The 56,269-nt window shown below is 66.3% G+C and carries 51 protein-coding genes; 24 read left to right on the top strand and 27 right to left on the bottom strand.

What is annotated here, in order from left to right; genetic code table 11:
* Positions 1 to 58: 58 nt before the first annotated feature.
* The 8 genes from M3149_RS18180 to M3149_RS18145 form a co-directional block, all read right to left on the bottom strand.
* A complete protein-coding gene (locus tag M3149_RS18180) occupies positions 59 to 1,555 on the bottom strand; it encodes an aldehyde dehydrogenase (RefSeq protein WP_251710903.1) in 1,497 nt (498 codons plus the stop codon).
* A 104-nt stretch (positions 1,556 to 1,659) separates the two neighbouring features.
* Positions 1,660 to 2,496: an ABC transporter permease gene (locus M3149_RS18175; protein WP_251710902.1), complete on the bottom strand. Its 837-nt coding sequence runs from the start codon at positions 2,494 to 2,496 to the stop codon at positions 1,660 to 1,662.
* A gap of 13 nt (positions 2,497 to 2,509) precedes the next feature.
* Positions 2,510 to 3,418, bottom strand: coding sequence for an ABC transporter permease (locus tag M3149_RS18170; protein WP_251710901.1), 909 nt, complete (start codon positions 3,416 to 3,418; stop codon positions 2,510 to 2,512).
* A 123-nt stretch (positions 3,419 to 3,541) separates the two neighbouring features.
* Complete coding sequence (locus M3149_RS18165) at positions 3,542 to 4,639, bottom strand: ABC transporter ATP-binding protein (RefSeq protein WP_251710900.1); 1,098 nt, start codon at positions 4,637 to 4,639, stop codon at positions 3,542 to 3,544.
* Positions 4,640 to 4,717: 78 nt separating this feature from the next.
* Positions 4,718 to 5,893, bottom strand: a complete 1,176-nt coding sequence (locus M3149_RS18160) for an extracellular solute-binding protein (protein ID WP_251710899.1) — start codon at positions 5,891 to 5,893, stop codon at positions 4,718 to 4,720.
* Positions 5,894 to 6,043: 150 nt separating this feature from the next.
* Positions 6,044 to 7,483, bottom strand: coding sequence for an aspartate aminotransferase family protein (locus M3149_RS18155; RefSeq protein WP_251710898.1), 1,440 nt, complete (start codon positions 7,481 to 7,483; stop codon positions 6,044 to 6,046).
* A 14-nt stretch (positions 7,484 to 7,497) separates the two neighbouring features.
* Positions 7,498 to 8,859, bottom strand: a complete 1,362-nt coding sequence (locus M3149_RS18150; protein ID WP_251710897.1) for a glutamine synthetase family protein — start codon at positions 8,857 to 8,859, stop codon at positions 7,498 to 7,500.
* A 56-nt stretch (positions 8,860 to 8,915) separates the two neighbouring features.
* Positions 8,916 to 9,716, bottom strand: a complete 801-nt coding sequence (locus tag M3149_RS18145) for a gamma-glutamyl-gamma-aminobutyrate hydrolase family protein (RefSeq protein WP_251710896.1) — start codon at positions 9,714 to 9,716, stop codon at positions 8,916 to 8,918.
* Between the two features lie 109 nt (positions 9,717 to 9,825).
* Here M3149_RS18145 and M3149_RS18140 point away from each other — a divergent pair, with 109 nt between their 5' ends.
* On the top strand, positions 9,826 to 11,313 hold the full coding sequence (locus M3149_RS18140) for a PLP-dependent aminotransferase family protein (protein WP_251710895.1): 1,488 nt from the start codon (positions 9,826 to 9,828) through the stop codon (positions 11,311 to 11,313).
* On the opposite strand, the gene M3149_RS18135 is transcribed toward M3149_RS18140, so the two are convergent.
* The 3 genes from M3149_RS18135 to speB are packed head-to-tail and all read right to left on the bottom strand — an operon-like array spanning position 11,314 to position 14,757.
* The gene (locus M3149_RS18135; RefSeq protein ID WP_251710894.1) at positions 11,314 to 12,483 is read right to left on the bottom strand and encodes an ATP-binding protein; all 1,170 of its coding nucleotides are present in this window, start codon (positions 12,481 to 12,483) and stop codon (positions 11,314 to 11,316) included.
* A gap of 43 nt (positions 12,484 to 12,526) precedes the next feature.
* Entirely contained in the window at positions 12,527 to 13,843 is a 1,317-nt protein-coding gene (locus M3149_RS18130; RefSeq protein WP_251710893.1) for an NAD(P)/FAD-dependent oxidoreductase, read from the bottom strand.
* The gene (gene speB, locus M3149_RS18125) at positions 13,840 to 14,757 is read right to left on the bottom strand and encodes an agmatinase (RefSeq protein ID WP_251710892.1); all 918 of its coding nucleotides are present in this window, start codon (positions 14,755 to 14,757) and stop codon (positions 13,840 to 13,842) included. Before speB ends, M3149_RS18130 begins: the two co-directional genes overlap by 4 nt.
* A gap of 175 nt (positions 14,758 to 14,932) precedes the next feature.
* Here speB and M3149_RS18120 point away from each other — a divergent pair, with 175 nt between their 5' ends.
* The 3 genes from M3149_RS18120 (at position 14,933) to M3149_RS18110 (ending at position 19,257) form a co-directional block, all read left to right on the top strand.
* A complete protein-coding gene (locus M3149_RS18120; RefSeq protein ID WP_251710891.1) occupies positions 14,933 to 15,613 on the top strand; it encodes a response regulator transcription factor in 681 nt (226 codons plus the stop codon).
* A complete protein-coding gene (locus M3149_RS18115; protein WP_251710890.1) occupies positions 15,610 to 17,355 on the top strand; it encodes an ATP-binding response regulator in 1,746 nt (581 codons plus the stop codon). Before M3149_RS18120 ends, M3149_RS18115 begins: the two co-directional genes overlap by 4 nt.
* Before the next feature lie 138 nt (positions 17,356 to 17,493).
* On the top strand, positions 17,494 to 19,257 hold the full coding sequence (locus M3149_RS18110; RefSeq protein WP_251710889.1) for a hypothetical protein: 1,764 nt from the start codon (positions 17,494 to 17,496) through the stop codon (positions 19,255 to 19,257).
* 7 nt (positions 19,258 to 19,264) lie between these two features.
* Here the strand turns inward: M3149_RS18110 and M3149_RS18105 are convergent, their stop codons facing one another.
* The 3 genes from M3149_RS18105 to M3149_RS18095 all read right to left on the bottom strand — a co-directional run bounded on the left by M3149_RS18105 (position 19,265) and on the right by M3149_RS18095 (position 22,922).
* The gene (locus M3149_RS18105) at positions 19,265 to 20,593 is read right to left on the bottom strand and encodes an AsmA family protein (protein WP_251710888.1); all 1,329 of its coding nucleotides are present in this window, start codon (positions 20,591 to 20,593) and stop codon (positions 19,265 to 19,267) included.
* A 70-nt stretch (positions 20,594 to 20,663) separates the two neighbouring features.
* Complete coding sequence (locus M3149_RS18100; protein ID WP_251710887.1) at positions 20,664 to 21,890, bottom strand: YbfB/YjiJ family MFS transporter; 1,227 nt, start codon at positions 21,888 to 21,890, stop codon at positions 20,664 to 20,666.
* A gap of 93 nt (positions 21,891 to 21,983) precedes the next feature.
* Positions 21,984 to 22,922 carry an IS481 family transposase gene (locus tag M3149_RS18095; RefSeq protein WP_251710886.1) on the bottom strand — a complete coding sequence of 313 codons (939 nt, stop codon included), beginning with the start codon at positions 22,920 to 22,922 and terminating at the stop codon, positions 21,984 to 21,986.
* Positions 22,923 to 23,022: 100 nt separating this feature from the next.
* On the opposite strand from M3149_RS18095, the gene M3149_RS18090 reads away from it, so the two are divergent.
* Positions 23,023 to 24,384 carry an aspartate aminotransferase family protein gene (locus tag M3149_RS18090; RefSeq protein ID WP_251710885.1) on the top strand — a complete coding sequence of 454 codons (1,362 nt, stop codon included), beginning with the start codon at positions 23,023 to 23,025 and terminating at the stop codon, positions 24,382 to 24,384.
* Positions 24,385 to 24,387: 3 nt separating this feature from the next.
* Here the strand turns inward: M3149_RS18090 and M3149_RS18085 are convergent, their stop codons facing one another.
* Complete coding sequence (locus M3149_RS18085) at positions 24,388 to 24,969, bottom strand: hemerythrin domain-containing protein (protein ID WP_251710884.1); 582 nt, start codon at positions 24,967 to 24,969, stop codon at positions 24,388 to 24,390.
* A 66-nt stretch (positions 24,970 to 25,035) separates the two neighbouring features.
* Complete coding sequence (locus M3149_RS18080; protein ID WP_251710883.1) at positions 25,036 to 27,300, bottom strand: heavy metal translocating P-type ATPase; 2,265 nt, start codon at positions 27,298 to 27,300, stop codon at positions 25,036 to 25,038.
* Positions 27,301 to 27,421: 121 nt separating this feature from the next.
* Here M3149_RS18080 and M3149_RS18075 point away from each other — a divergent pair, with 121 nt between their 5' ends.
* The 11 genes from M3149_RS18075 to M3149_RS23325 all read left to right on the top strand — a co-directional run bounded on the left by M3149_RS18075 (position 27,422) and on the right by M3149_RS23325 (position 34,261).
* Positions 27,422 to 27,619 (top strand): heavy-metal-associated domain-containing protein, encoded by a 198-nt coding sequence (locus M3149_RS18075; protein ID WP_251710882.1) that lies wholly within the window; start codon positions 27,422 to 27,424, stop codon positions 27,617 to 27,619.
* The gene (gene cueR / locus M3149_RS18070) at positions 27,619 to 28,110 is read left to right on the top strand and encodes a Cu(I)-responsive transcriptional regulator (protein WP_251710881.1); all 492 of its coding nucleotides are present in this window, start codon (positions 27,619 to 27,621) and stop codon (positions 28,108 to 28,110) included. The genes M3149_RS18075 and cueR overlap by 1 nt, the downstream gene beginning before the upstream one ends.
* 199 nt (positions 28,111 to 28,309) lie before the next feature.
* Positions 28,310 to 28,690 (top strand): Spy/CpxP family protein refolding chaperone, encoded by a 381-nt coding sequence (locus tag M3149_RS18065; protein WP_251710880.1) that lies wholly within the window; start codon positions 28,310 to 28,312, stop codon positions 28,688 to 28,690.
* A 338-nt stretch (positions 28,691 to 29,028) separates the two neighbouring features.
* The gene (gene minC, locus M3149_RS18060; RefSeq protein ID WP_251710879.1) at positions 29,029 to 29,775 is read left to right on the top strand and encodes a septum site-determining protein MinC; all 747 of its coding nucleotides are present in this window, start codon (positions 29,029 to 29,031) and stop codon (positions 29,773 to 29,775) included.
* 34 nt (positions 29,776 to 29,809) lie between these two features.
* Positions 29,810 to 30,625 (top strand): septum site-determining protein MinD, encoded by an 816-nt coding sequence (gene minD, locus M3149_RS18055; protein ID WP_251710878.1) that lies wholly within the window; start codon positions 29,810 to 29,812, stop codon positions 30,623 to 30,625.
* 2 nt (positions 30,626 to 30,627) lie between these two features.
* Complete coding sequence (minE, locus tag M3149_RS18050; RefSeq protein WP_251710877.1) at positions 30,628 to 30,888, top strand: cell division topological specificity factor MinE; 261 nt, start codon at positions 30,628 to 30,630, stop codon at positions 30,886 to 30,888.
* A gap of 177 nt (positions 30,889 to 31,065) precedes the next feature.
* Complete coding sequence (infA, locus tag M3149_RS18045) at positions 31,066 to 31,320, top strand: translation initiation factor IF-1 (RefSeq protein ID WP_251710876.1); 255 nt, start codon at positions 31,066 to 31,068, stop codon at positions 31,318 to 31,320.
* A 123-nt stretch (positions 31,321 to 31,443) separates the two neighbouring features.
* Positions 31,444 to 31,962: a hypothetical protein gene (locus tag M3149_RS18040; RefSeq protein WP_251710875.1), complete on the top strand. Its 519-nt coding sequence runs from the start codon at positions 31,444 to 31,446 to the stop codon at positions 31,960 to 31,962.
* Between the two features lie 4 nt (positions 31,963 to 31,966).
* On the top strand, positions 31,967 to 32,596 hold the full coding sequence (locus tag M3149_RS18035; RefSeq protein WP_251710874.1) for a LysE family transporter: 630 nt from the start codon (positions 31,967 to 31,969) through the stop codon (positions 32,594 to 32,596).
* 12 nt (positions 32,597 to 32,608) lie between these two features.
* Entirely contained in the window at positions 32,609 to 33,421 is an 813-nt protein-coding gene (locus M3149_RS23330; RefSeq protein ID WP_435370761.1) for an acyl-CoA dehydrogenase family protein, read from the top strand.
* Between the two features lie 21 nt (positions 33,422 to 33,442).
* Positions 33,443 to 34,261 (top strand): acyl-CoA dehydrogenase family protein, encoded by an 819-nt coding sequence (locus tag M3149_RS23325; RefSeq protein ID WP_435370760.1) that lies wholly within the window; start codon positions 33,443 to 33,445, stop codon positions 34,259 to 34,261.
* Between the two features lie 13 nt (positions 34,262 to 34,274).
* On the opposite strand, the gene M3149_RS18025 is transcribed toward M3149_RS23325, so the two are convergent.
* Positions 34,275 to 35,594: an NAD(P)/FAD-dependent oxidoreductase gene (locus M3149_RS18025; RefSeq protein WP_435370759.1), complete on the bottom strand. Its 1,320-nt coding sequence runs from the start codon at positions 35,592 to 35,594 to the stop codon at positions 34,275 to 34,277.
* A gap of 43 nt (positions 35,595 to 35,637) precedes the next feature.
* Between M3149_RS18025 and M3149_RS18020 the strand changes: the two genes are divergently transcribed.
* Positions 35,638 to 36,117: an AAC(3)-I family aminoglycoside N-acetyltransferase gene (locus tag M3149_RS18020; protein ID WP_251710872.1), complete on the top strand. Its 480-nt coding sequence runs from the start codon at positions 35,638 to 35,640 to the stop codon at positions 36,115 to 36,117.
* 7 nt (positions 36,118 to 36,124) lie between these two features.
* On the opposite strand, the gene M3149_RS18015 is transcribed toward M3149_RS18020, so the two are convergent.
* Positions 36,125 to 36,685: a hypothetical protein gene (locus tag M3149_RS18015; protein ID WP_251710871.1), complete on the bottom strand. Its 561-nt coding sequence runs from the start codon at positions 36,683 to 36,685 to the stop codon at positions 36,125 to 36,127.
* A 90-nt stretch (positions 36,686 to 36,775) separates the two neighbouring features.
* The gene (locus M3149_RS18010) at positions 36,776 to 39,475 is read right to left on the bottom strand and encodes a cation-transporting P-type ATPase (RefSeq protein ID WP_251710870.1); all 2,700 of its coding nucleotides are present in this window, start codon (positions 39,473 to 39,475) and stop codon (positions 36,776 to 36,778) included.
* Positions 39,476 to 39,701: 226 nt separating this feature from the next.
* Between M3149_RS18010 and M3149_RS18005 the strand changes: the two genes are divergently transcribed.
* The gene (locus M3149_RS18005) at positions 39,702 to 40,145 is read left to right on the top strand and encodes a VOC family protein (RefSeq protein WP_251710910.1); all 444 of its coding nucleotides are present in this window, start codon (positions 39,702 to 39,704) and stop codon (positions 40,143 to 40,145) included.
* Positions 40,142 to 40,717, top strand: coding sequence for a flavin reductase family protein (locus M3149_RS18000; protein ID WP_251710869.1), 576 nt, complete (start codon positions 40,142 to 40,144; stop codon positions 40,715 to 40,717). Before M3149_RS18005 ends, M3149_RS18000 begins: the two co-directional genes overlap by 4 nt.
* 15 nt (positions 40,718 to 40,732) lie before the next feature.
* Here the strand turns inward: M3149_RS18000 and M3149_RS17995 are convergent, their stop codons facing one another.
* Positions 40,733 to 41,080: an ATPase with chaperone activity gene (locus M3149_RS17995; protein ID WP_251710868.1), complete on the bottom strand. Its 348-nt coding sequence runs from the start codon at positions 41,078 to 41,080 to the stop codon at positions 40,733 to 40,735.
* Positions 41,081 to 41,201: 121 nt separating this feature from the next.
* On the opposite strand from M3149_RS17995, the gene M3149_RS17990 reads away from it, so the two are divergent.
* From M3149_RS17990 to M3149_RS17970, 5 genes are all read left to right on the top strand, one after another.
* The gene (locus tag M3149_RS17990) at positions 41,202 to 41,594 is read left to right on the top strand and encodes a DoxX family protein (protein WP_251710867.1); all 393 of its coding nucleotides are present in this window, start codon (positions 41,202 to 41,204) and stop codon (positions 41,592 to 41,594) included.
* Between the two features lie 73 nt (positions 41,595 to 41,667).
* Positions 41,668 to 42,144 carry a helix-turn-helix domain-containing protein gene (locus tag M3149_RS17985; protein WP_251710866.1) on the top strand — a complete coding sequence of 159 codons (477 nt, stop codon included), beginning with the start codon at positions 41,668 to 41,670 and terminating at the stop codon, positions 42,142 to 42,144.
* A 111-nt stretch (positions 42,145 to 42,255) separates the two neighbouring features.
* A complete protein-coding gene (locus M3149_RS17980) occupies positions 42,256 to 42,555 on the top strand; it encodes a flagellar basal body protein (RefSeq protein WP_251710865.1) in 300 nt (99 codons plus the stop codon).
* A gap of 217 nt (positions 42,556 to 42,772) precedes the next feature.
* Entirely contained in the window at positions 42,773 to 44,017 is a 1,245-nt protein-coding gene (locus tag M3149_RS17975) for a HipA domain-containing protein (protein WP_251710864.1), read from the top strand.
* A 491-nt stretch (positions 44,018 to 44,508) separates the two neighbouring features.
* Positions 44,509 to 46,908 (top strand): hypothetical protein, encoded by a 2,400-nt coding sequence (locus M3149_RS17970; RefSeq protein WP_251710863.1) that lies wholly within the window; start codon positions 44,509 to 44,511, stop codon positions 46,906 to 46,908.
* Positions 46,909 to 47,115: 207 nt separating this feature from the next.
* Here the strand turns inward: M3149_RS17970 and M3149_RS17965 are convergent, their stop codons facing one another.
* The 7 genes from M3149_RS17965 to M3149_RS17935 form a co-directional block, all read right to left on the bottom strand.
* Positions 47,116 to 47,928 carry a hypothetical protein gene (locus M3149_RS17965; RefSeq protein WP_251710862.1) on the bottom strand — a complete coding sequence of 271 codons (813 nt, stop codon included), beginning with the start codon at positions 47,926 to 47,928 and terminating at the stop codon, positions 47,116 to 47,118.
* A gap of 274 nt (positions 47,929 to 48,202) precedes the next feature.
* Complete coding sequence (locus M3149_RS17960; RefSeq protein ID WP_251710861.1) at positions 48,203 to 48,925, bottom strand: hypothetical protein; 723 nt, start codon at positions 48,923 to 48,925, stop codon at positions 48,203 to 48,205.
* 338 nt (positions 48,926 to 49,263) lie between these two features.
* Positions 49,264 to 50,382, bottom strand: a complete 1,119-nt coding sequence (locus M3149_RS17955) for a hypothetical protein (RefSeq protein WP_251710860.1) — start codon at positions 50,380 to 50,382, stop codon at positions 49,264 to 49,266.
* 604 nt (positions 50,383 to 50,986) lie between these two features.
* Positions 50,987 to 52,120, bottom strand: a complete 1,134-nt coding sequence (locus M3149_RS17950; RefSeq protein WP_251710859.1) for a hypothetical protein — start codon at positions 52,118 to 52,120, stop codon at positions 50,987 to 50,989.
* A gap of 446 nt (positions 52,121 to 52,566) precedes the next feature.
* Positions 52,567 to 53,511, bottom strand: a complete 945-nt coding sequence (locus tag M3149_RS17945; protein ID WP_251710858.1) for a TniB family NTP-binding protein — start codon at positions 53,509 to 53,511, stop codon at positions 52,567 to 52,569.
* Positions 53,501 to 55,495 carry a Mu transposase C-terminal domain-containing protein gene (locus M3149_RS17940; protein ID WP_251710857.1) on the bottom strand — a complete coding sequence of 665 codons (1,995 nt, stop codon included), beginning with the start codon at positions 55,493 to 55,495 and terminating at the stop codon, positions 53,501 to 53,503. The genes M3149_RS17945 and M3149_RS17940 overlap by 11 nt, the downstream gene beginning before the upstream one ends.
* A 7-nt stretch (positions 55,496 to 55,502) precedes the next feature.
* Positions 55,503 to 56,213, bottom strand: a complete 711-nt coding sequence (locus M3149_RS17935) for a hypothetical protein (protein ID WP_251710856.1) — start codon at positions 56,211 to 56,213, stop codon at positions 55,503 to 55,505.
* Between the last annotated feature and the right edge of the window lie 56 nt (positions 56,214 to 56,269).

Raw genomic sequence — 56,269 nt, 5'->3', positions numbered from 1 at the left:
CGCCACGGAACCGGCTTGGCCGGGCCGTTGGCGTCGTCCCCCTCAGGGGGAAACCGCGTCAGCGGTGCAGGGGCGAGTCAATCCTTATCCAGGTGGTTTTGACCTCGGTGTACTTGTCGAAGGCGTGCAGCGACTTGTCGCGCCCCACGCCGCTCTGCTTGAAGCCTCCGAAAGGCACGGTGATGTCGTCCTCGTCGTACTGGTTCACGTGCACGGTGCCGGCGCGCAGCGCACGCGCCACGCCGTGCGCCTTGTTGATGTCGCGCGTCCACACCGCGGCCTGCAGCCCATAGATGTTGCTGTTGGCCTGCTTCACCACGTCGGCGGCATCGGTGAACGAGAGCACCGAGAGCACCGGGCCGAAGATTTCCTCGCGCGCGATGGTCATGTCGTTCTTCACGCCATCGAAGATCGTGGGCAGCACGTAGCAACCGCCTTTCACCGGCTCGGCCGCCTCGCCGCCCGCGAGCAGCTTCGCGCCTTCCTTCTTGCCACTGTCGATGTAGCGCAGCACGGTGTCCATCTGCACCTTGTCGACGATCGCGCCCATCACGGTCTTCTTGTCGAGCGGGTTGCCCGGCTGGTACTGCGGCACCAGCTTCAAGGCCTTCTCCAGGAAGGCGTCCTTGATCGACGCCTCGACGAACAGGCGCGAGGGCGCGTTGCAGCTCTCGCCCTGATTGAAGAAGATGCTGCCGACCGCGGCCTCCACCGCCTTGTCGAGGTTGGGGCAATCGGCGAACACGATGTTGGGCGACTTGCCGCCGAGTTCCGTCCAGGCGCGCTTGAGGTTGCTCTGCCCGGCCATCACGTGGATCTGCTTGCCCACGCGCGTGCTGCCGGTGAAAGCGATGCAGTCCACGTCCATGTGCAACGCCAACGGGCTGCCGGCCTCGGCGCCGAAACCCGGCACCACGTTGAACACACCGGGCGGAATGCCCGCAGCCAGCGCCAGCTCGGCCAGGCGCAGCGCGGTCAGCGGGCTCTTTTCACTGGGTTTCAGGACCACCGAATTGCCCGCCGCCAGGGCCGGCGCGATCTTCCAGGCCGCCATGATCATCGGGTAGTTCCAGGGCACGATCACCCCCACCACACCCACCGGCTCGCGCGTGATCAGCGCCAGCGCCGTGTCCGCTGTGGGCGCGATCTCGTCATACACCTTGTCCACCGCCTCGCCGTACCAGCGGATGCAGTTGGCTGCGCTGTTGACGTCCACCGCACGCGCGTACTTCACGGGCTTGCCCATGTCCAGCGTCTCGGTCAGCGCCAGCTCGTCGGCATGCTGCAGCAACTGGTCCGCGAACGCCATCATCACGCGCTTGCGCCGCGCCGGCGGCAGGCCGGCCCAGCGGCGGTCCTCGAAGGCCGCGCGCGCCGCAGTCACGGCGGCGTCGATGTCGGCCGCCTGACCGCGCGCCACGGTGGTCAGCAGGCGGCCGTCCACCGGCGAGAAGCAGTCGAAGGTCTGGCCGTCGCGCGCTGCGACGCGCTCCCCGTTGATGAAGGCGCGGCCGTCGAGGGAAAGATCGGGGGCTGGAAGGGTGGTGGTGGTCATGGCAGAGGGGCCATTGGGGCCAGGAAAATTGGCCCCATGCTACGCCCCTTGCATGGTGCCGGGAACAGCCACTTTCCCGGGTGCGCGAGCGTCCACTCGCCCCTTCACCCCCGGATCGCCGCCGCCATCTCCCGCTCACGCCGGCGCGTTGCCCGTGCCACCCACACCGCGTAGCTGATCACCACGATGGTCACCGTCACGATCAGGATCGTGGCCGCGGCATAGATCGTCGGGTTGATGCCGCGGCGCGCGTAGCCGAAGATCACCTGCGGCAGCGTGCTCACACCCGGGCCGCTCAGGAATTCGGTGATCACGACGTCGTCGAACGACAGCGTGAACGCCAGCAGGAAGGCCGCCAGGATGGCCTGGAAGATGTTGGGCAGCGTGACCAGGAAGAACACCTGGTGCGGCCGCGCGCCCAGGTCCATCGCAGCCTGCTCGATCGAGCGGTCCATCTCCAGCAGGCGGCTCTGGATCACGACCATGCCGTAGGCCATGCCGAGCAGCGTGTGGCCCAGGATGATGGTGAGCATGCCGCGCTGCGGCCAGCCGAACAGGTTCTGCGAGCCCACGAACAGCAGCAGCAGCGACAGGCCGATGATCACCTCGGGCATGACCAGCGGCGCGTTGACCATGCCGCTGAACACGGTGCGGCCCAGGAAGCGGCGGTAGCGCACCAGCACGAAGGCCGCAAACGTGGCCAGCACCGCCGACAGCACGCCGGTGATGGCCGCGATCTTCAGGGACAGGAAGAAGCCGTCGACGATCTTGCTGTCGTTGAGAAGCGCCTCGTACCAGCGCAGCGAGAAGCCGGTGAAGCGCGCGTCCTGGCGGGTGCTGTTGAACGAGAACAGCACCATGAAGGCCAGCGGCAGGTAGAGGAAACCGAACACCACCAGCAGCCAGAACTTGCCGAAGTGCTTTTCGAGGAAGGGTTTCATGGTCGTCCTCTCTTCAGCGCTGCTCGGATTGCTCAGCCGCGTACTTGTAATAGAAGGCCAGCGGCACCACGATGATCGCGATCATCACCACCGCCAGCGCAGTGGCCTTGGGCCAGTCGTTGGCGGTGAACATCTCGTCCCACACCACGCGCCCGATCATGTAGTTCTCGGGCCCGCCCAGCAGCGAGGGAATCACGAACTCGCCGACGCAGGGAATGAACACCAGCATGAAGCCCGCGATGATGCCGGCCTTGGACAGCGGCACCGTCACCAGCCAGAACGCCTTGAACGGCGTGGTGCCGAGGTCGTACGCGGCCTCCAGCAGGCGAAAGTCCATCTTCACCAGGTTCGCGTACAGCGGCAGGATCATGAAGGGCAGGTAGACGTAGGTCATGCCCACCAGCATCGACACGTTGGTGTAGAGCATCGGGATGGGCTCGCTCGTGATGCCCAGGAACATCATGAAGCGGTTGATCACCCCCTGGTCGGCCAGCAGGCCCTTCCAAGCATAGACGCGCAGCAGGAACGAGGTCCAGAACGGCAACATCACCAACAGCAGCAAGGCCGGGCGCACGCTGGCCGGGGAGCGCGCGATGAAGTAAGCGAACGGGTAGCCGATCACCAGGCAGAAGATCGCCGTGAGCAGCGCGTACCAGATAGAGCGGAAGTAGGCATCGACGTAGAGCGTCTTGAACAGCGGCGCACCTTCCTCGACACGGAAGATGTCGAGGTAGTTCTCGTACTTCAGGCGCAGCACGCCCGTTTCCGGGTCCCACAACGGCTTGAACGGGCTGATGTCCGCGCCCATGTCCACGAAGCTGATGTAGAGCAGGATCAGGAACGGCAGGAAGAAGAACAGCAGCAGCCAGCCATAGGGCACGCCGATGACGAAACGCTTGCCTGGAAAAGGAACAGAAGCCATTTGAGTTCCTCGAGAAAATGTTTGCCTGTCAACACCCGAACCCAGGGCTGCGGAGGAACCGGCTTCGCCGGGCCTCTCGCAGCGTCCCCCTTCCAGGGGGAAGCCGCGAAGCGGCGCAGGGGGTCAATCCCTTAACACGACGCCGGCGGTGTCACTCCACCAGAAATGGACCTCGTCCTCCCAGGTGATGTCGGAGAGGTCATGACGCGAGGTGTTGGCCTCGGTGATCTTCACGCGCTGACCGTTGCTGGCCACCACGATGAAGGTGTTGTGCGCGCCGAAATAGGCAATCTCCTTGACCTTGCCCTTGAACACGTTGGGCCCGGCGTCGGCCGGCGGTGGCGCCTTGCTGATCTCGATCTTCTCGGGCCGCACGGCCAGCGCCACCGGCATGCCCAGCGTGCCCGGCATGCCATGGCCGACGTGGATGCGGCCGATGGCGCTGTCCACCGCGCAGCGGTCGGGCTCATCGACACTGAGCTTGCCCTCGAAGAGGTTCACGTTGCCGATGAAATCGGCCACGAAGCGGTTCACCGGGTGCTCGTAGATCTCGGCCGGCGTGCCCACCTGCAGCACGCGGCCCTTGCTCATGATGGCGATGCGGTTGGCCATGGTCATGGCCTCTTCCTGGTCGTGCGTCACCATGACGCAGGTCACGCCCACTTTCTCGATGATGTTGACCAGTTCGAACTGGGTCTGCTCGCGCAGCTTCTTGTCCAGTGCACCCAGGGGTTCGTCGAGCAGCAGCAGCTTGGGCCGCTTGGCCAGGCTGCGCGCCAGCGCCACACGCTGTTGCTGCCCGCCGGAAAGTTGGTGCGGCTTGCGCTTGGCGAAAGGCGTGAGCTGCACCAGCGCCAGCATCTCGTCGGTGCGCTGCTGGATCTCGGCCTTGGGCAGACCTTCGCGATTCAAGCCGAAGGCCACGTTCTCCCACACCGTGAGGTGCGGGAACAGCGCGTAGCTCTGGAACATCATGTTCACCGGCCGCTCATAGGGCGGCACCGCGGCCACGTCCTGGCCACCGAGCAGGATGCGCCCGGACGTCGGCGTCTCGAAACCCGCCAGCATGCGCAGCAGCGTGGATTTGCCGCAGCCCGAGCTGCCGAGCAGGGCAAAGATCTCGCCCTTGCGGATGGACAACGAGACCTCGTCGACGGCCACGGCCTCGTCGAAGCGCTTGACCAGCTTTTCGGTCACCAGGAAGCCGGTGGTGTCGGTCATGAAGGAGCTCCAGATGGAAAAAGGGCTGTTCGTCCTGGTGGATGAACAGCCCCTGCAGGCGCCTGAAAGGCGTGATGCTTACTTGCCGCGCTTGAACGCGTTGTAGGTGTCGTTGAGGACGCCGGAGATCTCGTTGGAGAAACCACCCGTGGCGATCAGGCGCGCGGTGTCCTCGGGGCCCAGGAAGATGGTCTTGTTGTTCTTGACCTCATCCTTGATGTCGGCCAGCGCGGCCTTGTTGCCCGTGGGGTAGTTCATCTCGTTGGCCATGGCCGCGCCGTTGGCCGCGCGCAGGTAGAAGTCGATGAAGACGTGCGCGTTGTTCACGTGCTTGGCGTCCTTGGGGATTGCCATGGTGTCGATGAACACCAGGCCGCCACCGGTGGGCAGCAGGGGCACGATCTCGTCCTTGCCGCCGGTTTCCTTCACGCGGTCGGCGGCGATGTTGATGTCACCCGACCAGCCGATGAAGGCGCAGGCCTTGCCACTGGCGATGTCGTCGATCATGGTGCTGGAGAACAGGCGCACGTCGCGGCGGACCTTCATCAGCATGTCCAGCGCGGCCTTGAAGTCCTCGGGGTTCTCGCTGTAGGCCGGCTTGCCGACGTAGTGCAGCGCCACCGGCAGGATCTCGCTCGGCGAATCCAGGTAGGCGATGCCGCACGAGCGCAGCTTGCTCGAGTACTCGGGCTTGAACACCAGGTCCCAGGCGTTCTCGGGCATGGCCATGCCGCCCAGCGCCTTCTCGACCTTTTGCTTGTTGATGCCCACGGTGGTGAAGCCCCAGGCCCAGGGCACCAGGTGCTTGTTCTCCGGGTCGACGCCGGCGATCTTGCTCATGAAGTCCGGGTCGAGGTTGCCGTAGTTCGTGAGCTTGCTCTTGTCGATCGGCTGGTACAGGCCACCGTCGATCTGCTTCTTGGCGAAGCCGGCGGTGGGGATCACGATGTCGTAGCCCGAGTTGCCGGCCACCAGCTTGGCGTGCAGCGCTTCGTTGTTCTCGAAGGTGTCGTAGTTGACCTTGATGCCGTACTCCTTCTCGAAGTCCGCGATCATGGTCTCGGTGATGTAGTCGGGCCAGTTGTAGATGTTGAGGACCTTCTCGTCATCCAGCACCGGGCCGGCCGGCGCGGGGGCGGGTGCCGGGGCGGTGGCCACCGGGGCGGGCGCGGGGGCAGGAGCGGGCTCCTCCTTCTTGCCGCAGGCGGCGACCAGGACGGCCGCCATCGCGAGAACCAGAACGTGCTTCTTCATGGTGATGCTCACTCCAAAGGAGGGTTAGGACCAAAAAAACGGCTCAACCGTGGCGGCTGAAGACCCGCCCGGGGCATGCAAGTTCCAGACCCGCGACACGCGTTCCCGGCACCGGCGATGCCCCAATTCGGGGATCGCCGGTCATTCTAGTCAAGCGTGGAGGCCTTTCTGGCGCAATTCCGCCAATGTGGCGTCCAGGCACTTCAGGATCAGCGCCACCATCTCGTCGATCTGCGCCCGCGTCATCACCAGCGGCGGCGCGATGATCATGCGGTCCCCCACCGCGCGCATGATCAGCCCGTTCTTGAAGCAGTGGGCGCGGCACATCATGCCCACGCCCAGGTCCGGGTCGTACATGGCCCGGCTGGCCTTGTCCTTCACCAGCACCAGCCCGCCCACGAAGCCGCAGGTCTCGGCCACTCCCACCAGCGGATGCTGGCCGACCTCGGCGAAACGCTCGGCCAGGTAAGGGCCGATGTCCTCACGCACCTTGCGCGGCAGGTCCTCGCGCTCCATCAGCTCCAGGTTGGCCAGCGCCACCGCGCAGGCCACCGGGTGGCCGCTGTAGGTGTAGCCGTGGTTGAACTCACCACCCTGCTCGATCAGCACCTTGGCCACGCGGTCGCCCACCATCACGCCGCCCAGCGGCACGTAGCCGCTGGTCACGCCCTTGGCGAAGGTCACCAGGTCGGGTCGGTAGCCGAACTTCTCGTACGCGAACCAGTGGCCCAGGCGGCCGAAGGCGCAGATCACCTCGTCGCTGATGAGCAGGATGCCGTACTGGTCGACGATGCGCTGGATCTCGGGCCAGTAGGTGGCCGGGGGAATGATCACGCCACCCGCGCCCTGCACCGGCTCGGCAATGAAGGCGGCCACCTTGTCGGGGCCGATCTCGAGGATCTTCTCCTCCAGCCAGCGCGCCGCGCGCACGCCGAACGCGGCTTCGCTCTCGCCCGGCTTTGCGTTCTCCAGGTAGTACGGCTGCTCGATGTGCACGATGCCGGGGATCGGCAAGTCACCCTGCGCGTGCATGCCGCTCATGCCGCCGAGCGAGGCGCCCGCCATGGTGGAGCCGTGGTAGGCGTTGTGGCGGCTGATGATGGTCTTGCGCTGCGGCTGACCCAGCAGGTCCCAGTAGCGGCGCACCAGGCGCACGTTGGTGTCGTTGCTCTCCGAACCGCTGCTGGAGAAGAACACGTGATCGAAGTGGCGCCCGCCCACCTCGGGCGCCAGATCAGCCAGCTTGGCCGCCAGCTGCGCCGCCGGCACGTTGGTGGTCTGGAAGAAGCTGTTGTAGTACGGCAGCGTCATGAGCTGCTGGTAGGCCGCGTCGGCCAGTTCCTTGCGCCCGTAGCCCGCGTTCACACACCACAGACCGCTCATGGCGTCGAGGATCCTGTTGCCCTCGCTGTCCCAGATGTAGATGCCCTCTCCCCGCGTGATCACGCGCGCGCCACGCCCGGCCAGCTGGCCGTGGTCGGTGAAGGGGTGGATGTAGTGCGCGCTGTCCAGCGCCTGGATGGCCTTGGTGTCCTGCTGTTCGGCACGGCGCACCAGGGCGGGGGGGGCGATCAGGGTCGAGGTGTTCATCGGCGGCTTTCAGGTCAGACGTGAAGCAGGAGGTGTTCCCGCTCCCAGGGCGAGATCACCTTCATGAACTCGTCGAACTCGAGCTCCTTGATCTCGGTGTAGATGGTCACGAACTCCTTGCCCAGCACGTCGTGCAGGTCGGGCTCGCGGCGCAGCCAGTCCAGCGCCTCACCCAGGCTGCGCGGCAGCGCGTAGGGCGAGAGGTAGGCGTCGCCCTTCATCTCGGGCTTGGGCTTGATCTTGTTCTTCATGCCCAGGTAGCCGCAGGCCAGCGTCATGGCCATCGCCACATAGGGGTTGGCGTCGGCCCCGATCACGCGGTTCTCGATGCGGCGCGCCTCGGGCGAGGCGATCGGCGAGCGGATGCCCACGGTGCGGTTGTCGTGGCCCCACTCGATGTTGATCGGCGCGGCCGTGTGGCGGGAGAGGCGCCGGTAGCTGTTCACGTAGGGCGCCACCAGCGCCATCGCGGCCGGGATGTAGCGCTGCAGACCGCCGATGTAGTGGAAGAAGGCCTCCGACGCGGTGCCGTCCTCATTGCTGAAGATGTTCTGGCCGGTCTGCTTGCTCAGCACGCTCTGGTGCATGTGCATGGCGCTGCCCGGCTCGCCCGCGATCGGCTTGGCCATGAAGGTGGCGTACATGTCGTGGCGCAGCGCGCACTCGCGCACCGTGCGCTTGAAGAAGAACACCTCGTCGGCCAGGCCCAGCGGGTGGTCGTGGAAGAAGTTGATCTCCATCTGCCCGGCACCGATCTCGTGGATCAGCGTGTCCACGTTCAGACCCATGACGTTGCAGTATTCGTAGATCTCCTCGAACAGCGGGTCGAACTCGTTCACCGCGTCGATGGAGTACGCCTGGCGCGAGGTCTCGGCGCGCCCGCTGCGGCCGATCGGCGGGCGCAGCAGGGTGTTCGGGTCGGTGTTGCGCGCGGTCAGGTAGAACTCGAGCTCGGGCGCGATCACCGGGTCCCAACCTTCGGCGGCGTACAGGTCGCAGATGCGCCGCAGCACGCTGCGCGGCGCGTAGGGCACCATCTTGCCGGTGTGGTCGAAGCAGTCGTGGATCACCTGCGCCGTCGGATCGGTGGCCCAGGGCACGATGCGCACCGTCGTCGGGTCCGGGCGCAGCTGCATGTCGCGGTCGGTCGGTTCGACCACGTCGTAGTACGGGCCGCTGGCCGGCTGTTCGCCGGTCACGCTCATCGCCACGATGGCGTGCGGCAGCCGCATGCCGCGGTCTTCGGTGAACTTCTCGCGCGGCAGGATCTTGCCGCGCGCCACGCCGGTGAGGTCGGGCACCAGGCATTCGACTTCGGTGACACGGTGCTCGTTGAGCCAGCTCTCCAGCTCGTTGAAATTCTTCGGGGCGCTCATGGCCTGCTCCTGGTTCTTCGTTGGTGATTCGTTCGATGCGACGGCAGGGAGCGAACCTAACCGGGCTGGCTGCGCGCCAGATCGCTGGCCTGAAGGCGCTGGCTCATGCGCTGGCGGCAGGCGCGGCCGAAGGCCTCGAAGATCGCGGCGTAGAACGGGGTTTCCCAGCAGCGCCACTCGGGGTGCCACTGCATGGCGTAGGCAAAGGTGCGCGCGCCCTTCACGGCAAACGCCTCCACCAGGCCATCGGGCGCCCAGGCCAGCGGTGTCAGGCCCTCGGCCAGGCGCGCGATGCCCTGGCCGTGCAGCGAGTTCACCTGCGCCGAGGTGCCGCCGGCCCAATCGGCAAACGGGCTGCCCTCGGCGATGCGGATCGGGTGGCGCGGCGCGTACTGTTCGTCGGGCGGTGCGGTCTTGGGCTCGCGGTGGTCGTTCATGCCGGGCACCTCGTGCACCCGCTGGTGCAACGCGCCACCCAGGGCCACGTTGATTTCCTGGAAACCGCGGCAGATGCCCAGCAGCGGCACGCCCTGGTGCACGCAGGCCTTCACCAGCGCCAGCGTGAGGGTATCTCGCGCCGGGTCCAGCGGCAGGCTCGGGTCGGCCACCTCCTCCTGGAAATGGGAAGGGTGCACGTTCGAGGGCGAGCCGGTGAGCATCACGCCATCCACCAGCGAGAGCAGTTCATCGATCTGCTCCGCGTCGGCGAGCGGAAACATGACCGGCTGGGCCTGCGCGCCCACCTTCACGGCCCGCGCGTACTTGTCGCCCAGCAGCAGAAAGGGCATCTGGTGCCCGTGGTCGCCCAGCAGTCGATGGTCGGCCGGGAGCCAGACCATGCATGGCGGCTTGTTCATGGGTTCTCCACGCAATCAGCATTCATTGTGGAAGGGGAATTGGATGACAATGGGGGCCAGTTGTGCCCATGGCATGGTGCCACTTGAGGCGCACGAACGCCACCGCCCCATGTTGTCCGAATTTCTGCTGGCCGAGATGAACCGCCTGGGCGCGCAAGACGCCCTGCCCTTGCACCGCCAGCTCTATGAGGCGCTGCGCCGCGCCATGCTCGACGGCAAGCTCGGTGCTGGTGAACGCCTGCCCTCCAGCCGCGACCTCGCGCAGGACCTCAACCTCTCGCGCAACACCGTGGTGGCTGCCATCAACCAGCTCAGCGTGGAAGGCTACCTCGCCAGCCGCGTGGGCAGTGGCACCTACGTGAACGACCACGTGCCGCGCGCCAGCGGCCTGCGCACCCCACGCGGCGCACTGGCGCAGGCGCCACACCACCAGGCAGCGCTGCTGTCGCAACGCGGCGAGGCGCTGGCACACCGCTTCAGCGCCACCGGGCTCGAGGTGCAGCCCTTCACCCCGGGCATCGCCGACTTCAGCGCCTTCCCGCTCGCGTTGTGGCAGCGGCTGCAGAACAAGCACTGGCGCATGACCTACCCGGACATGCTCGACTACAACACCAGCGGCGGCTATGCCCCGCTGCGACGCGCCATTGCCGACTACCTGCGCGTGTTCCGCAGCGTGCAACTCGAGGCGGACCAGGTCATCGTCACCACCGGCACGCAGCAGTCGCTGGAGTTGTGCGCGCGCTTGCTGGCCGACCACGGCGACACCGTGTGGGTGGAAGACCCGGCCTACTGGGGCGCGATGAAAGCCTTCATCGCCAATGGCCAGCACGTGCACCCGGTGCCCACCGACGACGAGGGCATCCGCCCCACCGAGGCCGACGACGCGCAGCCGCCAAAACTGATCTACGTCACGCCATCGCACCAGTACCCCACCGGCGCGGTCATGTCGCTGACGCGGCGCCACCAGCTGCTGGCCACCGCGCGGGCACACGGCGCGTGGGTGCTGGAGGACGACTACGACAGCGAGTACCGCTTCAGCGGCCCGCCCCTCTCAAGCCTCGAAGGGCTCGATCTCGATGGCCGCGTGCTCTACATGGGCACCTTCTCCAAGGTGCTCTACCCCGGCCTCAAGCTGGGCTACCTGGTGGTGCCCAAAGGCCTGGTCGAGCCGTTCCGCCAGGCCCACTACGACCTGCACCGCCCCGGCCACATGCCCACCCAGGCGGCGCTCGCCGAATTCATCGAGATGGGCCACTTCGCAAGTTCACTGCGCCGCGCGCGTCAGACCTATGCCGAACGGCGTCAGTGCCTGCTCGAAGCGCTGCGGCCTGTGCTGGGCGAGGGCCCTGACGCGCCGCGCATCAGCGGCGCCGAGCAGGGCCTGCACCTGTGCCTGCGCCTGCCCGCGCAGATCGACGACCGGGCCATCGCGCACCGACTGGCGCAGCAGGGCCTGATCGTTCGCCCGCTTTCGGCCTACTGCCTGAGCCGCCAGGACATGCGCGGCCTGGTTGTCGGTTACGGCTATGCGGCGCTCGCCGACATCCAGCGCTGCGGGCCGGTGGTGGCGGCGGCGGTGAAGAAGGCAGTGGGTTGATCAGCTGGCGAGGCCGCCGAACTCGCGCCAGCCGCTCACGGCCACGCCCGCGCGTTCGTAGCGGCCGGCGCCGCCGAACACCAACTGCGGCGCGGCCATGCGCTCATGCTGTTGCTCGGCGAGAGTCGCCCAGCGGTGCAAGCCGTCGAACCAGTCGCCCGCCACCGTACTGCCCGACTTGATCTCCACCGGCCGCAAACCCTCGGGCGCGTCGATCAGCACGTCCACTTCATGGCCGATGTGGTCGCGCCAGAAGAACAGATCGCTCGCCTGACCGTCGTTGTAGCGGCGCTTGAGCAACTCGGTCACCACCCAGGTCTCGAACAGCGCGCCGCGCGCGGGATGGGTTTCCAGCACCTGCGCATCGCGAATGCAAAGCAGCCAGGCCATCAGCCCGGTGTCCAGGAAGTACAGCTTGGGCGACTTCACCAGGCGTTTGCCGAAGTTGCGGTGGTGTGGCAACAGCCGCGTCACCAGGTAGCTGGTCTCCAGCACCGAAATCCATTCGCGCACCGTGTTGCCGGTGATGCCGGCCTCCGCCCCCAGTGCCGCCATGTTCAGCAATTGGCCCGAACGCGCCGCGCACAGACGGATGAAGCGCTGGAACTGACCCAAGTCACGCACTTCGACAAGCTGGCGCACGTCCCGCTCCACGTAGGTGGCCACGTAGTTCGCGAACCAGTCGCCCGGCGCCAGCGGCCGATCGTGCAGCGCCGGGTAACCGCCCTTCAGCAGCCAGTCATCCAGCCGGGCCGGCGCCCGTGCCGCGCCCAGCTCCGACAGCGACAACGGCAGCAGCTCGACCCGCCCCACCCGACCGGCCAGCGACTGCGTGATACCGGCCATGAGTTCGAACCGGGCGGACCCGGTCAGCACGAACTCGCCCATGCGCCGATGCTCGTCCACGATTCCCTGCAGCCAGGACAACAGCTCGGGGCAGCGCTGCACCTCGTCGAGCACGACGCCCTCGGGAAACCGGGCCAGAAAGCGCTTCGGGTCGTTCAATGCGAACTGCCGCTCTTCCAGGTTCTCCAGACTCACATAGGGCTTGTCCGAAAAGACCGCGCGCGCCAGCGTGGTCTTGCCCGACTGGCGCGGCCCGGTCAACGCAACGATGGGGAAGCCTTGAGCCAAACGCTGCAGCGCGGCGGCCCCGTGCCTGGGGATCATTTACAAATCTGCAATTCAATTTCAGATTTGTAAGAGTACCCGGTCACACCACGTCGCGCAAGCGGTGCCACAGCATGCCCAGCGCCAGGCTGGGCGTGCGCAGCAGCGGGCCGCCCGGGAAGCGGCGGTGGCGCAGGCGGGCGAAGACGTCGAAGCGGCCGGCCTGGCCGATCACGGCCTCGGCGACGAGCTGGCCCGCCAGCCCCGTGAGCGCCACGCCGTGGCCACTGAAGCCCTGCAGGTAGTACAGGTTCGGCCCCAGGCGGCCGAAGTCGGGCGCGCGGTTCATGCTGATGTCGACGAAGCCGCCCCACACGTGGTCCACCGGCACGCCGCGCAGCTCGGGGAACACGGCGCACATGCGTTCGCGCATGGTGGCCTGCAGGTTGGGCGGTGTGCGGGTGGTGTAGCTCACGCGGCCGCCAAACAGCATGCGGCGCTCGGCGCTGAAGCGGAAGTAATCGAGCACGAAGTTGTTGTCGCACACCGCCGCGTTGCCGGGAATCAGGCGATCGGCCAGCGCCGCGTCCACCGGCGCAGTGCCGATGATGTAGGTGCCCACCGGCATGATGCGCGGCGCGATCTCGGGCGCCACCGCTGGGCCGTGCTCGGCCAGCATACAGTTGCCCGCCAGCACGCCGAAGCGCGCCGACACCTGGCCCTGCGCGGTGCGCGCCACCAGCGTGTCGCCGCGCTGCAGCGCCGTCACGGCCGAGCGCTCGAAGATGCGCACACCCGCCGCCTCGGCCGCGCGCGCCAGGCCCAGCGCGTACTTCAACGGGTGCAGGTGGCCGCTGCGGTTCTCGCGCGCGGCGGCCACGTAGCGGCGCGTGCCGATCAGTCGCCCGACGTCATCGCCCTCGGCCCAGTCGATCGCCATGCCGCGTTCGGCGAGATCGTCCATCTCGGCACGCAGCGCCGTGGCCTTGCGCGCGGAGTCGGCCACGTACACGTACCCGAACGCGCGGTCGCAGTCGATCCCGTGCTCGGCGATGCGCCGGTCGATCAACTCGATCGCCTCGAGCGACATGGCCCAGGCGCGGCTGGCTTCGTTCGGGCCGAGTTGCGACTCGAACGGCCCCTGCCCGCTGGCATAGCCAACGATGGCCTGACCACCATTGCGCCCGCTGGCGCCGCTGCCGATGCGATCGGCCTCCAGCACCACCACCGACAGGCCGCGCTGCGCCATCTCCAGCGCGGCCGACAGGCCACTGAAGCCGGCACCGATCACCACCGCGTCGGCCCGCAGGTGCTCCTGCAGCGGCGGGCGCGCCGGCCCGCGCTGCACGCTGGCCTCGTAGTAGCTGCGCTGGTTGAGCTGGGTGTCCGAGCCCAGCAGCGACGGCCGCCAGGCGCTCATCGCTTCGCCACCTGCCCGGCCAGGTAAGTCCAGACGAAGCACGCGGCGGCGTTGCTGGTGAGCTCGGCGTGGTCGTAAGCGGGCGCCACCTCCACGCAGTCCATGCCGATCCAGTTCAGGTCGGCGAGTCCTTCGAGGAAGGTCAGCACCTGAGAGCTGCTCAGACCACCGGGCTCGGGCGTGCCGGTGCCCGGCGCAAAGGCCGGATCGAGCACGTCGATATCGAGGGTGAGGTAGGCGGGTTTGTCACCCAGGCGCGTGCGAATCGCCTGCAGCGTGGGCTCAAGGCCGGCACCGTCGAGCCCGCGCAGCGCGCGCGCCGTGAAGATCTCGCCGCCCTGGTCGGCCACGTACTCACGCGCTGCGCGCTCACCGCTGGAGCGAATGCCCACCTGCACCGTGTGCGCCGGGCTGACCAGGCCTTCCTGGATGGCCTCGTAGGTCCAGGTGCCGTGGCCCGAGGGCTCGCCGAAGTGATCGACCCAGGTGTCGCAATGGGCGTCGAAATGCAGCAGGGCCAGCGGCTGGCCATGACGTTCGCGCGCTGCACGCAGCAGCGACAGCGTCACCGAGTGGTCACCGCCGAGGAAGACGCAGTGGTGCTTTGCCATCAGCGCCGCGGCCTGGCGCTGGATGTGCTCGCGCACCTCGGGCAGCGGTGAAGCGTTGGGCAGGCGCATGTCCAGCGCGTCGCCCACGTGCTCCAGCGGGGAAACATCGAACACCGGGTGGATGCCGTCGCACAGCATGAGGCTGGCCGCGCGAATGGCCTGCGGACCGAAGCGCGCTCCGGGCCGGTTGGTCACCACGCCGTCGTAGGGCACGCCACAGACGGCAAAAGGCTGGTCGCTCAACGGCGCGCAGGCCAGGAAGCGGTTGGTGTTGTTGGCGTAGGCGAACTGACCGAGGGCCATGGGTAGCAGCGCAAGTGAGGGATGCCGGTGACAGCGGGTGCGGGACGATAGCGCCAGCCACCACACCCCCAGGGGGCCACTTGTGCAGGCCGGGCGGCGTCCACCTGCCCAGTTGGGTGACGGCAATGACTTTGGTCACTTCCCGCGCAAGCGCCCCTTGCCTACCATGCACGCCATGGCCTCCCTTGCCGAGCCCGATGCCGCCACCAGCACCGCCAACGGGCTGCTGTTGGTCGACGACCACGACCTGGTGCGCCTGGGGCTGCTGACGCTGGTGCAATCGCACGCCGCCGACACCGGCCGGCAGGTACCGGTGTTCGAGGCCCGCACGGTGGCCGAGGCGCTGGAGCAGTACCGCGAGCAACGCCGACACATCGGCCTGGTGTTGCTCGATCTGCAGCTGCCCGACGCCCATGGCCTGGGCGCGCTCGACGCCTTCCTGCACGCCTGGCCCCAGGCGCCGGTGGCGGTGCTCTCGGGCGTGAACGATCCGGGCCTCATGCGCCACGCGGTGGCGCGCGGCGCGCTGGCCTACCTGCCCAAGTCGGGTGACCTGCAGCACGTCATCGGGTTCATTCGCTCGCGCGGCACGTTCGGCGAAGCCGACAGCCGGCACGCCCCGCCACCACCACCCGAGCCGAGCGGCCTGTGCACCTGGCGCGGCAGCAACGGCTTGCGACTCACGCTCACCGAACGCCAGGCCCAGGTGCTCGACTGGGTGCTGGCCGGCGCCTCCAACCGCGAAATCGCCATGCGCGCCCACCTCAGCGAAGGCACCGTGAAGAACCACGTCTCGGCACTGCTGCTGCTGTTCGGCGTGCGCTCGCGCGCCCAGCTCATCAGCCAGCTGCGGTGATTGCCGCACCGCCGCCACTGGGTATCGAGGAGCGCGTGCACCGCGCGCAGGTCGCCGCGCTGTTTCGAAACCTCGCCGCCTCCACACTGGCCGACGTGGTGCTCGCCTGGAGCGTTGTGGCGCTGTTCTGGTGGCAGCTGCGTGACACGGGCGTGCTGGTGTGGTGGGGCCTGCACACCCTGCAGACCGCCCGCTATCCCTTCCTCAGCCGCTGGCACCGAGATCCGCAAGCGCATGAACGCAGCGCGCACTGGGCCCGGCTGCACGTGCGCGAACACTCGCTCTACAGCCTCACCTGGGGTCTGGCGCCCTGGTGTTTCCTGCCGCTCGACAACCAGCCACTCACCGCCCTATTGATGCTCGTGATGCTGGGGCTGTGCAGTGCGGGCGTGCCCGCCACGGCCTCGCGCTGGGCCTCGGTGCTGGCATTCACGCTGCCCATGGTGCTGGGCCTGACCAGTGCACTGGCCTGGCGTGGCGACACCCTGCACCTGTTCCTCGCGGTCTGTTGCCTGGTCTACCTCGCCGCCACGCTGCTGTTCGCGCGCAACCTGCACCGCCTGCTCACCGAGGCACTGCGCACCCGGTTCGAGAAGGAAGCCCTGGCCGAGCAGCTGGCCGAGCAGATGGCCATCACGCGCCGCGCCAGCGAGGACAAGACCCGCTTCTTCGCCGCCGCCAGCCACGACCTGCGCCAGCCCTTGCACGCCATCGCCTTGTTCGGCGCCGTGCTCGAGCGCGAGCTGCAGGGCCGCGCCGCCCTGGCGCATGCGCAGCGGCTGATGGGCGCCGTGCGCGCGCTGGGCAATTCGCTGGACACCATGCTCGACGTGTCACGCCTGGATGCCGGCGTGATCGAACCGGAGCGGCGGCCGTTTGCCCTGGCCGACGTGCTGACCGCGCTGCTGCCCTTGTTCGCCAGCCGGGCCGAGGAAGCCGGGCTGCAGCTGCGCATTCGTGCCAGCGGGCTCTGGGTATACAGCGACCCGCAGTTGCTTCAACGCCTGCTGGCCAACCTGGTGGAAAACGCCATCAAGTACACGCCGCGCGGTGGGGTGTTGGTGGTGGCGCGCGCACGCGGTTCAAAAGCCTGGGTCGAGGTGGTCGACACCGGCGTTGGCATCGCACCCGAACATGCCGAGCGCGTGTTCGACGAGTTCTACCAGGTCGACAACCCGGGCCGCGACCGAACGCGCGGTCTTGGCATGGGGTTGGCCATCGTGCGCCGCCTGGCCGCACTGCTCGAGCACCCGCTGCAGCTGCGCTCGCGTCCCGGACAAGGCACCCGGTTCCGCCTTGAACTGCCCGCCGCCGAAGCGCCGCGGCTGGCCGCAGCGCCCGAGCCGGTGCAGCCCGAGCCCGCCCTGATGCAGCGGCTGCCGCAACACGTGCTGCTCATCGAAGACGAGACCGATATCGCGCAGGCCACGGGTGCGTTGCTCGACGGCTGGGGCATCCAGCTCACCGCGGTCGACGGCGAGGCGCGCGCTGCCGAGGCGCTCACGCGCCAGCGCTTTGACGCCCTGATCTGCGACTTTCGCCTCGCCGAAGGCGCCGACGGCCTGCTCGTGGCGCAGCGTCTGCGCGAACGCTATGCACCCCGGCTGCCGCTGCTGCTGGTCACCGGCGAAACCGCGCCCGATCGCCTGCTGCGCCTGCGCGACGCCGGCGTGCCCGTGCTCTACAAGCCGGTCGACCCGGCCCAGCTGCGGCGAGCGCTGGGCGAATTGATCGCGGCCTGAGTGAGGCCCGAGCACGGACCGCAGGTCCCCCGTCGGTGTATCAAGACGTGACTTTCGGCACTGTTCAGCGCCCAGCCCCCCTCCGTATCGTGCAGCCCTGCCCACGCACGACGGGCCTCTGGCCCGAGGAGATCTCCCATGGTGACCACCACGCTTCTCACACGGACGCACCGCGCGCTCGGCGGCGTCCTGCTCGGTCTGCTCCTCGCTTCCTGCGGGGGCGGCGGCGGTGACGCCCCGGCCACGCCGGCCCCGGCGCCTGGCGTGACCACCACCGTGCCCCTCGCGGCGCCCGCCATCACCACCCAGCCCGCCAACCAGACCATCACCGAAAACAGCAATGCCGCTTTCAACGTCGTGGCCAGTGGCAGCGGCCTGAACTACCAGTGGCAAAACAGCACCGATGCGGGCGCCACGTGGGCCGATGTGTCGGGTGCCACCTCCGCCAGCCTCAACCTCAACGCGGTGCCGCTGGCGCGCCACGGCGAGCGTGTGCGCGTGCGCGTGTCCAACGGCGGCGGCCAGGTGCTCTCGTCCGAGGCACTGCTCAGCGTGAACGCCGCCGGTGCACCACGCGCGTGGCAAACCGCGCAACGGCTGCGCGCCGCGGATGGCCTGTCCAACGGTACCGCGGGGCCGGCGGTGGCAGGCAACGCCAGCGGCGCCTTCATCGCCGCCTGGGTCGATGTTGACCTGACCACCGGCGACAGCGCCTTGCTCACGCGCCGCTACAGCCCCGGCGCGGGTTGGGGGACGACGGACCTGGTGGCCAGCTGGACCAACGCCGACGACCCGACCTTCCACGGCTTCAGCATCGGCCTGGCGCCCAGCGGCACGGCGGCCATTGTCTTCATCGGCCGCGCCAACCTGCGCGACAGCCTGTACGGCTCGCACCAGGTGGCCGGAGGCGCCTGGGCCGCGCCCACGCTGCTCGAGGACGACGACATCGGCTCCACCTTTTCGCGCATGGCGCTGGTGATGGACGACAACGGCGTGGCCACCGCCGTCTGGGGGCAGGACTTCGGCGGATTCCCCGCGGTGTTCAACACGCGCCGCGCGCTCGCTGCGCGCATGGCCCCTGATGGCAGCTGGAGCCAGTACGTGGACATCGACTTCCCCGCGGTCAGTGGCATCAACGGTGTGACCCTGACGCCGCGGCTGGCGGTCAACGCCAACGGCGACGTGGCCGCGGGCTGGACAGCAAGCATCCCCTCGGGCCCCAACGGTGGCCAGTACGCCGCGGCCGCCGTGTACACCCAGGCGGGTGGCTGGGGGAGTCCGGTACTGCTCACACCGGGTGTGGGCGGCAACAACAGCGTGCTCGAGGACATCAGCATCGCGGCGGATGGCTCGGCCGCCGCCAGCCTGCACCTGTATCCCTACACCACCCCGGGCGCAACGCGCAGCGTGCTGTTGGCGCGCTACGCCCCGGGCAGTGGCTGGGCCAACGCGGTCGAGGTCGACCAGACAGCCGCTGAAAGCCTGTTCAGCCGGGTTGCGCTTGGCGACGATGGCACCGCGGTGGTGATCTGGCAGCAAGCCAGCCTCGGCGGGAACCTGCTCTACACCAACACCGTGAGCGCGGGTGGTTCGGTGGGCACGCCGCTGATGCTCAGCGCAAACACGGGCAGCATCGTCAACGGCCAGACCTTGCGCCGCGACCCCGCGGGCAATGTGATGGTGCTCTGGGGCACTTACGAACCCAGCTACCGCCTGGTCTCGCGCGTGCGCGACGCGGCCGGCAACTGGGGCGCCCAGGGCAGCGTGTGGACGCTCGCGAGCAACATCGGCTTTGATGCCGACGCCATGCTCGCGGTCGCGCCCGACGGCACGGCCGCAGCGGCATGGCACGTGAACGACGGCACCGGCAATTCGGTACCCTGGATCAATCTCTACCGTTGACGCTGTTTCAGCGCTGCGCCTCGCGCCCGCCGCCGAACAGGCCCTTGAGACCCTCGCCCACACGGTCGCCCAGGTTGGCGCCGGCGCTGGTGCCCACGCCGGGCATCAGCGCGGTGCCGATGGCCGCGCCCAGCAGCGCGGCGCGCGTGAGCGTGACTTGCGGGTCGTCGAGCGTGCCGCCCAACGCCAGCGGGACGCCCGTCACCTGCCCGGTGGTGCCGCGGGTCAGATCCACCCGCACGCGGCCGGAAAGCGCCCGGCTCGGTGCGATGTTGACCTCGCCAGTGGCCGCGAGCACGCCCGAGCTCGCCACCAGGTTGGACAGCGTGATCGCCTTGCCGCGGGTGCTCACCTGACCGGCCAGCGTGTCCAGCCCGGTCTGGCCACCGCGCGACAGGCCCACGGTGGTGACCGCCTTGGCGAGGTCGATGCCGTTGATCACCGCCTCGCTGACGGTGAAACGGGTGTCGGTGCGCAAGGCAGCCACCAGGGCATCGGCGCTCACGCGCTCGGGGAACTGCGCGTTGATCTCGGTGCTGGCCTGCAAGCGGCCCGTGAGCGTGCGGCTGGGCGCCGTCAGCGCCGACACCTCCACCCCCTCGGTACGCAGCGAACCCTTGAGCGCCACGCGGCGGTTCTTCGCGTCGGGCGCCGGCGGGCTCACCGCGATCGGCCCCTGGATGCGGCCACCGCCCACGCGCGCGTCCAGTCGCCAGGCCGTGGCGCCAGCCTCGCGCTGGAGCGCGATCGTGGTGCCGCGCAGGTTGCCGCCGGTGATGGCGACCTTGCTCTCGCGCGGCCAGCCGTCGCCGTCGAAGCGCAGCGTCGCATCCACCGTGGTGCGGGCACCGTCGGCCGCGAACCAGGTCACCTCGTCGAGCACCAGTTCGCGCGGCAGCAGCGAAAAGTCCAGTGCCTCGTCGTCAGGTGTCGCACCACCGCCGGCTTTGCGGGTTGCGGCCTTGTCCTCGCTCAGGCGCGCACTCAACAGCGCAATCGTTGCCTCGGGCAGCACCGCCTCGCGCACCACCAGCGTCTGGATCCGCACATTGCCCAGGAACAAAGCGCCCCAGCGCGGGCGCAACTCCACGCGTTGCAGCGACAACGGCGTGCGTGCCTGGATCGTCAGGCCGTCCACAGCCACCGCGGGCAGCGGCCACCAGGCCAGCGACAGTCGCTGCGCTCGCACCGGCGCACCCAGCGCTTCGCTGGCAGCCGTCCCCAGGCGCTCACGGAAATCATCGCTCGCGATCCAGCGGTTCAGCGCGAAGGCAGCACCCACCAGCAGCACGGCTGGCAGGCCGATCCAGAGGGCAACGCGGGTCGAACGGCGCATGCGCGAATTGTGCCCACGGCCCTTGCGAAGCCGATGAAGGCCCGGCGCCGTTCGCGCCGCCGCCACGCCCTCACAGCGGACGCTGGCGCCAGGCGAACACCGCGCCCAACGCCAGCGCCACGGCCGAGAACACCAGCCCGCGCGCCAGACCGCCAGGGCCGTCGCTGATCAGCCCCACCACCACCGGGCCCACGATCTGGCCCAGCGCGAAGCACACGGTGAAGGCGCCGATGCCGCGCGCCCATTGCGCCGGCGGCAGGTTGTGGCGCACGAAGGCGGTGGTCGAAGCCACCACCGAGAGAAACACCGCGCCGAACAGCAGGCCCGACACCAGGGCCAGCAACAGGCCGCCCCCCAGCACGGGCAGCAGCGCGGCCAGCGCGAGCAAGGCGTTGAGCCGCGCCAGCGCACCACCGCCGCGTTCACGGTCGAGCAAGCCGGCCCACAAGCGCGGCGCAGCCACCACCGCGGCGCCGAGCAAGGTGTAGTACACGGTGATGCCGGTCGCCGACAGCCCTTGTTCGCGCAGCAGCGCGATCGAGAAGGTCATGTAGCCGATGTAGCCCACCCCGAAGAGCGCATAGCCCGCAAGCGCCCAGCCCATCCGCGCAAGGGAAACCGCGCCGACCTCGCCGTGCGCGGCGCTGCCGCCGGCGGTGGGGGGGTCGGCCAGCGCTAGTGCGGGCGCCACCATGCCCCACGCAGCCAGCGCGCACAACACGGCCAGCCCCCACCAGGCCCAGGCCCAGGCGTGCGGCATGTCACCCGCCGCGTGCAGCAGCGGCGGCACCGCCAACGCCGACGCCGCGATGCCCAGGCCGGTGCCGCCGTAATAGAGCCCGAGCAGCAGGCTGCCACGCTGCGCGTCGCGTGCGGCCAGGCGTGCCGCCAGGAGTCCACCCGCCACGAACACCAGCGCGCTCAGCGCACCGGCCACGACGCGCTGCGCCAACAACCACCCTGCATCGGCGAAAAAGCCGGTCAGTGCCATCACCAGCGCCGCCGCCCAGCCGGCGCGCACGAACACCGCCGCCGCCCGCCCGGCCGCCAACAGACGCGGCACCACCAACGCACCGACCAGATAGCCCACCGCGTTGGCGGTGTTCATCGCGCCGGCCAGTGTGTAGCTCCAACCCAGGTCGGCGCGCATCGGCGGCAACAGCAGCCCATACGAAAACCGCGTGATGCCCAGGGACACCGCCGCCCCGAGCGACAGCGCCAGCGCCAGGCGCAACAGGGCGGCGGGGCTGTCCTGGCTTGTTTCAGCGGGCGCTGTGGCAGGTGTTCGATCGGGCATGGCGTCGATTGTCGACACGAACGCGCGGCCGACCTGTCGCGCCGGTCCGCCGAACGCGCGCCTCACTGGCCCCACATCACGCGCCGACACGGCCTAGATGTTGAGTTGCAATAGGTTATTCCCACCGAGGCGGGAAGCCGGAGGGCGATGACCGAGGGCCGAATGAGGCCTGCGGGTGTTGTAGTAGCTCAAGAAGGATGGAAGCCAGGCGGTGCGCTCTGAGCTGTGCTGCCACGTTCTGCCGTAAGCCCATTCGCGCAGGCAGGTCTGGATGAATCGCTCGGCCTTGCCGTTGGTCTGCGGTCGGTAGGGCTGAGTGAAGCAGTGCTTGATACCCAGGGCCTGGCAGGTCTTGGCGAACAGGCGCGAGCGGTAGGCCGAACCGTTGTCAGTCAGCAGGCGCTCGATGCGCACGCCCAGCGCCGCGTAGTGAGCGACGGCGGCTTGCAGGAAGTCCACCGCCGAGGCCTTGCGCTCATCGGCATGCATCTGCACGAAGCCCACCCGGCTGTGGTCATCGATGGCCACGTGGGCGAACTCCCAGCCTGCGCCATCGACGGAGTCGCGGCGGTTGCCGGTGACGCGGTGGCTGGGGCGCTCGATGCGCCCGAGCTTCTTGGTGTCCATGTGCAGCATGGCCCCGGGCGTGTCGTGTTCGTAGCGAACCACGGGCACAGCTGGCTGCAACGCTTTCAGGCTGGAGAGGCCCAGCCTGGCCAGCCAGCGGCTGATGGTGGCCACGCTGCGCCCGACCACAGCGGCGATGCGGTGCATGGGCATGCGGCTGCGTCGCAGCTGCTCGATGCGCTGGCCCAGCGCCTCATCGATGGTGCTGCGCGTCTTGGCAGGCCGGGAGCTGCTGTCCATTAGGGCATCGAGTCCGCCAGCTTCGAAGCGACGGCGCCACTTGCGGGCAGTCCGAACGCTGATGCCAGCGGCCTCGGCCGCTGGCATCAGCCCCATGACGGCGATGCGCTCGATGAGCAATTTGCGTCCTTCAAACGTCAATCTGGCATTCTTGTGGCTGTTCATCCGACGGGTTTCCTCTGTGAGTGCTGAAGCGTGGTAACTCCAGTCTCCCAGATGCCGTCGGGTGAACAACCTATTGCAACATCACACCTAGAGTGGGCGCATGAGTACCTCCCCGACCCCGCAGCGCATCGCGGCCCTGCAGCAAGCCGAGCGCGAGCGCTTCATCGCCACCCACCCGCAGTCGATGGCACAAGCCGCCGCCGCGCAAGCGCACTACCTGTTCGGCGTGCCGCTGCACTGGATGCGCGACTGGCCCACGCCCGCCACACTGGCGGTGCACTCCGCGCAAGGTGTCACCCTCACCTGCGCCGATGGCCTGCGCTACGCCGACTTCTGCCTCGGTGACACCGGCGCCATGTTCAGTCACAGCCCGGCACCGCTTGCGCGCGCCATTGCCGAGCAAGCGGCTCAGGGCCTCACCTGCATGCTGCCGTCCACCCGCAGCGTGGCCGTGGGCAAGGGCCTGGCGCGTGTGTTCGGGCTCCCCCTGTGGCAAATGGCGCTCACCGCGAGCGACGCCAACCGCTTCGTGCTGCGCTGGGCGCGCGCGATCACCGGCCGCGCACAACTGCTCGTGTTCGACGGCTGCTACCACGGCGCGGTCGACGACACGCTGGTCGACCTCGACCCGGCGAGCGGTGCCACCGTGCCTCGCCCCTCGGTGCTGGGACAGGTGCACAACCACCACCGCTTCACGCGAGTGGTGCCTTTCAACGACCTCACGGCGCTGGAAGCTGCGCTGGCCACGGGCGATGTCGCTTGCCTGCTGGCCGAGCCCGCGCTCACCAACTTCGGCCTCGTGCCGCCGGCCGAGGGCTTCTGGCCCGCGGCGCGCGAGCTGTGCCGCCGCCACGGCACGCTGTTCGTGATGGATGAGACCCACACCGTCTCGACCGCGCTCGGCGGCTACGCGCGCCTGCACGGGCTCGAGCCGGACCTGCTGGTGGTGGGCAAGGCCGTCGCGGGCGGGCTGCCGTGCGCGGTTTACGGCTTCACGCAGGAAGTGGCGGCCCGCATGACGACGGCCAAACAGCACGCGCCGGAAGGCCACAGCGGCATCGGCACCACGCTGGCGGGCAACCCGCTCACGTTGGCCGCGCTCGATGCAGCGCTCACCCACCTGCACACCGGCGCCAACTACCGCCACATGCTGTCGCTCGCAGCAGCCCTCGAACAAGGATTGATGCAGCGCATCGCCGCCGCACAGCGGCCCTGGACGGTGACGCGCCTGGGCGCGCGCATGGAGCTGCAGTTCATGCCCCGCACGCCCCGCCACGCGCAGGACGTGCGCGACCTGGCACAAAGTGAGCTGGAGGCGCTCACGCACCTGTTCATGCTCAACCGTGGCGTGCTGCTCACGCCTTTTCACAGCATGATGCTGGTGAGCCCCGAAACCACCGCCGCCGATGTGGACACACTGCTCGCGGTGTTCGACGAACTGCTGGCCGCGCTCGACGGCTGAGGATCAACCCACGCCAACGGGCGCCGGCGCCAGACGCACGATGCGCGTGAACAGGCGGTCGAACGCCGGATCGCGAGCGCCTTCGGGGCTGAGGGGATCCACGTGGTTGGCGAAGGCCGCGTCCAGTGCACGCCGATCGGACTCATCGAGCGAGGCTTCGGCCGCGGGCAGCACCACTTGCTCCTCCAACCGCATGTGCGCGAGGTAGAACGCCACGTAGGCGCGAGCCTCGTCCTCGAAGGCCTGGCGACGCGGCTCGCCCAGGTACTCCCAGGCCATCAGCAGGTGCACCAGCTCGCGCACGCGGCCCTCACCGCCCAGGTGGTCTTTCTCCAGCCGTTCGATCGCCTCCAGCGTATGCGGCGCGGCGCGCGCCACGCGCGGGAACAACAGGTCCGATTCCTTGGGGTGGTGCAGCTTCTCGGGAAACTCGCCGATGTAGAACAGCATGGCGCGAAACACATCGAAGAAGCGCTCGGCGCCATCGGCCTCGGGCCCACGGTCGAGCATCGTCAGCAGCGAGCGCAGCATCGCAGCCAGGCTGGCGTGTTCGTCGCGCACGATGCGCAGCGCGTCGCGTTTCATGGTCGGTCTCCTCACGGATGGAAAGCCAAGCTTCCCACGCGCAAGGCCACCGCACCTTGACCCACGTCAAGGCCGCCAGCGCTTGAGCAGCAGGGCGTTGGCCATCACGCTCACGGAGCTCATGGCCATGGCCGCACCCGCCACCACCGGGTTGAGGAAACCCAGCGCCGCCAGCGGAATACCTGCCACGTTGTAGATGAAGGCCCAGAACAGGTTCTGGCGGATCTTGCGCACCGTGCGGCGCGAGATGTCCAGCGCCGCACCCACCAGCCGCGGGTCGCCGCGCATCAGCGTGATGCCCGCGGCGTGCATGGCCACGTCGGCGCTCGCGCCCTCGGTGTGGCCCATGGCCAGGCCCACGTCTGCGGCCGCCAGCGCGGGCGCGTCGTTCACGCCATCGCCCACCATGGCCACCACGCGGGGCATGCCATGTTCACCCTGCTGCAAACGCCGGATCACGGCGGCCTTGTCGGCCGGCAGCACCTCGGCAATCACCTCTCCTTCGGCGCTGCGCAGACCCAGACGCACCGCCATGGCCTCGGCCGCGGCACGGTTGTCGCCCGACACCAGCGCGAGCTTCAGGCCGCGTGCGCGCAGCGACGCGATCGCCTCGGCCGCACCGGCCTTGGGTTCGTCACCGAAAGCCAGCACCGCCAGTGCCGGCCCGCCCTCGTGCGCCAGCACCGAGACGGAGGCGCCTTGCGCCAGTGCCGCGTCCACCGCCGGCTGCAGGGGCCCGAGCGGTATGCGCAGCGCATCCAACCAGCGCAGGCTGCCCAGCAGCAAACGCGCGCCCCCCACCTCACCCTGAACGCCACGGCCGGTCACGGCCTGCATGTCGCGTGCCTCGGGCCAGGTCAGGCCCTTGTCCTTTGCTGCGTCCACCACGGCACGCGCGAGCGGGTGTGCGCTGCCCGCCTGCAACGCAGCAGCGCGCGACAACAGCGTGGCATCGTCCTGCCCCGGCGCGGCGCGCAAGGACAGCAGGCGCGGGTGGCCCTCGGTCAGCGTGCCGGTCTTGTCGAAGGCCACGCTCTGCACGCGGTGGGCCAGCTCGAGCGCCTGGGCGTCGCGGATGAGGATGCCGTGGCGCGCCGCTACCCCGGTGCCCGCCATGATGGCAGCGGGTGTCGCCAACCCCAGCGCACAAGGGCAGGCAATCACCAGCACCGCCACGGCATGCTGCATCGCACTCTCCAGCGGCGCACCCGCCATCAGCCAACCCAGCAGCGTGGCCAGGCCGATCAGCAACACCACCGGCACGAACACCGCAGCCACCTGGTCCACGAGCCGTTGCACCGGCGCCTTGCCGGCCTGCGCGTCCTGCACGAGGGCAATGATGTGCGCCAGCACCGATTGCGCGCCGCTGGCACTCACCGACACGACCACCAGGCCTTCACCGTTGAGCGAACCGCCCGTGACGACACTGCCCGGCGCCTTGGCCACCGGCATCGCCTCGCCGGTGAGCATGGATTCGTCCGCCTGGGTATGACCCTCCAGCACCTCGCCGTCGGCTGCAAAGCGCTCGCCCGGCAGCACCTGGATGCGGTCGCCGGGCAGCAACTCTTCCACCGGCACCTCGACCATTTCCGTGCGCCGCACCCCATCGGGCAACAGCCGCGCTCGCTCGGGCCGCAGGGCCTGCAGCGCGCGAATGGCCTCGGTCGTCTGGCGCTTGGCGCGCGCCTCGAGCCACTTGCCCAGCAAGACCAGCGTGATGACCACCGCCGAGCCTTCGTAATAGAGGTGGACCATCTCGCCTGGCTCCGCGCGCCACCAGAGCCAGGTCGACAGTGCCCAACCCGCCGTGGTGCCGATGGCCACCAGCAGTTCCATGTTTCCGGTTCGCGCCTTCAGGGCATGCCAGGCTGCGCGGTAGAAGCGCGCGCCCAGCACGAACTGCACCGGTGTGGCCAGCAGGAACTGCCACAACGCCGGCAGCATCCAGTGTTTTCCGAACAGATCGCCGACCATCGGCAAGGCCAGCGGCGCCGACAGCAGGGCCGCGAGCAACACCGGCCAAGCATGGCGCGGTATGCCCAGCCAGCGCTCGGCATCGGGGTCGCTGTCGGCTTCGATCGCGCGCGGTTCATAGCCCGCGTCGCGCACGGCACGCTTGAGCCGTGCCGCCAAAGCCGCATCGCCTGCGGTGGCCTTCACGCGGGCGGTTTCGGTGGCCAGGTTCACGCTGGCGTCAAGCACACCGGGCTGCTTGCGCAGCGCGCGCTCGACGCGGCTCACGCAGGAAGCGCAGGTCATGCCCCCGATACCGAGGTCGATCTCGCAGACTTCGGCGTCGGCCACATCGGATGGGAGGGTGGTGGTGTTCATGGATCGCATGGTGCACCTTGACACCATGGCAAGGTCAAGCCCAGCCGGAAAATGACCGCAGGCTTGACGTTGACATCGTGTCAAGCTTGAGAATTGTTTCATCCCAACCCGGAGCAACACCATGAACCAGATCTTCACCGTCCAGGGCATGACCTGCGGCCACTGCGAGCGCGCCGTCACCACCGCCATCAAGCAACTCGACCCGCAAGCCGAGGTCCGCATCGACCGACCGCAAAACCGTGTCGAGGTGAGCAGCGCACAGCCGCGCGAGAAGATCGCCGAAGCCATCCGCGAGGAAGGCTACGCGGTGGCCGCGTGATGGAGGCGGGCCTGCAGGACATCGCCTGGCCGGTCACCATCGGGCAGGCTGCGCAGCTCAGCGGCATCTCGGCCAAGATGCTGCGTCACTACGAGGGCCTGGGCCTGCTGGGGCAGGTGCCCCGCACCGATGGCAACTACCGCCAGTACGGCGAAGCCGATGTGCACACGCTGCGCTTCATCCGCCGCGCGCGCGACATGGGCTTCACACTCGACGAAATCCGCACGCTGGTGAGCCTGTGGCACAACCGCCGACGCAGCAGCGAGACGGTCAAGCGAATCGCCGAGCAGCACATCGGCGAGCTTGACCAGCGCATCGCCGCGCTGCAAGCCATGCGCCGCACGCTGCAGGACCTGGTGCAACGCTGTCCCGGTAACCAGCGGCCCGACTGCCCCATCCTGGATGACCTGGGTGGCAGTGCTTGCGACAAACATCTTTACAACCCACACACAGAAGCCACCCATTTGCTGCACAGAGCCGGCGCACAGTGAACGCACGCCACCAGCCCGGTGGCCCATCCACCGCAAGGAGTGCCCATGAAATCGTTGTTCACCCGCCGCCGCCCTGGCCACCGCCATTGGTGCGCTGTCGGTCACCGCCATTGCACAAAACACCCCGGCGCCCAACGCGCCTGCCACCGCCGAAACCCGCGCGGGCCATCGCCATGACCCGCAACACCACGCCGAACGAATGCAGCGCATGCAACAGCGCATGGTCGAGCACCAGGAACGCCTCAAAGCCAGCCTGCAACTGACTCCGCAACAGGAGCCGGCGTGGAACGCCTTCATCGCGCGCATGCAACCTGCACAGCGAGCGGCCCAACCACGCCTGGACCGCGACGCCTGGAAGCAACTCAGCACGCCCGAGCGCCTGGACCGCATGGAAGCCATGAAGGCCGAGCGCGACCGCGCCATGACCCAACGCCATGAAGCCATCCGAAGCTTCTACGCCCAGCTCAACCCGGCCCAGCAAAAGGCTTTCGACGCGCAGCACGGCATCGGGGTCATGCGCGCCGGCATGAAAGAGCACGGCATGCGCCACGGCCATGGCGGCAGGCACCACCGCATGTGACGCCCGCGGCCGTGGGCTTGAGTTGTTCTGTTGTTCTTATCTGAACTCTCTTTAAAAGATAGTTGTAGGTAGTAGAAGGCGCTGTCCTATGTGGACAAGCGCCTTTTTTCCTTGAGCGACAAGGCCTTGTGCGTCCGGACAAGCCTGTGTGGTGAACCCCGGCGCCGGCGCGCGCGATTGGGGACAAATCGGGTTTTGCCGTCGCGCCTGTGGATAAGCCCCGGGTTGTGCCAATGCTGTCCACAGCCTTGTCCAACATCCGGTCACGAACGCTCACGCAAGGCGGCAAAACCCGCTGCTACACTGCGCGCCTTTCACGCTCAGCCTGTCCCCTGCTCATGCCCGTGTCCCTGGGCGGCCAAGCGCCCGCCAGCTTCGATCTCAAGAGCGCCCATCTCCCCTTGCTGGCCTTGCTGCTCAAGTCGAGCGATCTGGACTTGCTGCAGCGCGAACTCGCCGAGCGATATGGCGACCAGCCCGATTTTTTCGACCACGATCCCTTGCTGATCGACCTGCAGGCCATGGCAGGTGCAGCGCCGCCCGACCTGGCCGCCGTTTCGGCCTTGTTGGGGCAGTACCGTCTGCGCGCCGTGGCCGTGCATGCGCGCGACGAGGTGCAGCGTGCCGCGGCGCAAGCCGCGGGCCTGCCCGTGGCCGATGGGGTGAGTTTGCCGCGCGCCGAGCCCACCCGGGCCACGCGCGAGGAGCCCGCCGCACCGCCACCCCCCGCCGTGAACCCCAGCGCGCTGGTGATCGACAAACCCCTGCGCTCCGGCCAGCAGGTTTATGCGCGTGGGCGCGACCTGGTGGTCCTGGCACCGGTGAACCCGGGTGCCGAGGTCATCGCCGATGGCCACATCCATGTCTACGCGCCCTTGCGTGGCAAGGCCATCGCGGGCGCGCGTGGCCAGGCTGATGCGCGCATCTTCTCGCTCGCCATGGCGCCCGAGCTGGTGTCCATCGCCGGCATCTACCGCACCAGCGAGGTGCCGCTGCCCGGCGTATTGCTGGGCAAGCCTGCGCAGGTGCGCCTGCAACGCACGGACGATGGCGACAAGCTCGTGATCGATCCGCTGTCTGCCTGAACCGCTGAACCAACCGATTCCAAGGGAGCCTTCCATGACCCGTATCGTCGTCGTCACCTCCGGCAAGGGTGGGGTGGGCAAGACCACCACCAGCGCCAGCTTCGCTGCCGGACTGGCCCTGCGAGGCCTCAAGACCGCCGTGATCGATTTCGACGTCGGCCTGCGCAACCTCGATCTCATCATGGGCTGCGAGCGGCGTGTGGTGTACGACCTCATCAACGTGATCCAGGGCGAGGCCCGGCTCGGTCAGGCGCTCATCAAGGACAAGCAGGTCGATACCCTGCACGTGCTGGCCGCCAGCCAGACGCGCGACAAGGACGCGCTCACGCAGGAAGGCGTCAAACGCGTGCTGGACGAACTCACCGAACAGGGTTTCGACTACATCGTGTGCGATTCGCCCGCGGGCATCGAGACTGGTGCCCTCATGGCCATGCATTACGCCGACGAGGCGCTCGTCGTGACCAACCCCGAAGTCTCCAGCGTGCGCGATTCCGACCGCATCCTGGGCATGCTCGCCAGCAAGACGCAGCGCGCCATCGATGGCAAGGAGCCGATCAAGGAACACCTGCTGATCACGCGCTACAACCCCACCCGCGTGGCCGACGGCCAGATGCTTTCGCTGCAGGACATCCAGGACATTCTGCGCATCCCGCTCATCGGCGTCATTCCCGAGAGCGAGAGCGTGCTCACGGCGTCCAATCAGGGCACGCCCGCCATCCACCTCAAAGGCAGCGATGTGGCCGAGGCCTATGGTGATGTGATCGACCGCTTCCTGGGCGCCGACAAGCCGTTGCGCTTCATCGAAGCCGAGAAGACCGGCTTCTTCAAGCGCTTGTTCGGAGGGAAATGAGCATGTCGCTGCTGTCCTTCCTGCTGGGCGAGAAGAAAAAGACCGCCAGCGTCGCCAAGGAGCGGCTGCAGATCATCCTGGCGCACGAGCGCGCCGGGCGCGGCGCGGCCGAACCCGACTACCTGCCCGCGCTGCAACGCGAGCTCGTGGCGGTGATCGGCAAGTACATCCGCATCGACCCGAACGACATCAAGGTGCAGCTCGAGCGCCAGGACAACCTGGACGTGCTCGAGGTCAAGATCGAGCTGCCCGAGCGGCGCTGACGCCGGCGGGTACAATTCCTGCTTCGCGCGGCCGTGCCGCGCAGCACCAGGGCCCTGCACACGGGCCCTTCACGTGGCCATCGCTCCGGTGGCCTTTTCTCGTCTTCCCGCATCCGATGGCACCACGTGCCGATGGTCCGAGCGGCGTGGACGAACCACGTCACTGCAAGGAACCGCATGGCCAAGGAAGAACTGATCGACATGATGGGGATCGTCAACGAGGTGTTGCCCGACACGCGTTTTCGCGTGACCCTGGACAACGGGCACCAGCTCATTGCCTATTCCGCCGGCAAGATGAAAAAGAACCACATCCGCATCCTCGCGGGTGATCGCGTCTCGCTCGAACTTTCGCCTTACGACCTCACCAAGGGCCGCATCAACTTCCGCCACCTGGAAGGTCGGGGCCCGGCCGCACCGCGCCGGCGCAACTGAGGCTTTTGACACGCTTGCGCTGCCGTCGGGTGTCAGGGCCCGATCGGTGGTGTTCAGTGCACCGCGACATCGGTCGAGATCAAGGACAGCGCCCCAGCCGGGGCCATCTGTCCGAGGTCCACGATGTCTGCGCGATCCATCCCCTCCCTGCCGTTCTCCGCCAAGCCGCTGCTGCTGGCCCTGGCGCTGCCCCTGGCGGGTTTCGGCGTCTCGGCAGCCCGCGCCGATGAAGCGTCGGCCGCTGCCGCCGATCAGCCCCAGATCTGGATCAATGTGGGCGGCTTCTCGCGCCACTTCGACCGCGACCCGCGATACAACGAAAACAACTTCGGCTTTGGCATCGAATGGCGCCGCTCGCCCGAGCTGGCCGTGATGGCTGGCGTCTATGACAACAGCCTGGGCAAACCCTCGCAGTACGCCGCCATCAACTGGCAGCCCTGGCAAATCGGGCCGGTCAAGCTCGGTGCGGCCATCGGCGTTCTCAATGGCTACCCGGCGATCTCTCGCGGCGGCACCTTCTTCGCTGCGTTGCCCATGGCGTCCATCGAGGGTCGCCGCTTCGGCATCAACCTGGGCCTGATTCCGTCCATCAAGAACGTCGACGGCGCCGTGCTGCTGCAGTTCAAGCTGCGCATAAACTGAGGCGATGGATCTCGCCACCTGGCTCGCCTTCTTCGCCGCTTCCTGGGCCATCAGCATCTCGCCCGGTGCGGGCGCCGTCGCGGCCATGAGCGCGGGGCTCACGCACGGTTTTCGACGCGGCTACCTCACCACGCTTGGCCTCGTGCTCGGCATCTGGACGCAGATCGTGGTGGTGGGCATCGGCCTGGGTGCGCTGGTGGCCACGTCAGCCACCGCTTTCGCCGTCATCAAGTGGGCGGGTGTGGCCTACCTCGTGTGGCTGGGCGTTCAGCAGTGGCGCGCCCCGGCGCGGCCGATCGCGCAAGCCAGCGCCGACGCCACCCCGCGGCGCGCTCGCGATCTGATCGTGCGCGGCTGGATCATCAACGCCCTCAACCCCAAGGGCACGGTGTTCCTGCTGGCCGTGGTGCCGCAATTCCTCAACCTGGGCCAGCCGCTGGCCCCGCAGTACCTGGTGATCGCGCTCACCCTGGGCTTCACCGACCTGGTGGTGATGGCGGGCTACACCGCACTGGCCGCGCGCTTGCTGCGAACGCTCAAGTCCACCGCTCACGTGCGCGCACTCAACCGGCTGTTCGGCTCGCTCTTCGTGGTGGCAGGAGGACTGCTTGCGATGTTCAAGCGCGGCGCCTGACGAGGGACGTCCGTGACCTGGCACTACGATGCGCCCCTGGTGTCCATGCGACGCGTGATCGACCAGGTGCTGGACGCGCCCGCGCTGTGGGCCGAATGCCCGGCGTTCGCTGATCTCGACATGGAAACGGCCGACGCCGTGCTGCAGGAAGCCGCGCGTTTCGCGAGCGAGGTCCTGCAACCCCTCAACGGCCCGGGCGACCTGGCGGGCTGCACGCGCCACGCCGACGGCTCGGTGAGCACGCCCGCTGGTTTTCGCGCCGCCTACCAGGCCTTCGTGCAAGGTGGCTGGCCCGCCCTGCCCTGCGATCCGGCCTGGGGCGGCCAGGGCCTGCCACTGCTGCTGGACGCCGCGATGCGCGAAATGCTCGACGCCTGCAACCACGGCTGGAACATGTACCCGGACCTGCTGCACGGGGCCTTTGAGACGCTCAAGCACCACGGCAGCGACGAACTCAAGGCGCGCTACCTGCACCAGATCGCCAGCGGCGAATGGCTGGCCGCCATGGCGCTCACCGAGCCCCAGGCCGGCAGTGACCTGGGCCAGCTGCGCACGCGCGCCGAGCCGCTGGCCGACGGCAGCCTGCGCGTGAGCGGCAGCAAGATCTTCATCAGCGGCGGCGAGCACGACCTGACCGACAACATCGTGCACCTGGTGCTTTGCCGCCTGCAGGACCCTGCAAATCCGGCACCACCAGGCACCAAGGGCCTGTCGCTCGCGCTGGTGCCGAAAGTGCTGCCCGACGGTTCGCGCAACGCCATGTTCTGCGACGGCATCGAGAAGAAGATGGGCATCAGGGCCAGCGCCACCTGCGCCATGCGCTAGGAAGACGCCACCGGCTGGCTCGTGGGCGAGCCGCACCGCGGCCTGGCGGCGATGTTCCTGATGATGAACTCCGCGCGCCTGCACGTGGGCCTGCAGGGCCTGGGCCACCAGGAGATGGCGGCGCAGAATGCGCAGCGCTGTGCGGACGAGCGCGCGCAGATGGGCAAGCCCATCGCGCAACACCCCGCGGTGCGCCGCACGCTGCAGCGCCTGCGCACCCTCACCGAGGCGCAGCGCGTGCTGGCCTACCGCGCCGCGCTGGCGCTCGACCTCTCGGAACTCCACCGGGACGAAGCGGTGCGCGCGCGCGAGAAGCGCTTTGCCGCGCTGCTCACACCCATCGTCAAGGCCTTTTGCACGCACCACGGCTTTCACGACCCGGCCGACGCGCTGGGCGTGTGGGGCGGCTACGGCTACGTGCACGAATACGGCATCGAGCAGACGGTGCGCGACGCGCGCATCGCGATGATCTACGAGGGCACGAACCAGATCCAGGCGATCGACCTCGCGCAGCGCAAGCTGCTGGCCGATGGCGGTGTCACCGCGGTCGAGCTGCTCGACGGCTTGCGCGCCGAACTCGGCACCTCGCCAGGCCTGTGTGCCGTGTTCGGCGAAGCGCGCGCCTTGCTGCCGCGCTGGCTGGCGCGCGCCGCCACCGACAACGCCTTCGTGCTCGACACCGCCGACGACCTGCTGCACGGCCTGGCTTTTGCGCTGCTGGCCTGGGCCGTGGCGCGGCTGGATGCGGCGGGCGAGGCGCACACCGCGGTGTTCGAGCGCGAGGGCGTGCCCGAAGGCCTGATGCACTGGTGGCGCGTGCGCGACGCGCTGGAGCGCTGACGCCGCAACGCGCTCAGTGCAGCTTCACCAGCGGCGTGGCGCGCTTGACGAGAAAGCGCGCGAACGCCAGCACGCCGGTGCGCAGCGTGCCCAGCACCGCCTGGTGGTGCATCAGGTGCAGGCTCACGTACATCGCGCGCGCCAGCAGGCCCTGCACGAACCAGGTGCTGCCGAACAGATTGCCCATCAGATTGCCAACCGAGCTGCGCGTGCCGATCGACACCAGTGAGCCGTGGTCGCGGTAGACGTAGGGCTTGTCGTCCAGCGCCTGTCCCCTCGAGGCGCGCAGCAGCCGCGCAGCCAGGTAGCTCGCCTGCTGGTGCGCCGCCTGTGCGCGCGGTGGCACCCCTCGACCGTCGGGCTGCGGGCAGGCCGCGCAGTCGCCCAGCGCGTACACGTGGTCGAAGCCAGGCACCGCGAGCGTGGCGTCCACCTGCACCTGTCCACCACGCGCCACCGGCAGGCCCAGCTCGCGCAGCAGGCCCGGCGCCTGGATGCCCGCGGCCCACACCACCACATCGGCCGCGAACACGCGGCCTTCGCTGTCTTCCACCTGGCTTGGCGTGATGCGCGCGACGCGGCAGCGTGTGAGCACGTCGACGCCGCGCTCGCGCAGCAGTGCGCTGGCCGAGGCCGACACCTTCTCGGGCAGCGGGGCAAGGATGCGCTCGGCGCCTTCGAGCAGAGTGAGCCGCACATCCTCGCGCGCATCGAGCCGGCGAAACCCGTAACGCGCGTGCACCTGGCTTGCCTCGCGCAGTTCGGCCGCCAGCTCCACACCGGTGGCGCCGCCCCCGATGATGACCACGTTGACCTTGCCCTCGCCGCCCGCGCTCTTGCGCAACTCGGCCGCGGTCATCAACTTGAGCAGGCGCAGGCGGAAGTGTTCGGCATCGGCCGGCTGGTTGAGCGCGATGGTGTGCTCGGCGGCGCCCGGCACGTTGAAGTGATTGGCCGTGCTGCCGAGTGCCAGGACCAACGCGCCGTAACCCAGCGTGCGCGCCGGGATCAGCTCCTCGCCCTGCTCGTCGTGCACCGCCGCCACGGTGATCTCGCGCCGCGCGGCGTCGAGCCCGCTGAGCGCGCCGTAGCAGAACACGAAGCCGTTGTCGTGCGCCAGCATCTCGTACGACAGGCCTTCCTGGTGGATGTCCAGCGTGCCCGCCGCCACCTCGTGCAGCGAGGGCTTCCAGATGTGGAACAGCTGGCGGTCCACCAGCGTCACGCGCTGCGGGCCGAGCCGGCGTCCCAGCTTGCAGGCCAGCTCCAGCCCGCCTGCGCCGCCACCCACCACGATGATGGGCTGGGCGGTGGTGTCGTCATCGTTCATCATGTCCTCTCCGTCAACCGCGAGCGTAACCGCGCGCCCCTGCCCCATGGCCGACCCCACCCCGTCCGCAGCCCCGCCACTCGCCGTGTGCCGCCTGGGCGCCCACGATGCCGCGCGGCTGCGCCGCCTCAACGCCCTGTTCGCCGACGCCTTTGGCGACACCGAGACCTACCTCGCCCAGCCGCCCGACCCGGCCTGGGTGCAGCAGACGCTGGCCAACCCGCAGGTGATTGCGCTGGTGGCCGAGCGCGGCGACGACGTGGTGGGCGGCCTGGTGGCCTATGAGCTGCCCAAACTGGAGCGCCGCCGAAGCGAGGTCTACCTGTACGACCTGGCGGTGGCCGAGGCGCACCGCCGCCAGGGCATCGCCACCCGGCTCATCGACGCGCTGCGGGCGATTGCGCGCGAGCGGGGTGCCTGGGTGGTGTACGTGCAGGCCGACCACGGCGACGACCCGGCCATCGCGCTCTACACCAGCCTGGGCGTGCGCGAGGACGTGATGCACTTCGATCTGCCGTTGAACTGACCCCGGCTCAGATGCGCGCGCCGGTGGCGCGCTCCATCGCCTGCATCGCGCCCTTGAAGATGCGCTGGCGCGCCGCGAGCGAGATCTTGTGGCGATCGTGCAGCTCGTTGAGGGCAATGGTGAGGTCGAGCACCAGGTTCTTGAGCGCCTTGCGGTCCAGCTCGTGCCCAATGCGCCCGTTGGGCAGGCGCACACCCGGCCCCAGCGGCAGCAGGCACAGCAGCAGCACGGTCCACAGGTCGGGTTCGGGCGCCAGGAAGTGCATCCAGTAGGGCCAGCGCTCGTGCAGGGCGCGCAGCACATCCCGGCATTCGGGGATGGTGTGCACCTGGCGCGGATCGCGCTCCAGGCCGTTGAAGGCAAAGAATACGCTGCTCGTGAACTGCTCGGTGCGCGCAGCGTTGTCCGACAGTTGTTGCAGGTCGCGCGCGCACAGGGCCAGCCGCTCCGGTTCGGTGTCGCGCATCTCCAGCGTGAACACCACGCCCGACAGGCCCGTGGGCAGCGCGGCCAGACCCGTGCCGAGCGCCAGGCGCGGTGGCGGGGTTGTGGGTGGGCTGGACGTCATGGTCAGGTCCTGGGGGTTGGGTGCGACGCGCCATGCGCGCGGCAGGGCGAGACGTTAGCACGAGCGCGGTGCTGCGGTGATGCCTGGTGCTCAGCCGTGTGGCCAATGGCGCCGCACCACCGCTTTCTCCAGTTCGGCCAGCGCGAACACCACGAGTCCGGCCAGCACCACCCTGCCCCACTGGGCGGCGTCCAGCGCTGTGGATGCGAACACCGCCTGCAGGGGCGGCAGGTGCACGAAGCCGAGTTGCAGCAGCCCGCAGGCCAGCAGCGCCCAGGCCACCGCGGCGTTGCCGCCCAGGCCCGCGCGCGAGAGCGCCGGCTGCAGCACGAAGCGGCTGTTGAGCAGGTAGAACATCTCGGCTGCCACGATGGCACTGACCGCCGTGGTTCGGGCGGTCTCCAGCGGCGTTCCCCGGTGCAGCTCCCACAGAAACAGGCCCAGCGCGGCGCAGGCCATCAGCACCGAGACCATGACCACGCGCCAGACGAAAAAGCGCGACAGCAGCGATGCGCCCGGCGGGCGAGGCGCGCGCCGCATGATGCCGGGCTCGGCCGGCTCGAAGGCCAGCGCCAGGCCCAGCGTGCTCGAGGTGACCATGTTGATCCACAGCACCTGCGCCGGCGTCATGGGCAGGGTGAACTGGAACAGAATGGCCGCGATCACCACCAGCGCCTCGCCGCCGTTGGTGGGCAGCATGAACAGCACGAACTTGCGGATGTTGTCGTACACCGCCCGCCCCTCCCGCACCGCGGCCGCGATGGTGGCGAAGTTGTCATCGGCCAGCACCACGTCGGCCGCTTGCTTGGCGGCCTCGGTGCCCTTGCGGCCCATCGCGACGCCCACGTCGGCGCGCTTGAGCGCCGGCGCGTCGTTCACGCCGTCGCCCGTCATGGCCACCACCTGGCCGTGGCGTTGCAGCGCCTGCACCAGGCGCAGCTTGTGTTCGGGGCTGGCGCGCGCGAAGACGTCGATTTCCAGCGCCACGCGCTGCAGTGCGTCGTCGTCCATCAGCTCCAGCTCGGCGCCGGTGATGGCGGGCTTGCCGGTGCCGATGGCCAGCTGTGCGCCGATGGAACGCGCGGTTTCGCCGTGGTCGCCGGTGATCATCTTCACGCGGATGCCGGCGCTGTGGCAGTCGGCCACGGCCCGCACCGCTTCCTCGCGTGGCGGGTCGGCGATGCCCACCAGCGCGAGCAAGGTGTAGCCCTCGGCCACGTCGTCGAAGTGCAGGCCGTGGCCTGCCGGTGCGCCGCGCTTGCACGCCAGCGCCAGCAGCCGCAAGCCGCGCGCGGCAATGTCGTTGGCCATGCGCCGCCAGGTGTCGACGTCGATCGCGCGCTCGCCTTCGGGCCCGTACTCGTGCGTGCTGATCTCGATCATCTTCTCGGGCGCACCTTTGGCGAAGATCCACGGCGCGCCCTCGTCGTCGCGGTGGGCGGTGGCCATGAAGCGGTGCTGCGACTCGAACGGAATCGAGTCCACGCGCGGCCAGGCGGCCGCCGTGTGGGCGTGCAGCAGCCCGGCCTTGTGGCCCAGCACCAGCAGCGCGCCCTCGGTGGGGTCGCCCAGCACCGACCACCGGCCGGCCTGCTCGGCCATGCGTGCGTCGTTGCACAGCACGCCGGCGCGCAGCGCCAGGGCCAGCGCGGGGTGACGGTCGGGGTCGATGGCACGCGCACCGACGTGGAACTCGCCCTCGGGCGCATAGCCCACGCCGCTCACGCTCACGTCGAGCCCGGCGCACAACACCCGCTGCACCGTCATCTCGTTGCGCGTGAGGGTGCCGGTCTTGTCCGAACAGATCACCGTGACCGAGCCCAGCGCCTCCACCGCGGGCAGGCGGCGCACGATGGCCTGGCGCCGCGCCATTCGCTGTACGCCGAGGGCGAGCGTGACGGTCATGATCGCCGGCAGGCCTTCGGGAATGGCCGAGGCGACCAGCGCCACGACCAGCATGAACATGTCGGCCGCGGGCAGCCCGCGCAGCCACACCCCGGTGACAAAGGTGGCCACCGCGATCGCCAGGATCACCACCGCCAGCGCACGCCCGAAGCGGTCGATCTGGCGCAGCAGTCGCGTGCTGCCGGCCGACACACCGGCCAGCAGACGGTCGATGCGGCCGATCTCGGTGGCCAGACCCGTGGCCACCACCAGCCCCGTGGCCTGTCCGTAGGTGACCAGCGTGCCCGCGTAGGCCATGCACCGGCGCTCGCCGAGCGTGGCCCCGGGTGCCACCGGCGCGTCACCCTTCTCCACCGGTACCGATTCGCCCGTCAGCGTGGATTCGTCGCAACGCAGCGATTTGACCTGGATCAAGCGAAGGTCGGCCGGCACGCGGTCGCCCGAGGCCAGCAGCACCACGTCGCCGGGCACCAGCGCGGCGGCATCGATCTCGGCCCGCTGGCCGTCGCGCAGCACCAGCGCGCGCGGCGAGAGCATGGCGCGAATCGCCTCCAGCGCCGATTCGGCCTTGCCTTCCTGCACGAAGCCGACGATGGCGTTGACGAGCACTGCCGCCAGCAGCACGCCGGTGTCGATCCAGTGGCCCAGGAACGCGGTGATCACCGCCGCGCCCAGCATGACGTACAGCAGCACGTTGTGGAACTGGTGCATGAAGCGCGCCAGCGGACCGCGCCGGCGGGCCGCCGCGAGCTCGTTGGCACCGAAGCGCGCCAGCCGTTCTGCGGCGCCGCGCGTGGTCAGGCCCTGCGCCTGCGCGTCCAGGCGCGTCAGGGCCTCGTCGGCCGTCAGGTTGTGCCATGGCCGCGGGTCGACGGGATCGCTCATCGCTGCTCACCTCCTTCGACGCCGCATGTTCCCGATTCCGGCTCGCGTGTAAACCGGCGGCGCAGCGCGCTGCCGGGCAACCGCTTGACAGCGGGGGGCCAAGTGCCACGTTGCGGGCGCGGGCCGCGGGTTTGTCGCACACTTGGGGCCCTGCGCGGCAACCACGCCGCCCGTCAAGAGGAACGAGATGACCACCACCGCCACCGCCACCGTCTCTGCGCCTGTCATGCGCGCCCCCACCACCAACCCCGCGCCACTGTCGCCCTTTCACCTGGCCTTCCCGGTGCACGACCTCGAGGCCGCGCGCGCCTTCTACGGCGAGCTGCTGGGCTGCCCCGAGGGCCGCAGCTCACCCGAGTGGATCGACTTCAACTTCTACGGCCACCAGATCGTGGCCCACCTGGCGCCCGAGGCTTGCGGCAGCGCGGCCACCAACGCGGTCGACGGCCACGGCGTGCCCGTGCGCCATTTCGGCATCGTGTTGCCCATGGCCGACTGGGAAGCGATGGCCGAGCGCCTCAAGAGCCTGGACACCAGGTTCGTGATCGAGCCCTACATCCGCTTCCAGGGCCAGCCCGGCGAGCAGGCCACCATGTTCTTCCTCGACCCCTCGGGCAACGCCATCGAGGTCAAGGCCTTCGGCGACATCAACAAGCTGTTCGCCAAGTGAGCGGCTTCGAGCCGGTGCGGCTCGAACACGCCAGCAGGCTCATCAACCACGGCCCCACCGTGCTCGTGACGAGCGCGCACGGCGGCCGCCGCAACGTCATGGCGGCGGCCTGGTCGATGCCGGTGGAGTTCACGCCGCCGCGCATCGCGGTGGTGATCGACAAGCACACCTTCACGCGCGAGCTCGTGGCCGCCAGTGGCGCCTTCGGCCTGTGCCTGCCCGGCCTCGCGCTGGCCGACCTGACCTACAGCGTGGGCCAGCACAGCGGGCGCGATGGCGACAAGTTCGCGCGGTACGGCATCGAGGCCACCAGCGGCCCGGTGCTAGGCGTGCCCCTCGTCGAGCGCGGCTGCGCGGCGTGGCTGGAGTGCCGCCTGATCCCCGAGCGCCACACCGAAGACGCCTACGACACCTGCTTTGCCGAGGTGGTGGCCGCCGCGGCCGACCCGCGGGTGTTTGCGAACGGCCGCTGGGTGTTCAACGATCAGAACAGCGACCTGCAGACCATCCACCACCTGGGCGCGGGGAACTTCGTGCGGTCGGCTGGCATGGTGCAGGCGCGCGCGCTCTGACGCGCCGGCGCCGGCTCAGGCCGGCCCGCCCAGCGCCCGGAGTTCGGGGCTCAGGTGTTCCACCCAGCCCAGCTGCTCGGCCATGTGGCACACCACCCATTGCGCCTCGGGTTCGCTCAACACCGCGTCGGGGCCCTGCGTGATCGGCAGCAGGCTCTCCAGCAGCTTGTGAATCACCTCGGCCTCGGCGATGCCGAACTTGAACTGCAGTTCCTGTGCGCGCGGCAGCAGCGTGGCGGCCATGTCGTCACACACTTCGAAGCGCTGCGCGATCTCCGCGGCGCGCTGGCGCGGCACGGGCTGACCACGCCGAACGAACAGGTGGATGAAGCTGTCGGGAACGTGGATCTGGGAGTCGTCCATGGCGGCTATGCGGGTGCGGTTGGCGGGTGTGGTCGGTGGGGTCCCTACACTCGGCGCCGGTGCGCATCATCCCATCGCGGCGCATCGGCTTCCTTTTGTTTTCTCAACGTCCCTGCCCACCATGAAACTGCTCGAACAGCTCTTCGACCACCCCCGCGCCGGCCTGCTGCTGCTGCGCTGGACCCTCGCCCTCCTCATGATCCTGCATGGCGTCGCCAAGGTCATGAACGGGGTCGACGGCATCGAGGGCATGCTGCAGGCGCGCGGCCTGCCGGGCTGGCTGGCCTATGGCGTCTACGTGGGCGAGCTGGTGGCGCCGCTGCTGCTGCTGGCCGGCGTGTGGATCGTGCCGGCCGCGCTGCTCATCGTGGTGAACATGGTGTTCGCCGTGGGCCTGGCCCACATGGGCCACTGGCTGCAGCTCACCAACTCGGGCGGCTGGCGCCTGGAGCTGCAGGCCTTCTTCTTCGTCACGGCGCTGGTCGTGGCGCTCACGCACCGCCAGCAGCGTTGAAGGCCCGCGTGGGTGGCCGGGACGGGCGGCAGGCGTATCCTCCGCCCCACAACCACCACCAGTCGTCGGGACCATGACCACCTTTGCCGCCACGCTGAAGAAGGAGATCGCGCGCATCGCCCGCAAGGAGCTGCGCGACGACCTCACCACCTTGCGCAAAGCCAGCGCCACCCACCGCCACGAGATCGCCACGCTCAAGCGCGAGCTGCGCGAGACGCAGGCGGCCCTGCGAGAGGCCAACCGGCGCGCCGGCAAGGCGCTGCAGCAGGCCGCGCGCGCGCAGCCCGCCGCCGCTGTGGCCGCATCGGCCGATGACAGCGCCCCAAAACGCGGCCGCCGCGCCGTCTTCAGCGCCGAACGCTTCAAGGCCCAGCGCGAGCGCCTGGGCCTCACGCAAAAGCAGATGGCCGCCTACCTCGGCACCTCGGCCCTGTCGGTGTGGAAGTGGGAAAGCGGCCAGGTGACGCCGCGTGCCCGCTTCCTGCCCGCCATCCTGGCGCTGCGCAGTCAGGGCAAGCGCGATGTGATGAAGGCCGTGGTGTCGGCCTGAGCCGCGCGCCACGGGCATGCGGTGCCCTCGCCGACCGGCGGCCTCAAGCGCGTTCACCGACCTGCCGATAGCCCCGACAAGGGCGGCCACGCCGCCCGCCCGGGAGCATCCATGATCAAGGTCCTGTCCACCGCCACGGGCGGCCTGCAGGCCGCCACCCGGCGGCTCGACACCAGCGCCCACAACATCGCCAACGTGAACACGCCGGGCTTTCACCGCCACGAGGTGAAGGCCACCGCGCGCGCCGAAGGCGGCGTGGACACGCGCATCGAACGCGCGCCGCGCGAAGGCGTGTCGCTGGAACAGGAAATCGTTGATCAGATCGCCGCGGCGGCGAGTTTCAAGGCCAACGCGAAGGTGATCGGGGTGGTGGAGCGCACGCTGGGAAGGTGGCTGGACGAGCGGGCCTGACGCGCCAAGGGACATCAAATATAATTCTCTGAACTATTCTTGAAAAATTCAGGGACTCAACTTGTCTGCCGCTTCAAGGAACCCGGAGGGTTTGGATTCCGCCCTGCTGAGAGTGCTTCGGCAGGGTCCGCAAACGGCGACGAAAGCCATTTCCGCGCTCGGCATCAGTCAACCCACCTTTTCCCGAACCATTCAAAGCCTGGGTGACCAGGTCACCATGTTCCGGGTCTCGGGCCAGCGCACCCCGTTGTATGCAGCGTTGCGCCCCCTCCCGATGGGCATCGCCCCCCGGCAGCCGATCCACCGCTACCTGAGCGCCGGGAAGATCGCGCGTTTTGCCGATGTGGAGTTCCTCGCCGGCGGCTCGACCCTCGAGCGCGACCCGAACGGAAGGACGACCCTCTATGACGGACTGCCCCCCTACATGGCCTTCTCGGCGCCCTCGGGTTTTCTTGGACGACAGATCGCCCAGCAAGTGTCTCGCGCCCAACCCTTCCCCGAGAGCCTGAAGGACTGGAGCGACGAGCACCGCATCGCCTGGCTGTTCACGATGGGCCTGAACCTGCCCGGCAACCTGGTTTTCGGCAGCGCCTGCCTGCAACGGGAGATGGAATTGCGCGCGGCCGAGCCCGTGCCTGAAGCTCAGAAGCTCACCCACTACGTCGAGATGGCGCAGGCACTCAAAGCGGCTGCGTATGGCTCCAGCGCCGGCGGCGAGCAGCCCAAGTTCCTGTCGTTCACCGAGGGCGCCGGGCATGTGCTCGTGAAGTTCGCCAAGCGGGGAAGCCGCATGGCCGATCTGCTGCCTTTGGAGCACCTGGCGCTTCGGGCACTGGCGACGGTCGGCGTACCCAGCGCGCCCACGCAATTGCTGTTGAGCGAGGACCACGTCTTCCTGGAGGTCGTCCGCTTCGACCGCGAAGGGACCACCGGCCGCGTCGGCATGCTGTCGGCGGGCGCTGTCGATGATGAGTTTTTCGGCAAGCGAGACACCTGGCCTGAATTTGCAGCCCGGTGCTTGCGCGCGAAGTACATCAGCGCCGAAGACGCCGCGCACATCGACACCATGGCCGCCTTCAGCGAGTTGATCGGCAACACCGATCGCCACTTCGAGAACCTCTCCCTGCTGATCGACGACGAGGGCGAGTACCAGGGTGTCGCACCGGCATACGACATCCTGCCCATGCGCTATGCCCCCATCGGTGGCGGTATCGAGCCTGACCTGAACCCCATCGAGCCCAAGGTCGGGACGGTGGGTGCAAGGCCCGAGATTTGGTCGCGTGCAGCGAAGGCCGCCGGGCTGTTTTGGCACACCGTTCAGGTGGCCGACCTCCCTGCGCCGGTATCAACCGCCATGCGGCAGCTGGCAGCGCGCAACCTGGATGTCGTTCGCACCTTTCTGGCACCGCTGGTGCCCGATGAGGTGCTGCAGAGCGCGCTGAGCCGTAGGGCGCCAGAGTAGCTGCTCTGGCGTGTTCGAGAAATCAAAGACTTGCAAGACCTCGCGCCACAGGGTTGGCCCGGGTCAGGTCAGACTTGATGAGAGTGGCCTACTTCGCTGCCAAAGTTCTTGCAACTGGACTTCCGGCGAGCAGCCTCTTCTGTGCATCTCGACAGTGGGGCCGCGACTGCCGCCTGACTTTGACCAATCGGCCTCCACAAAAGCCAGGGTGTTTCAAACCTCATCAATAAGAGGTAGGCACCAGGTCCATGCTATTGCACAGGGCAGGCACCTTCTCCACACTAAGTCTCTCGCGAACTACGGGCAGGCCCGTCGCCTGAGCAACCATGGGCAGAAGCGTCACCTCGTTGGTCCTGTTGTGCCTTGTTGTGCTGGCAAGCGGGTGCGGCACCCATGCCCCAACCACCCGCGAATCGCGGGGTATCGCGTTTCCACTAAAGGGCTGCACGGACGAGCACATAGCCGAAGCGGTCAGAAGACTGCAGACCCCCATGGATTCTTTACAGTTCGATGACAGCTGGGTATGCGTGACCGACACGGCGGCCCAGGCCAAGAAGCGCCAACGAACTCCGCAGTCCCTGAACGACAGCGTGCCGGCTGTAGGCGACTCGCCCAGCCCTCCAGTGGCCGACCAGCCCACTTCAGAAACGACGCTGACCGACCAGCAGCGCGAATCACTGGCCAGAACCCGGCGAGAAGCTATGCTTCGATCAGCACTTGAGCAGCCTTATATCAATACTTCCGCTGAAAGCGCGAATCTGGGCATTGCGCTTTCAGGAGGGGGCAGCAAGGCCGCTGCATTTGGCTCGGGTGTTCTCGCCGGCCTCGCCGACATCGACCAACTTGACAGCGCGTCGTACATCAGCACCGTGTCTGGCGGAGGCTATGCTGCCTACTTCTACTACACCCACAAGATCTTTCCGCACCTACGAAAGGACAGCTTGGGCGTGGCCAGCTCGAAAGAGCTTTATCACGACTGCGTGCGTCTTCCCGGCGCAACTACCTCAGGTAGACCACAAGGCGAAGACGACTTCGAAGCGACGGCCGAGCTGAAAAACCGTATCGAGGCTGCAGGTGCTTGTGCCCGATATGAACTGGTGACCCGGGACGTGAATGGCAAACCAACACTTCCCAACCACTACCAGGGATTTGTTCGTTGTCAGCAGGACATGTTGAATCCGGGCAAATGCTCCATCGAAAGCACGATGGGGGACTTTGGTCTCTCCGGCGCCATGGTCGCATCAAACTTGCTTACGGCTATTCCCAGCTACCTTTCCACGATCGTATTTGACTGGGGCATACCCACGTCACCCGCAGCAGAAACCTACCGGACGGGCATCGGTCTGGCATACGGTGCCACAGTGAGACATCCTGCCAGCTTAAAGAACATTCCTGCAAATCCTGGTTACCTGCAGTACGCATGCGATTCCCCAAATACAGGTTTTGCATTGGACTGCGCACCAGGTCCTGGATACCCCTCCCCGATTCCGTTGACCTTTGAAGAACTGCTGGAGACCTATCGGAGCGCCAGAACCGCCCCCGAACGCCGAGTGCCTTTCTGGATCATCAACGCCGTCGCTTCGCAGCAGCGCAGCTTCTTTGGATGGTGGAACATCTCACCTCCGAACACCACCAGCAGTGACATCTTCGAGATGACGGCGGTGAGTCATGGATCCGGACGCTATGGCTATGTGTCGGCGCCGCCCTCGCTTCACAAATTGACGGTGCTGGACGCTGTCGGCGCAGCTGCCGCATTCCTCGATCCGAATCAGAACGCGGTCGGGTCGTCGCCAATCAAACGGGGCGCGCTAGGCGTGCTTATGCGACTGGGCAACGTCGACTGGGGCATCGATATTTCCAACTACAACGTAACCGATGCCCGAAGAACATTACATACCGTGATGCCCTTCCCTTTCTTCGATGCTCCCATCTCCAAACACATACTTCACCGAGGGCTACCGGTGGAGGACAAAGAGCGCGTCGGCTCGGTGTTCATCCGCCTGATCGATGGGGGAAATGGCGAGAACCTCGGGGTAAACGCACTGCTCAAACGCGGGGCGCGCAACATCGTGATCTCCGACGCGGCTCAAGACGAGTTCGGCAATTTCGCCGACGTCTGTGAATTGCGCCGACGGCTCTCTCATTTGCCAGATAGCAGCTCTGAGGTAGGCGGCGGGTTCGCAAAGAATTTGTACATACCTGGCCTGCCCGAGTTTTCGGAACATTGCGACACCCTCCGAACCGCGGATCCCCCGAAGGGCTACGGCGTGCACCACTGGCCATTCAGTTTCCCTGTGCTGGTTGGGTGCGTTCGAAAGCAGAAGATCGAGCCGGAAGGAGCAGCCTCCTGTGATGATCTCGACATGACCACAGAGAACGGCCAGCCCGATGCACGCCTATTTATAGTGAAGCCAGCCATCAACGTGCCCCACCTGCGAGCTCAACAAACCTGGCACGTGCAGAACTCCAGCAAAGAATTAAGAGTCCAGATAAGAGACTGCCTCCTGCCTCACGAAAGGGTGACGGATGCGGTTGCAAGTCAACGCATGTTGAACTGTGATTCCGCCCTGTTCTTCATCAGCAACTGGGAGGGCAAGCTGGGCGATTGCCAACGTTTCCCTCAGCACAGCACCGTGCTGGCCACCGCGAACTCATCCAACAGCATTTACGCTGCCTACCGTGAACTGGGGCGCCAGTACGTGCACCGTCTGGAACCCATGCTCAAACTAGCTGGGCAGAGTCCGAGCGGCGGGCGGGAAGTGTTCGAGCGCATTGCACACGAGCAGTTCAAACAATCGCAAGGCTTCAACTCCAAGGCACTACCCTGCGACAAGACACAGCACACGCCCACTCGATCGAAGGCTTCGATCCTTAGCGCCAGCAGCCCTTAGTTGACTCAACTAGCGAACCTTTGAAGCCCCCTCGATCTCCTGAGCAAGCCAGAAGTTGAGGTGAGGGAGACGGTGCTCGACCTCCTGGACTCGGTCGATGGCTTCATGGGGTTGGTGTCCATGCAAGCGAATGCGTCCCGCATGGCCGCGTGAGAACCTACATCTGCTCGCTGCAGGCTTCATGTTCTCCCCGAATCGGGGTCCCCGTTATTCTTCACGCCGATCGTCGATCGGGCTGAGGATCAATTGGACAGTGCTGATCGGTCCAGGTGGCCATTCAGACATATCTACATCAACGTAGTCGTAACCGCCACCCCGTGACGAGGTATCTGCGATGTAGCCGACTATGTTGTTGTTCCCGCGCGCGACACGAAAGCTCCTGGAGATCGGACGGGCTGCTGTCACCTGGAGCAACTCGTCGACGGTAAAAGACCAGTCGTCTGCGCCGCCACTTATTGCTTCTCGGCTATACCCAAGGACGCCAGTGGCCGCGTTGGCCAGAAAGTAAGCGAGGGACACAGGACAGTTGAACCACGGTGTGGTTGTCTGCGTCAGCTCATGTCGCCATACAGGCGTTGAACTTCTGAGATCAATGCCACCGTATTCAGCTGTATGCGCAGGCACGCCAACTGGAGTTGCTCCACCCAAGTCCCGAACGCGCTGGTCATAGCCGGCTTCTAGGAAGGTAAACGGCGGAAGCCAAGCTAGCAACTCGTGTTGCACCCATTCACTGCCAGACAGCTTGACGTGACCGCCCTTCAACATTTTCGCTTGTACAAGAACCGCGCGCCGGTCAACTCGCATGTATGGGCCATCGACGTGGTCAATCACGAGGAGCAGATCCGCAAGCTCGCAGCGACGTGGCGTATTGCCTCTAGGGTAGTTGGGATGAGGTATCGGCGTGAAGGTTACGTGTGGCCGAGAGTGGCAAAAGACAGCGCGCAACTTGATGCGATAGCCACAGCCTTTGAGGATAGGCGACCAAGCGGTAGCGATTTCGTCGAATCCATCGAGCGTCATCGTTCGCACCGCACTGACTTCACCGGTAGGCTTCCCGGTGCGTGTCCCGCCATGTGCAAGCACCCTCGCAATGACCGGATCGGCGGCGTTGGCGAGGAGGGGGGTCAACGAGGAGGGGAGCATATGTGCCCTTTATGCGATAGCCGCCCTACGCATTGGTCGTTCGACGCTTTGGAGACGTTGGCTCGGGTGGTGCAAAAGAGCCTTGGTATCACCAGCCTAAGACAGTTCGCATGTCAGTCAACAATTGAGCATAGCCACACGAAAGTTCACTTCAGTCACGAGTTGACTTCGAAGCAGGCTTGGAGAAGACGGATCTGAATGCAGAGATGATCTCGCTCTTGCTACTGTCCATAAGTGGCCCAAGGTAGCTTGCAACTTCATCTGCAACAGCCTCGCCTGCGTCATCGGCGATCTTCTCGCCAAGCTTCTTGAGCGCCGACTTGAGGACGCCTTTGAGAGATTTGTCCGGGGCACCTGCCTTGACGAGCGCTTCAAGCGTCGCTGACCTCTCCGTTTCAGAGAGTTGTTCCTCGATCAGAGCCACCATTGCGTCCAATGTAAGCGTGACAAGGCTTGGGGAGAAGGAGCCATCTGATACGTGCCCCAAACGCTGAAGCAGAGCCCGAAGATGATCTGAGAGCAGAGGGTTCTCTACCTCCAGTACAAACAAATCGCCTCGCTTCTGGATGATCGGCTTCCGAAGCAGCCGACGCACGTCGCCATCGAGGTCCGCTTGGGTGCGGCTGCGGAGATCTTGGTCGTAAATGAGCCGGCGGGCCTTGGCCCGCGTAATCCTTAACTTGGACACCAGTTCGTATACGCTAGGCCGCTCGTCGACCGCGCCCACTTGAGTCAGAAGCCGCAGGACCAACAACTCAACTTCCAGCTTGGGGAGCGCGCCGAACGCTGGACTAAGAAAGCGTGCAAGAAACTCGTCTAGAGCCGCCTTGGTCCGATCAGGGCCCGCATGATTTGTAATGTCTGGAATCTTCATGACTATCTCCCTCATCTATGGTCCACAACAAGAGAACTGAACAACCAAAGAGCTGCTGCTGCTATTGCTCTTGATGCGCTTGTTGAGCATCGTTGTGCCGCTTCCAAAGCATCGGACCATTCGCCTACAAATTGAAGCCTACGCTGAGCAGTTGCCGGGATTATTCACCTTAGGCCTCAAAAACGGAACCGAAGCCGTTGCTTACATGCTTCCCAAGCTCCCTCAAGAGCTCTGTCATGCGCCGCCTCATTGGGTCGAGTCCATCAGCGATTTCTAGCGCCTCTGTGCGCCACGTCTCAAACTCGTCGGGGTGCCCCAGTAAAAAGTCTGGTTGCTGTTCAAGGCTCGAAATCATCCAGTGCTTGCGTGCGCACAAAGTACTGCCGGGCACCGTCAACTGAAGGCCCTGAGACAAGCTCGAGGTGCTCATTCAATGCCCACGAATGCGCATTCCGCGGTAGAACACCAGCGCGCCTCGCAGCGCTGACCAGTGGCTCATAGTGCTCCTGAAACCTCCTTAGCTCGGTCGACGAAATGCTGCGCGAGTTCCGTCTACCTGTGTCCCTCACCTGAGTTGAAATCAGTCCCTGATTCACCAAGCCGTACAAGACCTCTTGCTTGAGCCTCAAGGCGATCGCGGCCTGAGGTATGGTGAGCCAGTCCATTCGATTGAGTCTTTCTGTCGGCCGCCATGCACGGACCTCCCTCACGCTGAGATTCAAGTCACCCAGACGCGGGAGCTTCTCGGAAGAATGGATGTGAAGTTCACCTGCGCATATGGCCGCCAGAAATTCACCGGTATCCCGCGCGCGGACCCACCTTCTGAATACAACGCTCAAGCTCACAGTCTCCTCGCTCGCGACGCATTTCCTGATGCGCGCGCGAACCATGCTTGTCAGCTCCTGTACCGAGCTTCTCGAGATGTACGCGCCACTTGCATGCAGCGTGCCCGAGGCGACCAATGCAGCGATTCGTCTCGGTTGAATCGCCAGGAGGTCAACGGCCTGCCCGATGGTGACCTTGTCGAAGAGATGAGCCTTCAGCATCTGGCGATCCTCCTCCCGAACAACCAGTTTTCGCCTGCCTTTGCCAGCTCGCCGGATGCACAGATGTCCATTCGGCATTGAGTCAATCAAGTGCGATAGGCGTCTCAGGCTGACATTGAGCTCTTGCGCCAGCATCCTGAGACTGGGCTGAAGTTCAGTAGCCTTGTCGGTGGGTGTACTGATGGGGTTGATCGATCTCGCTGATGCGATCACGAACTCGCGCATCGCGTCTTGCACTAGCTTTCGCCACATGTCCGAGGCAACATCACGAACCATGCGACTAAGATTGGGAAAGGCCTCTATCACCAGCTGAGGCACACCGGTTGCGAGTGGTGGCTGGCGAACCTGATCCAGCAGTACCGAAAACGACCCGGGCCACCCGTTGATGATCTTGGCGCCGGCAGTTGCCAAGTCTCGCTGCACAGAAACGCGGCGCACAGTGGCCCGCTTCTGAGGTTTGGTCGTCAGTCCAAAGTGGGCGAGTGCGCCCAGCCAGATCAGGAGTTCGTGTGGTGTATCGCCTCGGTGTAGAGCGCGAGCAACTTCAACATCGACAGGTGCGTCTCCCGCTTGTCCGAATGGCTCACCGCATTTGCACGTCTGTAGGTTACTGGACGAAAACTTGATCTGACTCCCGCAGGCAGTGCATTTGTCGGTAAGCCAAACCTGGTGAATCGGACAGATCGGAAGAAAGCTCGACGTCCATGACTCTGGCCAGCGCGCCGACCCTTCGCGCAAGCAAGCTGGACAGACACGAAGCTGCGCAGAAGACCGAATGCCCAGCTTTCCTGCAAGTAACTTCGTCTCGCGTAAGCCGTTTTCGTGGGCAACGCGATGCCAGTAGCCGAGTCGGCATTCATCGCTTCCCTTCTCCGATCGAACTAGCAACTGGCCGCGCAGGTCGGGTGCTATCCCTGCTGAAATCTCTCGGCGCACTTTGGCCAGTGCAGCAGGACTACTGCTGACCTCTTGGCGGATGTTCGGGATGTGGTCCGGTTGATTGCGAGAGCTCATTTCAGTGATCCCGAAACAGGCTGTCACCTCCGGCAGCTCCCTCGGCGGCAAATCTCAAGTGTTTGGTTCGCAGGTGCCTGATGCGATGGCGCAACCAAGCCATGGCGTCAGTCCCCACAAAAAACGACGACAAGCCGGGCCTGTTCAACGAACGGAACAGTCGAACTTCTCCTGCTGCCGCAGCTTTCAACAACGACATGCGCTCAGTGTTCTTGCGAGCTACTGTCTTCAATTCAGGGCCGAAAAGAGGCCACATAAACATGGACTCCTGCTCATCGCAGGGCGCGCACTGCAGCTCCAGCCGAAGCACCAAGTTGCTCGCGCTTTCCCTTGTGATGTATCGACACCGCGCGTAGTCGATGGTCTGCAAGACGCCACCCTTGTAGAGCATGTGGCCTGTGTCCTCATCCAGGGCGTGCAGTTCGCAAAACTCCTCCCTGGTGAGCAACGACCGACGAAGGTGAAGAAGTGCCCTCACCTCGTCAGGTGGAACGAAGCGCAATCGAGGATGGGGAACATTGGAACGGTCCTCAGTGCGGATCAGGCCTGAGCGGGCCCACCTTCCAGCGGTGACGCCAGAGACGCCCAGTACTTTGCTGAGCTGGTGCACGCTCATCCCACGTTGATCGTCTTGAACGAAACACTTGGTACCCACCGTGGGCTTTATCCCGATCTCAGGCCGCGCAGCCTGAATGGCCTGAAGCAGTAGCTCAAGGTTGACGCTGGACACCAGCGATGGCTTCTGCTTTTCCATGCAATCAATCCGCTGGATGTGCCGCATGCCGCCGGCATACGTTTGGTGTTCCCTCAGATCTCTAAAAAGTGCGAGTACGCCGGCGCGTGACGCACTGACCTTGAGGTTGTTCGACCGGAGATACTCCGCGATGCCTTCAACCGGGCCTACAAAAGTGCGTCTGCTCAAGCGAGAGCAATTGATTCGTGCTAATCGATCAATCAGTGACCAGGTCAGAATGGACCAAGCTGCCTGCGAGCCAAGTTTCTCGCTCTCGCTCTCGATCGCGGTCGGTGATGTTTTGCAAACAAGCTGCTCAAAATCCCCCCAGACGGCTTGATGAATCATCAGCTCATCTGGAGTGCAGTACTTTGCGCTTTCAAGAAGCGCCGCCTCGCTCATCTGACTGAGCTTCTTCCCAGACTTCGCTGTATAGCCGCTCGGTACCAGGAAGAGTTGAAGATCGCGCTTAATGAAGCAACGATGGAGAGAACAGATCTGGTATCCGTTCAATCGCCACCTCGCTAGAAAGTAGCCATCGTCGATGAGGCAATGCGGGCAGTAGCGCGCTGGACCAAACCGGGAATAGGCCGCCCAATCGGGAACAGGGACGCCTGCATATAGCGGGTACCCTGAGGTCACCAGGTGGACCTGACTAGGATCTCGGAGAGCCGTTGTCTTTGTGGTCTTTGTACGAGATCGTATCCAGGTTACGTCTTTAGATGACGGTTGCTTGATCCCATGATCTCGAACCACTTCCACAAGGTAGGTGTCGTGCCACTCGTCTGCTTTGAGTGGCCTACAGAGCAGTGATTCCGAATCAGCGTGTGACTGGTTGTACCGCGCCATCATTGCCTCCTGGGCGCGTACGGCTCTCCCGTACCTGTCAGAGCCTTGCCATTGAACTTGCGCGTGAAGGGATTTCGTTCGTCCGGACTTTCCGCGAAGACGCACTCACGAAAAGCTTGTGCGAAGACTTCGCCCGGCTTGTGCGAATCACCCTCGCGAGACCCGATCTCCACAGCCCTGACGAACAGGGCCCGGATGTTGCGCAGGCGTCCGCCGCTGGCCATGGCCATCGCAGCGGCATGGGCGTCGTCCTTGAAGTCAGGTATCTCGATGCACTTGATCAAGTTCGAGAAAGCCTTGAGCACTGTTTTGAGCTCCTTGAGATCCTCCTCGCTATGGGAAAGTGGGCGCAGCTGGATTGCCTCATGGAAGCGGTCACCCAACTGCTCATTGGTCATCCACAGGACCTTGGCAGCATGTGTGCCAGCCAGTGCGATGGGGACCCTCGATTCGCTGGAGAGCGACTTGATCCAATCACCCACCATATAGTGGGATTTTTGGCCTCCACGGTCTGCCAGGTGATTGACCTCGTCAAAGATGATCAGACGGGTCTTGCACTTCTTGAGAAGAGTCAGCAGTTGGTAGGTCAGGTCCTCCTCGTTCCCCCTCCCCGCAAAGGGCGACCCCATGATGCGTAAGATTCGCGAGCAGAGAAGCTTGATCGTGCACTTCGCCGGTACAGGAACTAGGAGCACCGGGATTTCGGTGAACTCCTGGTGTTCGATCCGCGGATACCGACTGGCGAACTTGGCAAGAACCGTGCTCTTGCCCGTGCCAGTTTCCCCGATGATCGCCATACCGGCAGGCTCCTCTTCCACGCACCGAAAGTCCACAAGTCCTTTTAGGCCCTGCTCGATCCGGACCACCTGTGGAAACTTCCCGTAGAAGCCCCTAATTCTGCGAATGGTGAGCGCGATATCCCCAACGTCCACATCAGCTTTCATGGAACGACTCCTCCAGATCGACGGGAAGTTCAACCTCAACTTCGGGAATGTCCTCGTGCTGTTGGGAGCCTGAGTTCGCGGTCGACATGTCCGTACGGTGGATCCGGACCGGGCGGTCCATAGGCTGCGTTTCTGAGGAGGACTCGCGAAAATCTTTGGAGGTCTTGTTGGCAAGGCGCCCCCCCTTGCGCCGCTGTGCATGCCTGGTTGCCTTCATGGCTTCGTTCGCCATTTCACGCACCGCCTCATCGGCCCTGGCCGGCCGCAGATCGGCCTTGGCACCGTTGGATGCGACGTTCGCACGATGCGCTTTGGCCTGCTCTAGCGTCACGCCATTGAAGTCAGGATCGCGATTCTGGGCTTTGAAAAATTCTTGATTAACCGAGTCCCAGATCCATACGAAGCCAACGTCTCGGCGGGCCCACTTGACGGTCACCTTCGAATCGCGCGGAATGCATGCGCGAAGATTCTGCAGCTGGCTGGAGTCGTACCGAAAATTGTTGAGATCGATGCCGTAGTGTTGAACCCTGCTGGTCGTCACTTCACAGAACTCGATGTCGATGTCTTCTACGTTCATCTTGAGCAGGGGCGGGCAGATCTTTGCACCTTCCTCCCAGACTTCTAGCGGCGATCGGCCTCCCAGGCCTCGATGTGGCCTGCGGTGGTACTTCTCGCAGATCCATTTGTGACAGACACGATCGAGTTCCTCAAGCGTCAGCGATGCCTCCTCGAAAGGATCAAACCCCACTCTTTTGTAGTGACGGTCCAGTGTCGTACCTGGCAGTGTATGGATGAGTTCATAGTTGATCCGGCGGTTGAAGCGTTCCACAAATGGCTTGGCGTTGGGTTCCCGGCTCGGTGCGAATTCGGTCGCAATTCCCAGGCTCAACAGCGCGTCTGCAACTGCCTCGGCGTGAAACTCGGGGCCGTTGTCCATCAACACCCGTTCAAACCACCCGAAGCATGGCCATGTCAGGCCCAGTTCAGAGTACGTGTCCTTGAGATAGGCCTTGGGAAGCAGTGCGTGCCTGAGAGCTTCAAAGACGGCTGGCACGCCGTGGCCCGCCAAACTGAGATGAAACCCCAGTACGCACCTGGATCGGCGATCAAGAACGATCGTCATGTCAGGACGGCCCGCTGTCTTGCGATCGTCATTCAAGACAATGATGTCGGCTGGCGTGTGATCGATTTCGACCAACTCCAGAATCCGCGTCACCTGCCGAGAGTTTTGCAGATGCTTGAACCTCCGCTTTGCGAATTCGGGAGACGTTTTGGCGATCTCAAGATCGAGCGCAGAGACCAGAGAGACTCGGCGTTGAACAGTTCGAAGCGAAGGTGGGGTGAGCTTGAACCCCTTCTCCCGTGTTTCGTTTGCGCGGTCAACTGCAAGTCGGACTACGTCAAAGACCTGGTGCGCTGAAGACCTCCGTTGTCCAAGAGTGATCGTCTCGATTGCATCATCGATGAACCGCTCAACGGTAGGGCCGATGCGGCTCTCCCCTTTCCCACCTTGTGAATCGAACCCGGCGATGAGAGCCCGCACATCACTCATCGCGCCGACGTACTTTCTGTGCCAACGATAGATCGTAGAAAGAGTGGGTGCGCGATGCTCACCTCGCTCAGCAGCGATCGTGCTCACTTCTTGCCTTAGTCCTTCTTTCGACGAAAAGAAGGCTCCAGTTCGTTCAAGGCGTGTGATGTAGTCGACCCGGCGGTGGGTTTCTGACCTGGCGAGCTCAGACAACATCTGAAACCGGCTGGAGTCTGGTAGCTCTGTCGATACCTTGCGCAGCGCGCCCTTGCGCTGCGAAGCAGTCTTGAAAACACCGCAGAGGTACTTTGTGACCAGGCTGCTTGTCGAGATGCGAATGCGTTCGCCGGTTTGTCGGTTCTCGAGCAGGGTGTCTTCGGTGGGCGAACCACAGATGACGATGTACTCGATGTCGTCGAGGTAGACAGTTTGGTTCTTGAGTAAGGTGAGCATGGCGACCTCACTGAAAGCATTCGACGAACTCCTCGGGATCTCGACCCATCACGCGGCGCAGCAGCGCGTTGCACTCTTCCTGAGCCTCTCGCCAGAGGCGAAGGTCGTCCGCAGTGGGCGTGGTGGTGTTGAGGGGATCCCACGCCGATTTGTTGATTCCCGCTTGCCTCCTGGCTCCAGCTGGGCGCCTGCGCAACAGTTCTCTCAGTCGCCCTTGCAGGCCGTTGTCTCTGATGTCCCGCTCTGCCATGATGGCGAATGGCACGTCGCGCTCCTTGAGAGCCCTGCATGTGCGAAGCAGTGAAGCGCGCGGTTTCTGAAGCTTTAGAAGCCAGTCACCTTTCACCTCGATGACGTAGGACGTGTGCGGCAACACCACGTGCAGGTCAGGTGTGTAGTCAAACTCTTTCCCCGAGCTTGGGTCGATGAGTTGAAGAACGAAGGGGTGGCTCCTGCACTCAAGAACAGAGGATGCAATTTCCATGATCCTCAGGGCGTCCTCCTCCACCAAGGACTCGTAGCGCGTCTGACTGAACCGGTTGGATGGGAATCGTCCGCGTGCCCTTTGGCCGCTTCGGGTGATGACGGGCCGGACCTTCTTGAGCGACATGATCTCCGCGATGCGTTGCTCAACTCCGTCGACTGATTGCGCATTCCACTGATGGCGGACAGTGATTCCATTTCCATCGCGGACAGCGTTCCAGGCGATGGCGGACACGTTGCACAGGTGTCCTGAGTGACGCTTAAATCGTAGCCGAAGTGTCCGCCATCAGC

It is taken from the genome of Hydrogenophaga intermedia, assembly GCF_023715105.1.
Classification (GTDB): Bacteria; Pseudomonadota; Gammaproteobacteria; order Burkholderiales; family Burkholderiaceae_C; genus Hydrogenophaga; species Hydrogenophaga intermedia_A.
Note: the sequence above shows the minus strand (reverse complement) of the source record. Positions and strands in the feature narration are given on the sequence as shown.

Excerpts from the sequence above, each read along its gene's own strand:
- M3149_RS18180 (WP_251710903.1), bottom strand. The coding sequence starts at position 1,555 with ATGACCACCACCACCCTTCCAGCCCCCGATCTTTCCCTCGACGGCCGC.
- M3149_RS18175 (WP_251710902.1), bottom strand. The coding sequence starts at position 2,496 with ATGAAACCCTTCCTCGAAAAGCACTTCGGCAAGTTCTGGCTGCTGGTG.
- M3149_RS18170 (WP_251710901.1), bottom strand. The coding sequence starts at position 3,418 with ATGGCTTCTGTTCCTTTTCCAGGCAAGCGTTTCGTCATCGGCGTGCCC.
- M3149_RS18165 (WP_251710900.1), bottom strand. The coding sequence starts at position 4,639 with ATGACCGACACCACCGGCTTCCTGGTGACCGAAAAGCTGGTCAAGCGC.
- M3149_RS18160 (WP_251710899.1), bottom strand. The coding sequence starts at position 5,893 with ATGAAGAAGCACGTTCTGGTTCTCGCGATGGCGGCCGTCCTGGTCGCC.
- M3149_RS18155 (WP_251710898.1), bottom strand. The coding sequence starts at position 7,483 with ATGAACACCTCGACCCTGATCGCCCCCCCCGCCCTGGTGCGCCGTGCC.
- M3149_RS18150 (WP_251710897.1), bottom strand. The coding sequence starts at position 8,859 with ATGAGCGCCCCGAAGAATTTCAACGAGCTGGAGAGCTGGCTCAACGAG.
- M3149_RS18145 (WP_251710896.1), bottom strand. The coding sequence starts at position 9,716 with ATGAACAAGCCGCCATGCATGGTCTGGCTCCCGGCCGACCATCGACTG.
- M3149_RS18140 (WP_251710895.1), top strand. The coding sequence starts at position 9,826 with ATGTTGTCCGAATTTCTGCTGGCCGAGATGAACCGCCTGGGCGCGCAA.
- M3149_RS18135 (WP_251710894.1), bottom strand. The coding sequence starts at position 12,483 with ATGATCCCCAGGCACGGGGCCGCCGCGCTGCAGCGTTTGGCTCAAGGC.
- M3149_RS18130 (WP_251710893.1), bottom strand. The coding sequence starts at position 13,843 with ATGAGCGCCTGGCGGCCGTCGCTGCTGGGCTCGGACACCCAGCTCAAC.
- speB (WP_251710892.1), bottom strand. The coding sequence starts at position 14,757 with ATGGCCCTCGGTCAGTTCGCCTACGCCAACAACACCAACCGCTTCCTG.
- M3149_RS18120 (WP_251710891.1), top strand. The coding sequence starts at position 14,933 with ATGGCCTCCCTTGCCGAGCCCGATGCCGCCACCAGCACCGCCAACGGG.
- M3149_RS18110 (WP_251710889.1), top strand. The coding sequence starts at position 17,494 with ATGGTGACCACCACGCTTCTCACACGGACGCACCGCGCGCTCGGCGGC.
- M3149_RS18105 (WP_251710888.1), bottom strand. The coding sequence starts at position 20,593 with ATGCGCCGTTCGACCCGCGTTGCCCTCTGGATCGGCCTGCCAGCCGTG.
- M3149_RS18100 (WP_251710887.1), bottom strand. The coding sequence starts at position 21,890 with ATGCCCGATCGAACACCTGCCACAGCGCCCGCTGAAACAAGCCAGGAC.
- M3149_RS18095 (WP_251710886.1), bottom strand. The coding sequence starts at position 22,922 with ATGAACAGCCACAAGAATGCCAGATTGACGTTTGAAGGACGCAAATTG.
- M3149_RS18090 (WP_251710885.1), top strand. The coding sequence starts at position 23,023 with ATGAGTACCTCCCCGACCCCGCAGCGCATCGCGGCCCTGCAGCAAGCC.
- M3149_RS18085 (WP_251710884.1), bottom strand. The coding sequence starts at position 24,969 with ATGAAACGCGACGCGCTGCGCATCGTGCGCGACGAACACGCCAGCCTG.
- M3149_RS18080 (WP_251710883.1), bottom strand. The coding sequence starts at position 27,300 with ATGAACACCACCACCCTCCCATCCGATGTGGCCGACGCCGAAGTCTGC.
- M3149_RS18075 (WP_251710882.1), top strand. The coding sequence starts at position 27,422 with ATGAACCAGATCTTCACCGTCCAGGGCATGACCTGCGGCCACTGCGAG.
- cueR (WP_251710881.1), top strand. The coding sequence starts at position 27,619 with ATGGAGGCGGGCCTGCAGGACATCGCCTGGCCGGTCACCATCGGGCAG.
- M3149_RS18065 (WP_251710880.1), top strand. The coding sequence starts at position 28,310 with ATGCAGCGCATGCAACAGCGCATGGTCGAGCACCAGGAACGCCTCAAA.
- minC (WP_251710879.1), top strand. The coding sequence starts at position 29,029 with ATGCCCGTGTCCCTGGGCGGCCAAGCGCCCGCCAGCTTCGATCTCAAG.
- minD (WP_251710878.1), top strand. The coding sequence starts at position 29,810 with ATGACCCGTATCGTCGTCGTCACCTCCGGCAAGGGTGGGGTGGGCAAG.
- minE (WP_251710877.1), top strand. The coding sequence starts at position 30,628 with ATGTCGCTGCTGTCCTTCCTGCTGGGCGAGAAGAAAAAGACCGCCAGC.
- infA (WP_251710876.1), top strand. The coding sequence starts at position 31,066 with ATGGCCAAGGAAGAACTGATCGACATGATGGGGATCGTCAACGAGGTG.
- M3149_RS18040 (WP_251710875.1), top strand. The coding sequence starts at position 31,444 with ATGTCTGCGCGATCCATCCCCTCCCTGCCGTTCTCCGCCAAGCCGCTG.
- M3149_RS18035 (WP_251710874.1), top strand. The coding sequence starts at position 31,967 with ATGGATCTCGCCACCTGGCTCGCCTTCTTCGCCGCTTCCTGGGCCATC.
- M3149_RS18025 (WP_435370759.1), bottom strand. The coding sequence starts at position 35,594 with ATGATGAACGATGACGACACCACCGCCCAGCCCATCATCGTGGTGGGT.
- M3149_RS18020 (WP_251710872.1), top strand. The coding sequence starts at position 35,638 with ATGGCCGACCCCACCCCGTCCGCAGCCCCGCCACTCGCCGTGTGCCGC.
- M3149_RS18015 (WP_251710871.1), bottom strand. The coding sequence starts at position 36,685 with ATGACGTCCAGCCCACCCACAACCCCGCCACCGCGCCTGGCGCTCGGC.
- M3149_RS18010 (WP_251710870.1), bottom strand. The coding sequence starts at position 39,475 with ATGAGCGATCCCGTCGACCCGCGGCCATGGCACAACCTGACGGCCGAC.
- M3149_RS18005 (WP_251710910.1), top strand. The coding sequence starts at position 39,702 with ATGCGCGCCCCCACCACCAACCCCGCGCCACTGTCGCCCTTTCACCTG.
- M3149_RS17995 (WP_251710868.1), bottom strand. The coding sequence starts at position 41,080 with ATGGACGACTCCCAGATCCACGTTCCCGACAGCTTCATCCACCTGTTC.
- M3149_RS17990 (WP_251710867.1), top strand. The coding sequence starts at position 41,202 with ATGAAACTGCTCGAACAGCTCTTCGACCACCCCCGCGCCGGCCTGCTG.
- M3149_RS17985 (WP_251710866.1), top strand. The coding sequence starts at position 41,668 with ATGACCACCTTTGCCGCCACGCTGAAGAAGGAGATCGCGCGCATCGCC.
- M3149_RS17980 (WP_251710865.1), top strand. The coding sequence starts at position 42,256 with ATGATCAAGGTCCTGTCCACCGCCACGGGCGGCCTGCAGGCCGCCACC.
- M3149_RS17975 (WP_251710864.1), top strand. The coding sequence starts at position 42,773 with ATGTTCCGGGTCTCGGGCCAGCGCACCCCGTTGTATGCAGCGTTGCGC.
- M3149_RS17970 (WP_251710863.1), top strand. The coding sequence starts at position 44,509 with ATGGATTCTTTACAGTTCGATGACAGCTGGGTATGCGTGACCGACACG.
- M3149_RS17965 (WP_251710862.1), bottom strand. The coding sequence starts at position 47,928 with ATGACGCTCGATGGATTCGACGAAATCGCTACCGCTTGGTCGCCTATC.
- M3149_RS17960 (WP_251710861.1), bottom strand. The coding sequence starts at position 48,925 with ATGAAGATTCCAGACATTACAAATCATGCGGGCCCTGATCGGACCAAG.
- M3149_RS17950 (WP_251710859.1), bottom strand. The coding sequence starts at position 52,120 with ATGAGCGAGGCGGCGCTTCTTGAAAGCGCAAAGTACTGCACTCCAGAT.
- M3149_RS17945 (WP_251710858.1), bottom strand. The coding sequence starts at position 53,511 with ATGAAAGCTGATGTGGACGTTGGGGATATCGCGCTCACCATTCGCAGA.
- M3149_RS17940 (WP_251710857.1), bottom strand. The coding sequence starts at position 55,495 with ATGCTCACCTTACTCAAGAACCAAACTGTCTACCTCGACGACATCGAG.